This window comes from Streptomyces sp. HUAS MS02, assembly GCF_055702265.1.
Map to the genome: position 1 here is coordinate 112,508 of NZ_CM146747.1, position 57,671 is coordinate 170,178.

Sequence of the window (57,671 nt, forward strand, 5' to 3'; positions counted from 1 at the left end):
TGGACCCAGCGGCGGAACGAGGAGATCGACACCTTCAGCTTGTGCTCGTCCCGCAGCCGCTGGTGGATCGTGGAGACCGTCACCGTCCCGAGCAAGTCCTTGATGTAGTCGCGGTGCTCGTCGATGTCGGACCAGGTGACCTGCCGCAGTCTCCTGTCCACGAGGCCGGGGAACCAGCCCTCGATCAGCCCGGCCCAGTCGGCCTCGCTCATGGGCGGGCCGCCCGGGGTGATCCCGGACGCCTCCGCCGGCGCCAGATACCTCCTGACAGTCTTGCGGTCCACCCCCCAGCGACGCTGCCAGCGCGCTCTTCGAGCGGCCCGCGTACCAGTGGACGTAAATCTCGGTGATGTCGACCACGACGAACGTTCTCCTCGCCATCCGGGCTGCCCATCGGCCATCAGAACCACGGGACGAGGAACATGAGCAGCTCCGCGACGACCAGGTCCCTCGGTCCCGAACTCCGCCGCACCCATGGCCAATCAGGAGGAATCTGCATAAACAACTACATGACGCTCAAACCGCCCGACATGGGGAAACCCTCTGTCCGTCTCACCTAGGTGCGGCCGAATCCCCGGTTGCCCGCCGTTGGCCGGGCCACATGTCGTCATAGGCAGCGTCCATGAACTGCGCCTGCGGCCCGCGCAGCGCAGAGGAGTCGGCTATCTCGCCCCGGACTGCCTGCACCAGGCGGAACGCGTAACGATAGGCGGAGCCTCGCAGGGGCTCGCTTCTGGCCGCCAGGTCGATCTCCGCCTGCGCGAGCCACAGGTCATCGACGAGTCGGTCGAGCACCGCATCGTCTGCCGTGCCATCACTGACCAGGCGCGCGAGGGCCGCCTTCTCCACCTGCGACGCAATGCCGAGGAACTTCAGGACCGCGTTCTTCAACTCCGCGCGATGCGCGGCTGATTCCTGCACCTCGAGCTGCTTGGTACTCGCTCGCGACACGAGATACTGGCCAAAGATCGACCCGCCGGCGCCGAGTGCGACACCGGCCAGAGACAACAATGCCGGCCCCAAAGTTCCCCAAGATCCCATAGCGGGAGTCTCTCAACTCCCTGCGACCGCCGCCCCCATGGGGACTCATGACCGTGAGGGTGGGGAATTGCGTGACGCTCAACCCGTCACGGCTGGGGAATTCCGTGACCGTCGACAGTACGATCTCGTGGTGAGGATCTGGATCCAGCTGCCATGAATCCGGATCTGGACCTGTCGTGGCTCGGCGAACTGAAGCGTGGCTTCTTCGAAGGGGCCTCTACCGCACGAGCCGCACCAGATGTTCCGAAGCGTGTTCCGCGGCTGGCACGCAGAGGCAGACGTCTTCTCGGCACTGCCGGACGCACCTGTGCAGCCGGATGATCCGCTGTCGTGGTGGGGCCGGTTGCGAGTGCGACGGCAGAGGCCGAGCAGCGGCGGATCTCCCCTCCGCAGCTCTCCGGCGCGCCCGCTGGGCTGTGCCGCTACCAGTGGGGAGGGCCACAGCTGAAAGGAAGCGCGCCGGTCGGGCGCCGAAGTATGCGCGCGGCGCGGTGGACTGGCCCGGTGTGCCCCGGGACAGAGTCAGGCTCACCGAGTCAGAGGGCGATCAGTCCGGCTGCCGTCTCCTTGAAGCCGCAGGCGTCGACGTAGAAGGCACGAAGGTGCTCCTCGAAGTCGACGTGCAACCACTCGCACTTCGCGACACGAGCCTCGTGCGCAGCCGCGGCTACCAGCGCGCCGCCCACACCTCTCCGCTCGCGGTGCGGGCGACCACCGTGTCCAGCAGGAAGGCGTGAACCCCGCCGTCCCAGGCCACGTTGACGAAGCCGATCAGCGAGCCGTCCTCCCAGGCGCAGACCCAGCCGAGGCTGTGGCGCTCAAGTCGTTCTCGCCAGTCGGTCTGAGCGACCGGGTGTCCGAAGCCCCCGGCATGCAGGGCGTTGAGGGCGGTGTTGTCGAATTCGCCCCGCCACTCGTACTCGATCGCCATGCGCAGATCGTAGAGGCCCGCTCATGGCCGGCAGGCACATCGCGGAATGAGGCGAGCGCGCCGGGGGCGGACCGTGAGGGGGTGCGATGCGGTTCGCTTCCATCTCAAGCTCGATCTCGAACTCGATCCCGAACTCGATCCTGGGACAGGGGGAAACGTGGGACTGATCTACAGCTACGAGATCTATCTGCGTCCCCGTAATGTCACCAGGTTGTTGGCCAACCTGGCCGGGCTGGCCCCAACGGCCCCTGTACGGCCGCCGCTTGAGGTCGCCCTGCCCGGCGGTGACCAGGTCGTCCTCCCGTTCACCTCCCATTTCCGGAGTGAGCCGGTCGACTGTTCCTACGGCTCCGGGACCCACGGCGGACGGGCGCATCGAGATCGGGGACGTCTACGCGACGATCCGTTTCGAGTCCCGTCTGCACGCTGACTACACGTCGGTGGAGTGCTGGGCGGCGACGTCGGCGATGAGTCGCCTGTTCGCCAGGTCGGCCGGCATCAGGAAGTGCGCCTCGCCGACGCCCGGGCCGCACGAGGCCGGCCCGTCTCAGCGTGTGGTGCCCTCAGCAGCCCGCGATGCTGATGATCACCGCCGTAATGGCGTTCAGCGGGCGCGCGTGCCTTGGTGGCAAGGCGTGGTCGTTCAAGAGAGCGGCTCGACCAGCCATCGCTGTTCCGCCTCCCCGTTCCGGGGGCTCGGCACCAGAATGGTGCCGACCTCGGGTGCGGCCGGGGCGATCACGAGGTTCCCCTCGTCCCGTGTGAAGAGTTGCCCTTCGGGGCTCAGCTCGAAGCGGAGGCCGAACGAGACGTCGCCCGAGGAGTCGCAGAGCTCCATGTCCAGCACCTCGTCGTCCCCTCCGGCGTCGAGGCACAGATCCGGTTCGGCGAGGTTGCGCAGGAGCCCGCTCTCCAGATAGGTCCACCGCTGCGTACTGGAGGTCGAGCAGGGGGACAGAGTGACCTCCGCGCCGCGCTCCGGCGGCGATCCGGGTACGTCCATGCACAGGTCGGCGCCGGCGTTGCGCAGTCTGCCGCTCTCCGGGGAGACGGGAAGGCCGGTGGAGGCCGCGGGGGCCGAGGAGGACGGCGTGGGCGTGGGAAGTTGCTCTCCTGGGGCTGGTGCGGCTTCGTCGGACGAGGTTCCGGTCACGATGAGGACTGCCGCGACAGCGGCCGACCCGGCGGCGATCCCGGCGACGACGAGCTTCGTGCCTCTGCGGCCGGCACGAGGGCTTCTCTTCCTCGTCGGCCTCGGTGTCGTGCGCCCGTTCTCCGAGGGAGAGGTGTCGGCTCCGGCGGCGGCCGTGGCGACGGGCGCTGTCCGCGCAGGGCGTGCCCGGCATGCGGTCAGGTAGGGGTGTGCGCTTTCGCCGAGGAGCGCTTCCGCCAGGAGCACGCCCGGTTCACCGGCGCAGAGCCTCAGCTGCTCGGCGGTGTGTCGGCAGTAGGAACACTGGTCCAGGTGCATCTGCACCTCGGGCAACGCGGACCCCGCACTGCGGGAGGGTGCGTCGAGCAGGCGGCTGTAGTCCCGGCACTCTCTCCCGGCCGAGTTCTCGACATGCGTGCGCAGCACCGCCGATCTCCATTGCTCCCGCGCCCGGTCCAACTCGAAGGGCGGCAGGTCCCCTTCGACACCGAGCAGGGCCGCGGGGACGGCCGACGGTTCCGCTTCCACTTCCATGTGCCACAGGACGTACTGCGTGGTCCTCGGGAGCCGGAAAAAGGCGGTGTGGCTCAGGAGCCGGTTATCGGCGACCGGATGGGGTGACCTGTCGCCGTCGGTGGTCCCGGCCTGGTCGTACGACATCCCTGGGACGGAGCCCGTCTGCGAGCGCGCACGCGCGGCCTCCCGCACGGTGACGAGAAGGCGAGGGCGCAGGGCGCTGGTGGACCCGGCCTTCTGGAGTTCCCGCACCACCTGGCGGAACGCGGCGGAGGCGATCGCCCGGGAGAGCGCGGGGGAACCGGAGGCGCAGATCTCCGCGTAGTCGGAGACCGCCTGCCCATGTCGTGCGATCAGCGCGGCGACGGGAGTCGTGCCCTCGATGGTCCGGGACATTCTCAGCGCGGCGACGAGTGCGTCGTCGGACATCCCTGGAGCGGTCTCGGGGTCGGGGGCCGAGTTGGCGGGAAGCGGATGAGCGAATGGCACAGGGGGCTTTCCTTCTCCCAGGGCGTACTGGGCAACCTCATCCGAGGCGGTGCGGGTACAGCGGCAGCGCGGACCTGGCCGTGGCCGCGCGGAGAGGGGGTGTGCGGTGCCGGGTGACCGCCTCGGCGGTACCGCGCGACCGCCTTGTGGGGGTAGCGGGCAACGCCACGACCCGTCCAATCCGACAGGCCCGGTTACGGATCGTACTGAGTTGAACCACCCTGTCACACGGGGCAGATGTCCAACAAGAGGCGCCGGGACGAAGCGGAACGGATCGGCTCTCGCAGGTGGACCGAGGTGACGTCGTCCGCGGAAAGACCCGCGACGGCGGCCGGGCGCCGTTCCGCCGCCGACTCCGCGACCTACGTGAGTTCCTTCCGCATCAGCGTGCAGGTCGTCTCGTAGCGGCGCGACGACCCGTCAGGGGCTTGCTCGATCCACGAGTCCGGCCGGCGGTCGTACGCGACGTAACCCAGCCTTTCGTACAGCGCGCGAGCCCGGGGGTTGCTTTCCTCCACACCGAGCTCGGCCCGCCGCAGACCCCGGCCCCTGATCCGCCGTTCCGCCGCTTCGACGAGGAACGCGCCGATCCCGCACGACCGCAACGCGGGGTGGACCGCCAGCTGCCACAGTGTGCCGACCCCTTCCTTGACCTGGTAGTCGACACCGCCCTTCGCCACGGGGATGTCCGTCGCCGGGCAGACCGCGAGGTAGTCGACCTCGCCGGTCCGGACACGTTCCAACTGCTCGGCGACATTGGCCAGGTGGTAGTCGGACCCAGCCCACCCGCACGACGCCAGGTCCGCGTGCACCAAGTCACGGACTGACAGCCGCAACACGACATTGATCATCTGCAGTACCTCCGACGAGCCAGCATCCATGCCGATCGCCGAGGACGCAAAGCCGTTCGGGGAGACCTCTACTGTTGGACCTCTTCCGTTCGACCTCTTGCCGTACGTCCCAGCGCCACCGCCGTGAGCGTGGCGGCGCACGAGGGTCGGAGCCGGTTAGCTCTGGACGGTGAGCCGGGCCTGGTCGAACCGGTGGGCGGCGAGGTCGCCAGGGCAGATGCTCGGCAACAAGCCGGGAGTATGGCGCGTCAGTCATGACGTTCATCATTTCCGACTCCCCCGAGGCTCCTCCCGGGACGGCGGGCCCGGGCGCGGCCCGTCGTCCCGGGATTACGTAGCCCGTTACGTGGTTTCGCTGAGTGCGAGCCGTGCGGTGGGGCCATGGAAGTACCTTCGAGCGTTTGTGCCCGCGCCAGGGAGCCTCCGGACCAGAGCGCGGGCAACCCGCAGGCCTCCCGTGGGGAGCCGGGAGGCGCGGCGGGTCCTGCCGTCAGCGACGGCAGGACCCGGCAGAGGGAACCTCACCCGGGGGTGGCTCGGTTCCCGCACCCACACCATGCACCTAAACCAGCCACAGCAACAGCCCGCGGCTGAAAATCGCCAATACCCGTATCCGGGCAGCAGGAGGACGGGACCGGCTTTCGCGTGGTGGCCGATGTCGGTTGTCAGACGTCAGACCAGGACGCGGTCGGCGGCCAGCTTGCGGGGCGTGTCGGCGAGCAGGGTGCGCAGCCGTGCCGCGGGCTGCGGGACGCCCTGGTCGACCGGGGCGGCCTCTGCGGCGGGGTACCGGCGCGGAGGGCCTCCCCACCTCGGCCCAGAAGGCCCGCACGGCGTCGCGGTCGGCGGAGTACGGCAGGGCGTACGGGTCGGTCTCCGGCTCGAAGCGCCAGCTGTCGGCCAGGGCGCGCCGGCGTGACGGTGTCGAAGCCCAGCCGGCTGATCGACCACGGCCACACCGTGAACCGGTGAACAGCCGACTCGAACCCCGCAGTCGCTCGCGTTCTCACCGCACTCGCCGGCCCTTCTTTTGCCGAACCGGCAACAGCGATTGTCGGTCGGCGAAGGGTTGGGCGACCGTGGGGCACATGACCGACATCACCGCAGCAGGACCAAGCCTGTTCGACCCCCCGTCGCTCGCCGGCGACTACACCGGCGATCCGGCCGTACGAGCGGAGTGGGACAGCCGCTACGCCGACCGGCAGCAGCTGTGGAGCGGGCAGCCCAACGGCGCGCTCGTGGCCGAGACCGCCTCGCTCACACCCGGACGCGTCCTGGACGTCGGCTGCGGCGAGGGCGCCGACGCCCTCTGGCTCGCCCGCCGCGGCTGGGACGTCACCGCGCTCGAAGTCTCGGGGGTGGCGCTTGAACGCGCGGCCGGACACGCCCGCGACGCCGGCCTCACCATCCACTGGGTACACGCCGAACTCACCCGGGCCGCACTCCCGCCGGCCTCCTTCGACCTCGTCTCGGCCCAGTACCCGGCCCTCCTGCGCACCCCCGATGCCGCGGCCGAGCGAGCCCTCCTCGCCGCCGTCGCACCCGGCGGCGTACTGCTCCTCGTCCACCACGCCGGCATGGAGACCCGTCAGGGGCACGAGAACGGCTTCGATCCGGCCGACTACGTCTGGCCCTCGATGGTCACCGAACTCCTCGACGACGACTGGGAAGTGGAGGTGGACGAGCAACGTCCCCGCCTCGCACCTGACGGCGGGGCCGGCGCGCACCACACGGACGACCTCGTGCTGCGCGTACGCCGACTGCGCTGACTGACGCCGTTTGTCTTCGGGCCGTCTCAGCGCGGCACGAGTGCGCACCCACCGCCAGGGGTCCGGGTGCAGATACTCCGGCACGTGCGCGAGGGCCTGTTGCACGAGCGGTACACGGTCGAGCGGTACACGGTCGGGCGGTACACGGTCGGGCGGTGCACGCGCATCTGTACACCGGCGGGACGTGAGCGTGGGCGCTCGCGCAGCCGATGGCCGGGGGAAGGCCGCCGTCTGGGACTGATCGTCCGGGAGGGGGCCGTGGCCCGTAAACCCGGAGGCGTTCGGCGGCCAGCGTATGGGAGCTGTGACGCGATGCCGCGGATCGGCGGCCTCATCGACCGAGCCGCGGGCCCCCTGGCCGCACTGGAGAAGAACCTCACCTGAGCCCTGAGCTTGTCCGACGGCAATTTTGCCCAGCTCAACGGCCTGTTGCGGGAGTTGGTGCGTCAGCAGGAGAGCCGGAACACGAAGCCGTCGGCGTGCTTGATCGACGCGCACTGTCGGGGCGGGGTGACCGCATGGGGCCCCGCCCCGACGGGGCTCGGTCGGCCGGGCGGCGGGTTACCGGCACCCGGCAGAAGCCGGTGTCGCGTGCGATGCTGTGCGGCTCAGCCGAAGTTCACGTCGCTGCACCACATGTAGGCCTGGTCGAGGTGCGAGGCCTGCCAGATCACGAACACGATGTGGTGTCCGGTGTAGCCGGAGGTCCGGACGGGGAACGTGATGTTCTGTGCCGGGGCGAAGCGGCCGGTCTGCGTGATGAAGTCGAGGTTGCCCCAGCCCAGGGTCTGGGTCTTGGGGTTGAAGCCCTGCTTGCTCACGTAGACCTTGAAGTAGTCGGCACCGTGGGACGCCTGGTCGTACAGCTGGACCGAGAAGTTGTTGCCGATGGTGGTGGTCTTCCACGATCCGGGCTTGTCCAGGCTGGCGTTCCTCGAGAGGTTGTTGCTGCAGAGCGTCCCGTCGGGGGTCCGCGCCTGGAACTGGCCTCCGAGGCCGTCGCGGAGCGCGCTCATCCAGTTCCACATGGTGTCGGCGTTGGCCTGGAAGGCCTGCCAGCACATGGGGTCCTGGGTCTGCATGGCCGGGTTCGTGTGGTTGTTGCCCCACGTCTTCCAGCACTGGTACGCGCGGGTGGCGGGGCCGACGACGGTGCCGTGGGCCTGGGCGGGGGTCGACCAGGCGAGGGCGCCGACGGTCACGGCGAAGAGCATGACGAGCGCCTGGAGAGACCGGCGGAGGGACGCCTGCGAACGCCCGGTTAACGGACTTTTGTTGCGCATGTGGGGGGACTCCTTCCAGTTGCAAGGCTGTTATGGGAGCGCTCCCAAAGCTAGGACTTCTGAGTGAGATGTCAATGAAACAAACGGAGTTGATTACAGGGGCGGGCGGCGAGCAGGGACCCTGCCGTGATCCGGGGGCCAGGATTGCTCGTGGGACCGGTAACGAGGATGCCCAGGAGAAAATTGCAGGAGAAAACGACCTCTGAGCCATTGACCCCGAGCCCCGAGCCCTGAGCCCTGAGTCATGAGTCATAAGCCCAGGGCCCAGGCCGGTCGGCGCGCCGCTGATGCCCTGGATCTCGTTCCTCAGCTCGCCGATGCGCAGCGGACGCGGCTCGGGAGCTGTCCCTCCGAGCAGGGGCCGACGTGCTTGCGCGGTCGCGAGTGCCGCGCAAGCACGTCGTATGTCAGCCTCAGGCCGGCTTCCCGGTGGTGCGACCGCGGGTCAGGAGGACTGCGCGGTCTGGTAGAGGTTCTGCGCGTCGGTGCCGAAGTACGGCCCGTACATGCGGTTGGGCAGGAAGTTGTACTTGAAGCTGTTCACCGACGACAGCAGGCCGGTACCCGTGGCCTCGTTGAACTGGGTGAACCAGGGGCCTCCGCTGGAGCCGCCGGTCATGTTGCAGTTCATGCCGTGGTCGTTGGAGAGCAGGAAGTCACGGTTGGTGGTGCCGCTGCAGTAGATGAACTTCTCCCCGTCGTACGGAGAGGCGGCGGGGAAGCCGAAGGCGTACATCGCCCGGTTGTAGCCGGTGTTGAAGGCCAGCCCCTGCCCGCCGACGACATCCGTCAGCAGTTTCCCGTCCAGCGGGGCGACGACGGCCGCGCCGATGTCGTAGTTGATGTCCTCGCTCGCGGTCCACTGCGGGGTGGCCAGCGTCTTCGTCGCACTCCATCTGCCGTACGGTGCCTGCCCGTCGTGGTAGCCGGGCACGAAGACCCAGTTGGTGTGCCAGGAGCCCTCCAGCTTCACGCAGTGCCCGGCGGTGATGACGGTGCTCTTGTTGGAGCTGGTGACGGCGTTGCCGGAACACGAGGCCGTGCGCCCCTGGTAGGTGAAGAACACCCGCCCGGCCGTGGACACCACGGCTCCGCCCCCGCTCCAGGCACCACCGCTGTTGGGGAAGGCCAGCACTCCGACCTCGTTCAGAGTGCCCGGGAGGGTCGGGGCGACCGTCTTCGCCTTGCCCTTGGCAAGGGAGGGGGCCTTCACCTGGGCCCGGTCCACGGTCGGCAGGTCCAACGGCGTTGCCTGGCGCATCCGTTCGGCGGTCCAGAACGAGGCGGGGTCGGCCGCGGCCGTGGCCGCCCCGGCCGGCGAAGCGAACACGCCGGTGCCGAGCAGCGCGGCGGCGCCGAGCAGCGCCGCGAAGACGGGGCGGGACCTGCGCGGGGAGCGGGAGGGGCGGGACGAGCGGCGTATGTCTCTCACGCGTACTCCTTGTGCGGTGGGGGACGAGGACGAACTCGCGCAACGCAGAGTGCCATCCCACCCGCCGCTTGGACAGGTACACGTCACAATGGGGCGCAAATTCATCCCCTGGGCCGGTTCGGACGAGAGCCCCGCCCCGGCGGACCGTTTTTGACCACCTCTTGAACATTGCCGCGTTCCCGTGCGTACCTCTCGCTGCGTGCCGTGCCAGCCGCAACAGGTGTCCACTCCTACCGACCTGGAGGAATCACTCTCTACCCGACCGGGAGAACACATGCATGCGAACCGACACGCCGTGTCCACGCGGACGTCGAGGCGGACCCTCACGATCATCGCGGCCGTGTGCGCCGTGATAGCCGCCGCCGTCATCGCGATCAGGGCGGGCGGTGACGAAGCCTCGGCCAACCCGACGATCGCGGGCCAGGCCCAGCACGCCGGCGGCCATGTCACCACCGGAGGCGCCGGACAGGCGGCGACCGGCCAGGGTGGCGCCGACCTGACCGTGACGGAAGTGGACCGCGAGTTCCTCGTGAAGGTACGCCAAGCCGGCCTCTGGGAGATCCCGGCCGGACGGCTCGCCCAGACCCACGCCTCCAACGAGGCCGTCAAGCGGGCCGGGGACCACCTGATCGACGGGCACAGCAAACTGGACCAACTCGTGCGCGAGGACGCCGAGATCCTCGGCGTGGACATCCCCAACGAGGCCACCGAGGAACAGCAGCAGTGGGTCCGGGATCTGGAGAACGCGCAGGGCGAGGAGTTCGACAAGCTCTTCGCCAACGTCCTGCGCGCGTCCCACGGCAAGATCTTCGCCACGATCGGTGAGGTCCGGGCCGCCACCCAGAACGACCTCATCCGCCGCCACGCCCGTCAGGCCAACCAGACCGTCCTGGACCACATGGAGGTCCTGGAGGACACCGGGCTCGTCGACGCCTCCACCTTCCAGGAGGTCGAGAAGGACGTCGCCCCCAAGTAGGGGACACGACGGCCGACCTGCCGGTGTCGGTGCCAGTGCCAGTGCCGGTCTCAGTCTCGGTGCTGGTGCTGGTGCCGGTGCCGGGCAAGCAGCCGATCGGGGGTGGCGAGGCGACGCGCACGTCCCCCGTACGGCCTCCTCGCGCCCCCGCACGGCATCCTCGCGTGCGCCCCGCCCGCTCCGACAGCCTCCTCGCCGCCCCCTCCTCAAAGGGGCGGCGACAAAAGGCGGTTCGAACGATCCGCAGCAGGCGAACGATCCGAACGGCCGGGCCACTGGCGGCAACCTTTGCACTGTGCAATGATCGAGCGGGGGAGCTGAGCCGACGGTCGGCCGCTACTTGGCGCCCGGGAGTGACACCGGCACGGTTACGCGGCGGCAGCACGCCGACCGTCGGCGGAGCCCCCTCCCCCGGTGACCTCGCGGAGCTCCTGGCCGTCGAGTGTGCGTCCGGGCGCGGGGAACGCAGTCGTCGCTCATCGCTGGTCACCCCGGTCGTACCCCGCGCCCGCCCCTGAGACAGGGCCCGGCCGCGCAGTGGGGCGCCCGGTCCGCTTCGGACTGCCTTCCTGCGTGACGAGATCGGGTACCCAGGCTCGGACGATTCCCACGCTCTGCCAGGGCGCCACGCAGGTGAGGGGCGGACACCGGTCGTGCGGTGCCCGCCCCTCAGTTGTTCCTCCCGCTCCGCTCACTCCACGGTGGGGAACTCGCCCGCGAACGCGCCGGCCATCCGCAGCCAGGGCTCCGCCTCGCCCCGGCGTCCCTGGCGCTGCAGGGTGCGTCCGAGCATCAGGTGGGCGTAGTGCTCCACCGGATCGCGCTCGACGATCACCCGCAACTGGTCCTCCGCCCGCCGCAGTTGCGCGGAGTGGTAGTAGGCGCGGGCCAGCAGCAGACGGGGGCCGGTCTGCTCCGGAACCTCCTCGACCACGTCGACGAGCAGCTTCGCGGCACCGATGTAATCGCGCGCGTCGAACAGCAGTCGGGCCCGCTCCCACCGCTCGGCCGTGGTCTCCTCGTGCGGCACTCCGACGCCGTTGTCGAACAGGTGCAGCGCACTGGCCCAACGGTCGGGCGCCACCCCGCCGGTGGCCGGGTAGGCGTTGAAGTTGTCGGTCATGGTTCCCTTCCTCCTTCTCCCGGGCCCTTCTCCATACGGTCCGGAGCGCGGCCGACCGATGCTCGAACGGGTACGACGGACGCTTCGTGGCCGCCCGTGAGTGCCGGGGACGCCCTTGCAGCAAGCCCTCACGCCTGGTTATTCCTCCCGCTCACCACGAGCTCACGTTTCCAGCTGCTCGATCACATGGCAGGACACGCTGGCTGGCGTCTGGAGCTCGTGCGGCCCTCGGGGGTGATGGCCACGCACGCACCGCGGCCACCCTCCTGCCGCAGCTCGACCAGCAACTTCACCTCCGCCTCGTACGCGGTGGCCCGGACCGATGCTTGCTCCCGGGCCGCCGCGCGCGTGGGGTCAGGTCGTCCTCGGGCGGGCCGGGCCGTCGAAGACCAGTTCCAGCCTGGTGAAGCGCCGCAACACCGCCCCCGCCTGGAGTTCGGGCTCGAAGCCGGGCTTGATCCGGAGGTTGGGCAGTCGGCTGTACAGCTTCGAGGCGGCCACCTGTATCTGCAGCCGGGCCATGTTCATACCGACGCAGAAGTGGATGCCCTGACCGAACGCCAGGTCCGCCGGCAGGTTCGCCCAGTCTCGCTCGATGATGAACTCGTCCGGCCGGTCATAGATCAGCGGGTCGTGTGTCCCGGAGCTGATGAGAGCGAAGACCTTCTCCCCCCGCTCGATGTCGACGTCCCCGAGCCTGGTGGGCTTCGTGCACGTGCGCCACAGACCCGAGATGGGCGGCTCGTACCGGAGGGACTCCGCCGCCAGAGAGCGCGACAACCCCTCGATGTCGGACAGGAACCGGGCCTTCTGGTCGGGGTGGCGGTCCAGCAGATAGGCGGTGTTGCCGATCGCGCCGATCGTCGTGCCGATCCCCGCCGCGTTCAGCAACTGGATGCAGGCCGCGATCTCCTCCACCTCGAAGTAGTCGCCGTCCACCTGGGCGAAGCAGAGCTGGGTGATCAGGTCGTCACTGCCCGGCCCGGCCGCGCGCTTCGCCTGGACCATCTCGATGAGGTGGTCCAGCCATTCGGTGATGTCACTGTTGTACCCGGGTTCCGCATGCCCGTCGAGGGTGGCCGTGAACAGTTCTTCCATCTCCTGCGCCGACCGCGCGTAGGCCTCGCGCTCGTCCTCCGGGATACCCAGCAGCTCGGTGACATGACCGGCGGCCATCGGAGCCGCGAAGTCTGCGTACACCTCGAACGATCCCCGCTCGGCGAGCTTGTCGACGATGTCGTCAGCGAAGCGTTCGGTGAAGGGGCGCATCTTCTCGATCCGGGACGCCGACAACGCCTTGACAAGCAGCTTCCGCTGGCGGGTGTGGCGCGGCGGATCGGACCAGCCGAGCACCTGCTGTTCGATCGGCAGCGGCTCCTTGAGCGGCCAGACGTTGCCGGACGCGTTGGAGAACGACTGGTACCCGGCCAGTACGGCCTTGACGCTCTCGTAGGTGGAGACCTGCACCGCGTTCAGCTCGGCGTTGCGGGCGACGGGACAGCGGGCCCGGTCATGCGCGAACTCCTCCCAGGGCTCGGTCGCCTTCGCCGAGTAGGGCCTGAACCGCGGCTCCACGTCCTCGACCGGCGCTTCGGTGGGCCGACTGCTCATGTCGCTCTTCCTCTCAGTCGTCTTCGCTCGTGGTGAAGTCGATCGCAGGCCAGGGGTAGGCGGCCTCGGCGTCCCCCAGTCGCCGGTCGTGGTCCTGGGCGGCCGGGTCCCGGTGGTCGCCCGGCAGCGGCCGGAACCACTGCACGGGTTGTGGTCGACCGAGAGCAGGGTGCCGTGCCGGCTTCGTCCGGTCGCGCCCATGCATCGGCCCCGGGACACAGGGGTGGCCAGTGAGTCGTTCGTGATGGCGTGCGGCGCGTAGTACCGGGCTGCCTGGCAAGGAATGTGAGGGACAGTCGGGTCACTCCTCAGGTCGACTCCGGCTGGTGCGGCGGGTCTTCTCCTAGGCTGCGCGTTTCGAGCGTGTCCCTGACCGCCGCGCTCCGCCTCCGCCTGTGCCGCTCTGTGGCACGCCGAGATGACAGGGAAATGCTCAAGGACACCTCCTGGTAACGGCCCGGCAGTGAGTTGTCCGTCCGAAGGCGGCAGTGGAGCCGATGCGGCGTCGGTTCTCGATCACTGTCCTGTCGGTTCCGGGCCGACCGGTCCTCCCCCCCCCAACCCCCCAACCCACCTCGCCCCCGTTCCCGCCCCCCATCAGCTGCCGACCACAGGACTTCCGGTGCGGAAGTCCGTCGCGTCCGCCCCCGCGTGCGGACGCGGCGCCGCACCCGTACGTCCCCCGACTCCTCGCGGTTTCCCATCCGGCCCGACGCACTCGGCCCGGAGTGGTGAACCTGATCCACCTCGACACGTCACGGGATGGCATATGAAAGAGATCGTCGACGCACTCCTCTCGGAGGAGATCACATCGCGAGATGTGGCCGGTCTGCGCCTGCCGGAGTACTACCGGGGCAATGTGGTGCGCCGGGAGGACACCTCGATGTTCGAGGGCCTGGAGTCGAGGGAGAAGGATCCTCGCAAGTCCCTGCAGGTGCAGGAGGTGCCGACGCCGGAGCCGGGTCCTGGCGAGGCCCTGGTCGCCGTGATGGCGAGTGCGATCAACTACAACACGGTATGGTCCTCGATCTTCGAGCCGCTGCCCACCTTCGGCTTCCTGGAGCGCTACGGACGCCTCAGTGACATCACCAGACGCCACGACCAGCCCTACCACGTGCTGGGATCCGACCTGGCGGGCGTGGTGCTGCGCACCGGGCCCGGTGTCAACCGGTGGCGACCGGGTGACCGGGTGGTGGCCCACTGTCTGTCCGTGGAGTTGGAGAGCCCCGAGGGTCATGGCGACACGATGCTGGACCCCGAGCAGCGGATCTGGGGATTCGAGACCAACTTCGGGGGCCTAGCCGAGCTGGCGCTGGTGAAGTCCAACCAGCTGATGCCCAAGCCGGAGCACCTGACCTGGGAGGAGGCTGCGGCTCCGGGCCTGGTCAACTCCACCGCGTACCGGCAGCTGGTCTCCCGCAACGGGGCGCAGCTGAAGCAGGGCGACAATGTGCTGATCTGGGGGGCGAGCGGCGGACTCGGCTCGTACGCCACCCAACTGGCGCTCGCCGGGGGAGCCAACCCCGTCTGTGTCGTCTCCAGCGCGCAGAAGGCGGACATCTGCCGTGCGATGGGTGCCGAGGCGGTCATCGACCGGAGCGCGGAGGGCTACCGGTTCTGGAAGGACGAACGGACCCAGGACCCCAGGGAGTGGAAGCGGTTCGGCAAGCGCATCCGGGAGCTCACCGGCGGCGAGGACGTCGACATCGTCTTCGAGCATCCGGGCCGGGAGACGTTCGGCGCCTCGGTGTATGTGACGAGGAAGGGCGGCACGGTGGTCACCTGCGCTTCCACATCCGGATTCGTGCACGAGTACGACAACCGCTATCTGTGGATGTCGCTGAAACGCATCGTCGGCTCACACTTCGCCAACTACCGCGAGGCCTGGGAGGCCAACCGGCTCGTCGCCAAGGGCAGGATCCACCCGACGCTGTCGAAGGTCTACCCACTGGAGCAGGCCGGGCAGGCGGCCTACGAGGTCCACGCCAACCTCCACCAGGGCAAGGTCGGCATCCTCTGCATGGCCCCGGAGGAAGGGCTCGGTGTGCGCGACCACGTACTGCGCACGAAGCACCTCGGAGCCATCAACCGCTTCCGCGAGCGGAAGGTGTGAGGAGACGTCATGACCACCGATCCACCGCCCCTCACGGGCATCGTCGGTCTCGGCACGGTGGGCGAGGCATTCCTTCGGCTGGCGCATCGGGCCGGTCATCGCATCGTGGCCGTCGACAGCGACCTCGGCGTCCTCGCACGGGTCGGCAACCGCCTCAAGTCGCTGACCGCGGCGACGCCGGAGCAGGACGGCAGGGCGGCGACCACCGAGGCGCAGGTCGTCCTCACGGACGACCTGGCGGAGATCGCGGACGCCACCGTGGTGATCGAGGCCGTACCCGAGGACCCGGCCGTGAAGATCGATGTGCTGCGTCGTATCGGCGGGATCACGCGGGCCCCGGTCCTCACGACGACCGCCTCGCTCTCCGTCCCCCGACTCGCCATCGTCTCCGGCCGGCCGGAGACGATCTCAGGTCTGCGTTTCCTCGTCCCTCCCGGTCCCGGGGGCACGGTGGAGCCGGCTCCCACCGCCCTGACCTCCCAAGCCACCGTAGGCGCCGTCGACGCGCTGATCACCGCACTCGACCTGACGCCGGTCGAGATCGGCGCCGGACCGGCGGAGGACGCCACCGCACTCGTGATGGCCTACCTCAACCGGTCCGTGGCCTTCCTCGACGCCGGGCATTCCAGCCGCGACGACATCGACACCGCGATGCGACTGGGCTGCGGTCTGCCGGACGGGCCGCTGCAACTGCTGGACACCATCGGCCTGGACACGGCCCACGCGACCCTGACGCGACTTCATCGGAAGACGGGTGACGCCTCCTTCGCGCCCGCCCCGCTGTTGACGAGCCTGGTCGACTCCGGCCGCCTCGGGCGCAAGACCGGCGACGGGTTCTACACCTACGACAACGAGGGCGCCGCGTCCCCGGACGGGCTCGTGGACCGCCCCGCCGCCGCCCGTCGCCCGCTGCGTACGGTCGCCGTCCTGGGCTCCGGTGTCATGGCCCGCGGTATCGCGGAGGTCACGGCGACCGCGGGTCATCCGACCGTGCTGGTGGCGCGTGGTCCAAAGAAGGCCGATGCCGCCCTCGCGGCGATCTCCGAGTCCCTGACCCGTGCCGTTCGCCGGGGCAGGATCTCGGCTCAGCGGAAATCGGCGGCCCTGCGGCTGCTCACCCCCGCCACGGCGGTGGAAGCGGTCGCGGAGTGCGATCTGGTCATCGAGGCGGTGGTGGAGGACCTCGACGTCAAGCGCGGCCTCTTCGCCCGGCTGGGCACGTTCGCCGCAGCAGGAGCCGTTCTGGCGACCACCACGTCCAGCCTGTCCGTAACGGCCTGCGCGGAAGCCTCCGGGCGGCCCGCCGATGTCGTCGGCATGCACTTCTTCAATCCCGCGCCCGCACTACGCCTCGTCGAACTGGTCCGCACCGACCGTACCTCCGACGATGTGTTCGCCGACGCCCGCGCCTTCGCCGTCGCGCTGGGGAGGACCCCGGTCACCTGCCCCGATCGCGCCGGCTTCATCGTCAACGGTCTGCTCTTCCCCTACCTCGGCGCCGCCGTCGAACTCCTCCGACGCCCCGGCACCGACATCGAGGCCACGGACACCGCCGTCCAGAACGGCTACGGCTACCCCATGGGCCCCTTCGCCCTCCTCGACACCATCGGTCTCGACGTCGCCCTCGCCATCCAGCACCACCTGTACGACCGACTCGCCCGCCCGGAGCAGAAACCGGCACAGCTCCTCGAAGCCCTCGTCGCCACCGGCGCCCTCGGCCGCAAGAACAACAGGGGCGTCCGCACCGCGGGCAGGGGCAGGCCCTCCACGTTCTGACCCCCTCCCGTTGACGTACCGCCCCGGGGGCCGGGGTGCCAGAGTGTGCCCCTTGTGCCGTGCCACGGGGTGGCACACGGCCTCTTTCCCCCTCGGCCGCAGCACTACAGTCCCCGCAGTCCCCCCCTCGCATGTGTCCTGGATCACTGAGCCCCTGGGCCTGATCGGAAGCGAGCCGCTCCATGTCCGAGACCGACAGCAGAGTCGAACCGGTCACCGTCACCGCCACCAGCACAGCCGCCGCACAGAAGTCCACCGCCTCACGGGTCGCCGTGGCGAGCCTCGTGGGCACGATCATCGAGTACTACGACTTCGCCGTGTACGGCACGGCCGCCGCCCTCGTCCTCGGCCCTGCCTTCTTCCCTTCCGGCAACGCCACGGTGTCCACACTGGCGGCCTTCCTCACCGTCGCCGCCGCGTTCGTGGCCCGGCCGATCGGTGTGGTGGTGTTCGGCAGCATCGGCGACCGACTCGGCCGTAAGCGTGCCCTGTTCCTCTCCCTGGTCCTGATGGGTGTGGCGACGGTCGGCGTCGGACTCCTGCCCACGTACGAGACCGCCGGGCTCGCCGCGCCCGTGCTCCTGGTCGCCCTACGGCTGCTGCAGGGCGTCAGCATGGGCGGCGAGTGGGGCGGAGCGGTGCTGTTGGCCGCCGAGCACGCGCCTGCGGGTCGCCGCGCGCTGTACGCGTCGTTCCCGCAGGCCGGCCCACCGCTCGGTTTCCTGCTGTCGAGCGCCGTGATCCTGCCGACGCTGGCGATCGTCGGCAAGGACGGCTTCGCCGAGTGGGCCTGGCGCATCCCGTTCCTGCTGAGCACGGTCCTGATCGTGGTCGGCCTGTGGGTCCGGGCCCGGATCACCGAGTCCCCCGTGTTCGAGGAGAGGTCCACGGACGAGGCTCCCGTGGCCCGCTTCCCGCTCGCCGCCCTGCTCAGGGAGTACCCCGGCAAACTTCTCCTCGGCGTGGGCGCGGCGCTCGGCGGCGCGGCGACGTACTACCTGGCGACCGTCTACAGCCTCTCCTACGGGCCGGCCGCGCTCGGTATCCCGCAGCCCACGATGCTGACCGCCGCGAGCATCGCCGCCGCGGCCGATGTGATCGTCACCATCCCGGTGGCGATCATGGCGGACCGGATCGGCAGGAGACCGGTGATGCTGGCCGGCGCGGCGGGGAGCGTCCTGTGGGCCCTGCCCATGTTCGGTTCCCTGCAGACCCGTGACGGTGTCCTGATCACCCTGGCCTTCGCCGTCGGACTCGTGCTGTTCGTCATGATGTTCGCGCCGATGGCCGCGTTCCTGCCGGAGCTGTTCCCGGCCCGGATGCGCTACACCGGAGCCTCGGCGACCTTCATCCTCGCCGTCACCCTCGGTGGCGGTTTCGCCCCGCTGGTCGCCACCTGGCTGACCTCGCACTGGCAGTCGCCACTCGTCCTCGGCCTCTACGCCGGCGCGCTGTGCCTGATCAGCTTCGGCTGCATCCTGGCGCTGCCCGAGACCCGGGACAAGGACTTCAGCCTGTGACGCCCGCCGCCCGAACCCCCTCGGGCCGACCGTCGTGCCGTCCCGGCAGGGCGATGCCGCGGCGCGGTGCCGGGCCGCACACCGGCACCCCCTGCTCCTGACCCAGCCACCCGCTCGGCGCTGACATGACGGCGCCGAGCCGGGCCCGCAGGACGAGCGATACACCGGAGGCAGTATGAACGACGACATCGACACCGTTCTCGACACTCCGATCGGGGACTGTCCCGATCCCGGCGAGTTCGTCCGGGCGGCGATGCGTTGGCACTTCGACCCCAGGACCGGTTCGCCGTTCTGGTTGGCGCGGGCGAGGACACTCGACTTCGACCCGCTCACCGATGTGAAGGGCGTCGACGATCTGGCGCTGTTCCCGAACGTGTGCGACGAACTGCGCGACGTACGCATCGAGGATCTCGTTCCCCGCGGCTACGGCGAGCGGCCGGACATCCGCGGGATCTTCGAGAGCGGTGGCACCACCGGCCGGCCCAAGCGTGTGGTCCTGCTGCAGGACTGGTTCCTCAAGTCGCAGGAATGGCTCGGCGCGACCCTGGACGCGCACGGCGTGCCGAGGGACACGAACTGGCTGTCGATGTTCCCCACCGGGCCGCACATGGGCGGCTACGCGTACACCCAGCTGGCCGTAGGACGGGGCGGCAACGTCCTCTCCATAGACATGGACCCGCGCTGGGTCAAGCAGCTCATCGCCGCCGACCGCGACGAGGACGCCCGCGCCTACTCCGCCCATCTGCTCGACCAGGCCCGGTACCTGCTGCGTGGTCAGGACGTCGGCGTTCTCGCCATCACCCCGCCGGTCCTCGAACGCCTCGCCGCGGACGACGAGCTGACCGAGCTGGTGCGCGCCAAGGTCAAGGCGATCGTCTGGGCGGGCGCGCACATGGACGTCAACACCCGTGACCTGCTGGGCCGCGAGGTGTTCCCCGATGTCGCGCTGGTCGGCTTCTTCGGCAGCACGATGATGCTGCACAGCTGCGGCCAGCGGGTCACCGAGGCCCAAGACGACTCCGGCGCCTGCGTCTTCGACCCGCCGGCCCCGTACATCACCTTCCGGGTCGTCGACCCGGACAGCGGGGAACCCGTCGCCCACGGAACCCGAGGCCGGGTCGTCGTCAACCATGTCAGCCGGAGCTTCCTCCTCCCCAACAACCTCGACCGCGACATGGCCACCCGGGTACCGGGGCTGCCGGGGCAGGTGGGTGACTCCGTGGCGGATGTGACCCCGGTCCGGGTCTTCGACGGGGAGGCCGTCATCGAGGGGGTCTATTAGTGAGCGTCAAGAGCGATCTCATCCGGCTCGACGCCCTGGGCCCGAGCGGCCCGTACCGGTCGAGGAACATCCAGACCGTCCACGACATCCACGGCACGCCGTGCGCCGAACTGAGCCTGGTTCCCCCGCTCTTCGTCACCAGGACGATGACGGCACTGCGCAAGGCCGACCCGCTGCCGCTGGAGCAGCGCCTGGACGCCATCGCCAGGGCGGGCCGGGCCTTCGCCACCGAGACCGTCGGCGGACTGTCCGTCTCGGAGTACCAGCACGCGGTGTGCCGGGTCTCGGGCCTGCCCTGGGCCACGACGGAGGCGGCCCTCGACTACACCGTGCGGTACACCGACCGCGCGTATCTGAGCTCCCAGCTGGCCCGTCCCGTCGGGGCGGTCAACGACTGGCGCGACCCGCGCACCCGGCACGGCAGCGGTGTGTGGGCGCGGCGCGGCGAGGTGTTCGCCGTCCACGCCCCCGGCAACACCCCGAGCGCCCACACCCTGTGGCTGCAGTCCCTCGCCCTCGGCTACCGGGTGGTGGTCCGGCCGTCGAGCCGCGAGCCGTTCAGCTCGCACCGGTGGATCACCGCACTGCGCGACGCCGGCTTCGGCGCCGACCGCGTCGCGCTGCTGCCGACCGACTACGCCACGGCCGACGACGTCGTACGCGGCGCGGATCTGTCGATGGTGTACGGCGGTGAGGAGGTGGTGCGCAAGTACGGCTCGACGGCGACGGTGCTGCCGCAGGGTCCGGGCCGGTCGAAGTTCCTCGTGACCAAGGACGCCGACTGGAGGTCGTACCTGGACGCCATCGTCTCCTCGGTCGCCGGCCACGCCGGGACCGCGTGCATCAACACCAGCACGGTGTTCGTCGAGGGCGACCCGGCGCCGGTGGCGCGGGCGATCGCCGAGCGGCTCGCCGTGCTGCCCAGTCTGCCGCCGCAGGACCCCAAGGCGGTCCTGCCGGTGAAGCCGCTGGACGAGGCCCGCAGGATCGAGAAGTACATGCTGGCCAAGGCAGCCGGCACCACCCCGTGGCTGGGCGGCGACGGGATCGTCGACGATCTCGGGGACGGCACCGCGGTTCTGCGGCCCGCCGTGCACCAACTGCCGCGCCCCGATGCGCCGCAGAGCCGTGTCGAACTGCGCTTCCCCTGTGTGTGGGTGGCGCCGTGGAGCCCGCAGGCCGGGGTCGCGCCGTTCCGGGACACCGTGGTGCTCACCGCCGTCACCGATGACGAGGCCCTGGTGGACCGGCTGTTCGCCGAGCCCAGCATCTCCAACGTCTACCTCGGCGACCATCCCACGCACTGGCTGCCGCCCGGCATCCCGCACGACGACTTTCTCGAGACGTTCCTGATGCGCACGAAGGCCTGCATCCGCTGACCGTCCGGCCGGTCCGAACAGAGGGCCTTCGCTCGGGCGCCAGGAGCGAGGGCCCTCACGCATGCGGGCCGGCCCCGCAGGACACCCGCAGCTGCTCCAGAACACGCCCACTCATCAGGGAAGTGACCTCAGTGCCCCATCCGGAACCCACCCCTCGCATGCTCATCGGCGGCCGGCTCGTAGGCGCCGAGGGCGACCCGCTCGACGTGCTGAACCCCGCGACCGAGGCGATCGCCGGCCGTGCCCCCGACGCCACCGACGGCCAGCTCGATGCCGCCGTCTCGGCCGCCCGACACGCCTTCGCCGCCTGGAGCACCACCTCCCTGGACGAGCGGCGGGCCGTGCTGACCGCCTGCGCGGCCACCGTCCGCGAGCACCTGGAGGAACTCGCCGCCCTGCTCACCACCGAGCAGGGCAAGCCGCTGGCCGACGCACGTGTCGAGATCGCGGTCTTCGCCGACTGGCTCGACGGGCATGTGGCCCTGGACTTCCACGACGACGAGGTCATCGAGACCGAGACCCGTCGCATCCGGGTGCGTCGCGTACCGCTCGGCGTCGTCGTCGGCATCGTGCCGTGGAACTACCCGGTCGTCATCGCCGCCAAGAAGATCGCCCCCGCGCTGCTCGCCGGCAACACGCTTGTCCTCAAGCCCTCGCCGTACACGCCGCTCACCACCCTGCGCATCGGCGAGCTGCTGGCCGACGTCGTACCGGCCGGCGTCCTCAACATCGTCAGCGGCGGGGACGGTCTCGGCCCGAGACTCACCGGGCACCCGGGTATCCGCAAGATCGCCTTCGTCGGCTCCACCGCGACCGGCCGCAAGGTCATGGCGTCCGCCGCCGGTACCCTCTCCCGCGTCACTCTGGAGCTGGGCGGCAACGACCCCGCGATCGTGCTGCCCGACGTGGACGTGGACGAGGTCGCGGTCCGCGTCTTCTGGACCTGCTTCGCCAACAGCGGCCAGATCTGCATCGCCGCCAAGCGGGTCTACGTCCACGAGGACATCTACGACGCGTTCGCGGAACGCTTCGCCGAACTCGCCCGCACCGTCAAGGTCGGCAACGGCCTGGAGGACGGCGTCCGGTTGGGCCCCCTGCAGAACCGCGCGCAGTACGAGCGGGTCGTCGGCCTGGTCAAGGAGACCATCGGCTCCGGCGCCGCACTGCTGGTCGAGGGCGCGATCCCGGACGGGCCCGGCTACTTCGTGCACCCGACCGTGGTGGACGACCCCGCCGACGACTCGGCGGTCGTCACCCAGGAGCCGTTCGGCCCGATCGTGCCCCTGCTGCGGTTCCGGGACGTCGACGAGGTGGTCCGCCGCGCCAACGACTGCGAGTACGGGCTCGCCGGCACCGTCTGGAGCCGTGACCTCGCGGTGGCCGAGGAACTGGCGGCGCGGCTGGAGGTCGGTACCGTCTGGATCAACCAGGAGGCGATACCGACCCCGGACGTGCCCTTCGGCGGCCGCAAGTCCTCCGGCCTCGGCGTCGAGAACGGAGTGGAAGGCGTGCTGGAGCACACCGACACCCAGGTGCTGTCCGTCCGCAAGGAATGAGTCCGCGCCGGGCAGGCGTGCGAACAGAGCACGCCACACCGTTGACGTACGGTCCGGGCCCCGGGGCTCAGTCCCCCGGGGCCCGGTCTCAGTCGCCCCAGCGCAGCAGGGTCGTCCCCACCGTCATACCGCCGCCGAACCCGGCGAGCAGCACCAACTCGTCGTCCACCGGGCCGTCGGGGCCGTGCCGAGCGTGGTCCAGCGCCAGCGGGACGGAGGCAGCGCCGGTGTTGCCGTGCCGGTCCACCGGCAGATGGGTGCGGGCCGCCCCCAGGCCGAGCCGCCCGAGGACCGACCGCAGCATCTCCCCGTTGGCCTGATGCGGCACGAAGTGCGCCACGTCGTCGGCCGCCACCCCGAACGCGTCGAGGCAGCCCGCGATCGCGTCCGGCAGTGCCCGCTCCACGAACTCCCGTACCGCGCGCCCCTGCATACGGAAGAAGTGGTCGCCCTGGGCCAGAGTCCTCTGCGAGGCAGGAGCCCTGCTGCCGCCCGCGGTGACACCGATCAAGTCGTGCAGATGCGCGTCGGTGCGGATTCCCATGCCGAGGATCCCCCGGCCCTCGCGCACCGGCCCCACCACCACGGCGCCCGCCCCGTCGCCGAACAGCGGCGCCGTCCTGCGGTCGCCCCGGTCGATGATCCGCGAGTACACCTCGGTGCCGACGACCAGCGCCAGCCTGCGGCCGCCGTCCGCCTCTGGTCCGGCCAGCAGCCGGGTCCCCATGTGCAGCGCGGCGATGAACCCGGAGCACACGGCGTTGACGTCGAACGCGGCGACACGCCGGGCGCCCAGCCGGTGCGCCACGATGGCGGCGGTGGCCGGCTGGGGGTGGTCGGGCGTGGAGGTGGCCACGACGATCCACGCCACGTCGTCCGGTACCGTACCCGCGTCGGCCAGGGCGCGTGCCGCGGCCTCCACGGCCAGGTCGGAGGCCGCCTCGTGGTCGGCGGCGTACCGTCGTTCGACGATCCCGGTCTTCCGCTCGATCCACTCGGCGCTCACTCCGGCCCGCTCCGCCACGGTCGCGTTGGTGACGATCCGGTCGGGGAGGTACGAGCCGGTGCCGAGGATGCCCAGTGCGCCCAGGGCGGGCGCGTAGACGGTCCCGCGCACGGGGTGGTCGCCGGGGTGTGCGGTCATGATGTCCTCCGTCGGTACCGCCGGGCGTCAGGTGCGGCCACTGGCCGCGACGAGGGCCGCGAGGTCGTCCGCGTGGGTCAGATAGCGGCCGGTGAGTACGTCGCCCTCGCCGCCGATGAGCCGCAGCAGGTTGGCGACGGCCTCGGCGACCGGGGTGTACTTGCCGTCCTGGCGCTGTGCGTCGAGCCAGGAGTCGATACGGCGCCGCCACGGGTCGTCGCTCTGCCGTGGCACGGCCTCGGCCGCCCCGAGGCCGACATCGACGAAACCCGGGTGGTAGCTGAACACGTTGATCCCGTGCGGCAGGAGTTCGATGGCCATGTTCTCGGTGAGCTTGTTCACGGCCGCCTTGGACACCGAGTAGGCGCTGACGTGCGGCCAGCGGGTGTGGCCCGCGTTGCTGGAGATGGTGACGACCCTCCCCCGGCCACGCTCGATCATGCCCGGCAGCACCGCCCTGCACGCCGCCAGCGCACCGCCCAGGTTGACCGCCATGGCGTGCCACCATGCGGTCGGGTCGTTCTCCCAGGCGGGGCCGACCGGTCCGGGCACGCCGGCGTTGTTGACCAGCACGTCGATCCCGCCGAGCCGTTCGGTGGCCAGCTCGACGGCCTCGGTCAGTTCGGCGTCGACGGTGACATCGGCGACGGCCGTGACGACCTCGGGGCCCCGGTCGAGACCGTCGGCGGCCCTGGGCAGCGAGTCGGCGTCGCGGGTGGTCAGCACCAGCTGCCCGCCCGCCGTGTGCACGGCCTCGGCGATGGCCCGGCCGAGGCCACCGGCCGCACCGGTCACCATGACCCGAAGTCCGGTCAGGTCCGTCGTGGGTGAGGACATCACAACCTCCATGGACATCAGAGGGATCGAGGGAATCTCTGGGGCTGCGCCGGGGCCTCGGCATGACCGCACCGCGGGATGCCCGTCCGCGCCGGGGCCTCGCCGGCCGCTGGGTCAGGTGCCCGTCTCCGCCAGGGCGTCCAGTGCCCCGTGGAGGTGGTCGGCGAGCAACTTCGGTGTGGGGTGGTCGAAGACGAGGGTGGCGGGGAGCCGTAGGCCGGTGAGGGTGCTGAGCCGGTTGCGCAGTTCCACCGAGGTCAGCGAGTCCAGGCCGAACTCCTGCAGCTTGCGGTCCGGCGGCAGGGCCTCCCCGTCCCGGTGGCCGAGCAGTTCGGCCGCGGCCGTGCGCACTTCGGTCAGCAGCCGTTCGGCCCGCTCGGAGGGGGCCAGGTCGTGCAGCCGGACGGTGGGTGCGCAGACGGCCGGTGCCGCGGGCAGGAGGCCGCGCAGCAGCGGCGGCGCTCCACGGGTGCGCAGCTTGGCGAGGTCGAACCTGGCCAGGGTGAGGACCGGGTCGTCCTGCCGCAGTGCCTCGTCGAACAGGGCCAGCGCGAACTCGGTGGGCATGGGCACGGTGCCGTCCGGGAGGGTGCCGTCCCGGTCGGGTGCGCGCAGGACGTCGGTCATCCCGGATGCCTCCTGCCACAGGCCCCACGCCTGGGACTGCGCCGGCAGCCCCTCGGCCCTGCGGCGCTCGGCGAACGCGTCCAGGAACGCGTTCGCCGCCGCGTAGTTGCCCTGCCCCGGGCTGCCCAGCACCCCGGACAGCGAGGAGAACAGCACGAAGGCCGCCAGATCGCTGTCCCGGGTCAGCTCATGCAGGTTGCGCACACCGTCGAGTTTGGGGCGCAGCACCTGTTCCACCCGGTCGGCGGTCAGCGAGGTCGTCACACCGTCCGCGAGCACCCCCGCCGCGTGCACCACGGCGACCAGCGGGTGGCGGTCCGGTACGAGGTCGAGGGCGGCGGCCAGTGCGTCCCGGTCGGCGACGTCGCAGGCGGCGATGGTGACCTCAGCGCCCTTCTCGGTCAGTTCCGTGATGAGGGGCTCCGCGTCACGTGCCCCTCGGCGGCTGGTGAGCAGAAGGCTGCGGACCCCGTACTCGGTGACCAGGTGCCGCGCCACCAGTGAGCCGAGCGTGCCGGTGCCGCCGGTGATCAGTACGGTGCCGTCGGCGAGGTCCGGTCGGGCCCTTAGGCCCGGTGTGACGCGTTCCAGCTGCGGTGCCTGGAGCCGTCCTTCGGCGAGCCGCACATGTGGCCGTCCGGCGGCCGTCGCGTCGGCCAGCCGGGCCGAGGAGCGGGGGTCGCCGTCCGTCTCGACCAGCAGGAACCGTCCGGGGTGCTCGGTCTGCGCCGATCGCACCAGCCCGCGTGCGGCCGCGTGGGCCAGGTCGTCGGTGCGGGTCAGTACGACGAGGAGGACGTCGGCCGGGTGGTCGGCCGCCAGCCAGTGCTGGAGGTGGGAGAGCGTCTCCAGCGTTGCAGCCCGTACGTCGTCGGGCACCGGGGTGCACACGACGGCGTCGGCGTCGGCGAGGTCGACCGGGTCGGCGATCACGTCGAGACGGTCGGGGCCCAGCAGCGCCAACTTCGGTGCGGGCGCGGCCGCGGGGTCCTCGATGTCGGTCCATCGCATCCGGTACGCCGAGTCCGTCGGCACCGTGCCCGTCAGGTCCCGCAGGGCCACCGTGCGTATGCCGAGTGTTCCCCGGAAGAACGGTTCGCCCCCGGCGGTGGAGAGCGTCACCGTGTACGCGTCCGGACCACCGGGTGCCAGATGGGCGTAGGCGTGCGGGGTGTACCGGTCGCCGGCCCACACGTCGTGCCATACGAAGGGCAGTCCGACCTGGCCGTCCGGGCGCTCCTCGGTCAGGGCGAGGGCGTGCAGGGCGGCGTCACCGAGCACGGGGTGCAGTCCGGGGCCGGTGAACCCGCCGGGTGCCTCCTCGGGCAGCCGCAGCTCGACGAACAGCTCCTCGCCCCGCCGCCACAGCCCGCGTACGGCCCTGAACGCGGGACCGTACTCGTAGCCGTGGTCGGCCAGCGACGCGTAGTCGATGCCGAGTTCCCCGGCGTCGGCCGGGGGCAGTGCCGGGGCGAACGGCTCATGGGGGGTGTCGTCGATCCTGCCCTGGGCGTGGCGTCTCCACTGGCTGCCGGGCTGCTGCGGTCTGCTGAACACCTCGACCGTACGTCGGACGGGGTCGGCCACGACCTGGAGCGCCGCCGTGCCCTGTCGGGACAGTGCCAGGGGCGTCTCGATGACCAGCTCGTCGATCCCGGTGCCGCCGGTGTCGTGCGCGGCGCGCAGCGCGAGGTCGAGCAGGGCGGTTCCGGGCAGGATGCATGTGCCGTCGACCCCGTGGTCGGCCAGCCAGGACTGCTCGACCGGTGAGATACGACCGGTGGCCACGGACTCACCGCTGCGGGCGGATGCGACGAACGTGCCGAGCAGCGGGTGACCGGAGCCCTGCTCGGGCGAGGCGGTCGTGGTGAGCCAGAAGCGCCGGCGCCGGAACGGTGTGGTCGGCAGGGGCACGGGCCGTCCGGTGCCGGTGGCGAGGTCCACGCCTGCCACGCCCCGGGTGTACAGCTGTGCGGCGGAGAGCAGGAACCGTGCGGAGCCGCCGTCGTCGCGGCGCAGGGTGCCGGTGACGACGCCGGTGGTGCCGCTCTCGTCCAGGGTCTGCTCGATCGCGGAGGTGAGCGCCGGGTGCGGGCTGGCCTCCACGAAGACGCGGAAGCCCTGTTCGACGAGGTGCTCGACGGCCGGCTGGAACAGCACGGGCCGGCGGAGGTTGCGGAACCAGTAGGGGCCGGTGAGCGTGGAGTCGCCGACCCAGTCCAGGTCCACGGTGGAGTACATGGGCACGGAGGGCGCGCGTGTGTGCACCTCCCCCAGCCGGGTCACGAGTTCCTCGCGCAGGGACTCCATCTTGGGGCTGTGCGAGGCGACGTCGACGCGGATGCGGCGGGCGTGCAGGCCGTCCAGCGCGCACTCGGTGAGCAGGCCGTCGATCGCCAGGTCCTCACCGGCGACCACGGTGGTGGACGGCCCGTTGAGGGCGGCGACCCAGAGCTGGTCCGGCCAGCGCTCCATCATCCAGTCCAGCTGTGCGCGCGAGGCGTTCACCGACGCCATGCCGGCGCTGACGCCGAGTTCGGCGATGACCTGGCTGCGCACCACGACGACGCGGGCGGCCTCTTCCAGCGACAGGGCGCCCGCGACACAGGCGGCCGCGACCTCGCCCATGGAATGGCCGATCACCGCGTCGGGTTCGACCCCGTGGGAGCGCCAGAGGGCGGCCAGTGACAGCATCACCGCGAACAGCGTGGGGTGGATGACCTCCAGTCGTGCCAGCCGGTCGGTGTCGCCGGCCAGCACCTCGGTGAGCGACCAGTCCACATGGGGTTTGAGGGCCCGTTCGCAGGCGTGGATCGATTCGGCGAACACCGGTTCGCTCATCAGGCCGGCGGCCATGCCCAGCCACTGCGTGCCCTGTCCGGGGAAGACGAAGGCCACCTTGCCGTCCACGCCGGACGCTCCGGGCCCTCCCGAGACGACGTTCCGCGCCGCCTTTCCCTCGGCGACGGCCCGCAGCCCGGCGAGCAGTTCGTCGCGGTCACCGCCGATCACGACGGCGCGGTGGGTGAAGTGGGCGCGGGACACCGCGAGCGAGTGCGCGATGTCCACCGGTGCGGCGTCCTGGGCCACGGGGAGCAGTCGGGCCGCCCAGTCCCTCAGTCCCTCGGGGGTCTTCCCGGACAACGTCCACGCGACGGGCGGCTCGGCGGCGAGCGGCTCGGCGGCGAGCGGCCGAGGGGGCCGTTCGGTGGCGGGCGTCGGCGCGGTTTCCTCCGGGGGCGCCTCCAGGATCATGTGGGCGTTGGTGCCGCTGACGCCGAACGAGGAGACCGCCGCGCGCGGCGGCCGGCCCCGCTCCGGCCACGGCCTGCTCTCGGTGAGCAGCCGTACGTCGCCCGCCGCCCAGTCGACATGCGGCGACGGCTCGTCCACATGCAGGGTCTTCGGCAGGGTGCGGTGCAGCAGGGCCTGTACGACCTTGATCACGCCGCCGACCCCGGCCGCGGCCTGGGTGTGCCCGATGTTGGACTTCAACGAGCCCAGCCAGAGCGGGGTCTGCCGGTCCTGCCCGTAGGTGGCGAGCAGCGCACCGGCCTCGATGGGGTCGCCGAGGCGGGTGCCGGTGCCGTGGGCCTCGACGGCGTCCACGTCGGACGGGGTCAGCCCGGCGTCGCGCAGGGCGAGCCGGATCACCTGCTGCTGGGCCGCCCCGCTCGGCGCGGTCAGTCCATTGGAGGCGCCGTCCTGGTTCACCGCGGAGCCCCGGATCACGGCCAGCACCGGGTGCCCGGCGCGGCGGGCGTCGGACAGTCGTTCCAGCACCACCATGCCGACGCCCTCGGCCCAGCCGGTGCCGTCGGCCGCCGCGGCGAACGCCTTGCACCGTCCGTCCTCGGACAGCGCGCGCTGCCTGCTGAACTCGACGAAGCCGTAGGGCGTCGCCATGGCGGCCACGCCGCCGGCCAACGCCAGTGCGCACTCGCCCCGGCGGATCGACTGCGCCGCGAGATGGAGCGCCACCAGCGAGGAGGAGCAGGCGGTGTCGATGGTGAGGGCCGGGCCGCGCAGCCCCAGCACATAGGCGATCCGTCCGGAGGCGACGGCGCCGGCCATGGCCGTACCGACGTAGCCCTCCACTTCGCGTGGCACCTGGGCCGGGTCGGCGATGTAGTCGTGGTGCATCAGTCCCGCGTACACCCCGACCCGCTCGCCGCGCAGGGATGTCGGGTCGATCCCGGCGCGTTCCAGCGCTTCCCAGGAGGTCTCCAGCAGCAGCCGGTGCTGCGGGTCCATCGCCAGGGCCTCGCGCGGCGAGATCCCGAAGAACTCGGGGTCGAAGTCGGCCATGTCATGGAGGAATCCGCCCCGCCGGGTGCACGATGTGCCGCTGCGGTCGGGGGCGAACAGTCGGTCGAGGTCCCAGCCCCGGTCGTCGGGGAACTCCGAGGTGGCGTCGACTCCGTCGGCCACCAGCCGCCACAGCGCCTCGGGGGAATCGGCCCCGCCGGGGTAGCGACAGCCGATGCCCACGAGCACCACGGGGTCGTCGTCCGCGGTCGGGTGGCCGCCGTCACCGGGCGACGCGGCGGTCGTGGTGCGCGCTTCGGGTGCGCCGGTGACCCGGGGTGAGTCGGTGGGGACCTGTGAACCGGTGAGTTCGTCGCGCAGATACCCGGCGATCGCCCGTACCGAGGGATGGTCGAACACCAGTGTCGTGGGCAGCCGCAGTCCCACGGCGGCGGCGACACGGTTCCTCAGTCGCACGGCGTCGGCCGAGGTGAGCCCGTACTCGCGCAGGGCCCGGTCCGGATCGAGACCGTCGACCGCGCCCAGCACCTCGGTGACCTGGCCCGTGACAAGCTCGACGAGCCTCCTGGCGAGGTCGGTGCCGGTGACCCCGGTCAGGTCCACCCTGGTCGGCAGGGTCTCCGACGCGGCCGGCGACACCGGGCGCACGGCCGCGACCAGTGTGCGGCCCGGTCGGCTCAGTGCCACGTCCACGGCGTTGCGGATCCGGTGGCCGGTCAGCCCCTCCCCCAGCAGCAGGGTGGTGGGGGCGGACCCGGCGACGGCGAGCGTGACGACGGAGCCGGTGACCGTGGCGGTGACGCCGTGCTCGGCGGCGGACGGCTCCATGTGCCGCTCCGTGTCCGAGGGCTCGGCGCGTCGGGCCCCGTGACCGCTCACGAGGTGGTCGGCGATCAGCTGCGCGAGTTCGCCGGCGTCTCCTTCCAGGGTCAGTCGGTGGCCGGCGATCGGGCTGGGTCCGGTGGGCAGTTCGGTGCCCAAGAGGGGGGTCGGCTCGCCGTCCGGCCCGGTGAGGTGCAGGCCGTCGTGGGAGCCGGAGACCGCGAGCAGACGGCCGGGCAGTTCGGTCAGCGGCTCGCGCGCGATCTTGCCTGTGACCGTCTTCGGCAGTCCGGACACGGCCCTGATCTCCACCGGCACCTTGAAGTAGGCGAGGTCCCGGCGGCACCGCGCGAACAGCTCGGCGCAGTCGACACCGTCAGGGCCGGGTACCACCAGGGCCACGGGGACCTGGCCGAACTCCTCGTCCGCCAACCCCGTCACGGCTGCGTCGCGCACCCCGCGCACCTGCGCGAGCACGGCCTCGATCTCGGTGGGGTGGACGTTCTCCCCGCCCCGGATGATCACGGCGTTGCGCCGGCCGGTGATCCGGAAGTAGCCGGCGTCATCACGGCGGGCGAGGTCGCCGGTGCGGTACCAGCCGTCGCGGAGCACCTCCGCGGTGGCATCGGGCCGGTTGTGGTAGCCCAGCATGACGTTGGGGCCGCTGAGCCAGATCTCGCCCTCCGCGCCGGTGGGCAGCTCGGCACCGGTGTCCGGGTCCACCACGCGCACGCTCAGCCCGGGCACCGGCAACCCGCAGGAACCGGACACCCGTTCACCGCCCGGCCGCATGGTGATGGTCGGCCCGCTGGTCTCGGTGCAGCCGTAGTTGTCGGTGAGCCGGACGCCGAAGGCGGCCTCGAACGACTCGGCGAGCGCGGGCGTGGTGACCGCCCCCGCGACGAAGGCCACACGCAGCGCGGGCAGGGTGAGCCCTTCCGTGCCGGCGGCCCGGACCAGGTTGTGGTACATCGTCGGCACGCCGACCAGGAAGGTGTAGGGACGGGCGCGCAGTTCGTCCAGCACCTCGTCGGCGGAGAACCCCGGGACCAGATGCGCGCCGGCCCCGACGGCGGTCACGGCCATCAGGCAGAGGTTGTGACCGAGGCTGTGGAACAGGGGCAGCGGCCACAACACCGTGTCGGCCGGGGAGAGTCCGAGGATCGGGGCATAGCAGTGGGCGGCGTTCCACAGCACGGCGCGCTGGGTGGACAGCACGCCCTTGGGACGGCCCATCGTGCCCGAGGTGTAGAGCAGGAAGGCCGGTTCGTCCAGCCCCAGGTCGTCGCGCGCCGGGACGGCCGGCTCGCGCGTGGTCAGGTCCTCGTACGACAGGACGTCCGCGCCCGGACTGTCGCCGACCACGACGAGGTGCCGTGATCCGGCGGGCAGCACCGCGCGCACCCGGTCGGCGTGCGCGGAGTCGGTGATCACCGCGTGGGCGTCGCTGTCGGTGAGCAGGTACCGCAGCTCCGCGTCGGAGGAGTGCGGGTTGACGGGTACTCCGACACAGCCGGCCCGGTGGACGCCGAGATAACTCTCCACCATCTCCACTCGGTTGCCCAGCAGCAGCGCCACCCGTGCGCCTCGGGGCAGACCGAGCGCGACCAGATGCCCGCCGAGCCGTGCCGTACGCCGTTCCAGTTCGGCATGGGTCACCGTGCGCCGCTGATCGGAGTACGCCACCTTGGTCCCGCGCGACTCGGCGTGCGCGCGCAGCAGTTCGGGCAGCGGGCGGATCAGGTCGGCCTCGTCCGTCGCGGGCATGTCCGTCCCTTCTCGCGGCGCGGTCACGAGAGGGCTCCCGTCACCGACTCGACCGCGGCGAGGACGGCGCCCGAGGCGACGAGCTCGACGGCGTCGTTGATCTCGGGCGACAGATAACGGTCCGGGCCGGGGCCGGGGATGCCGGAGGACCTCAGGAGTTCCACGACGGCGCCGGTGGCGGGCGACGGGGCCAGCGGGGCGCGCAGGTCGAGGGCGCGTGCACCGGTGAGGATCTCGACGGCGACGACGCGGGTGAGGCCGTCGACGGCACGCCGTAGTTTGCGGGCGGCGCTCCAGCCCATGGACACATGGTCCTCCAGCATGGCGCTGGTCGGGATGGAGTCCACGGAGGCGGGTACGGCGAGGCGCTTGAGTTCGGAGACGATCGCGGCCTGGGTGTACTGGGCGATCATGTAGCCGCTGTCGACCCCGGGGTCGTCGGCGAGGAACGGCGGCAGGCCGTGGTTGCGGGCGGTGTCGAGGAACCGGTCGGTCCGGCGTTCGCTGATCGAGGCGGCGTCCGCGGTGGCGATGGCGAGGAAGTCGAGGGCGTGACCGACGGGTGCGCCGTGGAAGTTGCCGTTGGACTCCACCCGTCCGTCGGAGAGCACGGCCGGGCTGTCGACGGCCCCCGCCATCTCACGGCCGGCCACGGTGGCGGCGTACTCGACGGCGTCGCGGGCCGCGCCGTGGACCTGGGGTGTGCAGCGCAGGGAGTACGCGTCCTGGACGCGGGTGCAGTCCGGCCCCCGGTGGGAGGCCCGGACCCCGGAACCCGCCATGACGGCGACCAGGTTGGCCCCGGCGGCGGCCTGTCCGGGATGGGGGCGAAGGGCCATGAGGTCGGAGGCGAACGCCCGGTCGGTGCCGAGTTGTGCCTCGACGGACATGGCGGCGGCGATGTCCAGGGTCTTCAGCAGCCGCCGTAGATCGGTGACCGCGAGGACGAGGTGGCACAGCATGCCCTCGACGCCGTTGAGGAGAGCGACGCCTTCCTTCTCCTGGAGTTGCACCGGGGTGATCCTCGCGGCGGCGAGCGCCTCGGCGGCGGGCATCGGGGCACCCGACGCGTCGCGCACCTCGCCCTCGCCCATCAACGCCAGCACGCAGTGGGCGAGCGGTGCCAGGTCGCCGGAGCATCCGAGGGAGCCGTACTCGCGTACCACCGGGGTGATCCCGGCCGACAGCATCGCGGCGAGCCGCTCCGCCGTCTCGGCGCGTACGCCGGTGTACCCGGTCGCGAGCGTCGACAGCCGCAGCAGCATCATTCCGCGGACGACTTCCCGCTCGACCTCCGGCCCCGAGCCGGCCGCGTGGGAGCGGACCAGGGATCGCTGGAGCTGGGCCCGCTGCTCCGGCGGGATGCGCTCGGTCGCCAGCGCGCCGAACCCGGTCGAGATCCCGTACACCGCGACCGGCGCGGCCACGAGGTCTTCCACCAGGGCCCGGCCCTTGTCCAGCGCCGAGAGTGCGTCGTCGCCCAGCCGGACCGTCGCGCCGTGCCGTGCCACGGCGACGACGTCGTCGAAGGAGAGCGGGCCGGTTCCGACGGTGACGGTCCGGGGCGGCAGGCTCATCGGGCACCCGCCGGGGTCTCGTCGGTCGTGGCGGGGGTCTCGGGTCGGGCGAGGCCCCGCTCCGGTTGCTTGTCCATGGCGTTTCTTCCTGTCGAACGGGTCGTGTGGGGGCACGGCTGACGAAGAGAAGGGACGGCCGCAGGTGACGTGGTGTCAGGCAGTCGGCGTCAGATGGAAGATGCAACTGAAGGGGATGCCCAGCTCGGTACGGTCGCGCAGCTGCCACGGGGAACGGGAGAAGGCGACCTCCCACTCCTGCGGGGAGGGGATGTACTGGTCCATCAGGGCGTGGGTGTATTCGAACCCGAGGGAGAAGACCGGTGCTCCGGCGTCCTTGCTGAGCTCGGAGCGGTAGGTGTCGCTGAGCAGGAACCGGCGTACGTCGGGGAACGCCTCACGCAAGCCGTGCAGCGAGGCCACACAGTCCTCCAGCGGCCACAGGTCGTGCCCGAGGAAGAAGGAGAAGACCAGGTCGACGCCGGGGTAACGGCCCTCCTCCAGGCGGGAGATGTCGCCGTGGACGATCTCCACCCGGTCCAGGAGCCCGGCGTCGGCGACGGCCTTCCTGGCCACCTCGACGGCGCCCGCGTCGATGTCGATCCCGACGAAGCGTTTGTCCGGGTGCCGCTGCGCGAGCCGGATGACGCGCCGGCCGCTGCCGCAGCCGAGGTCCGCCGCCCGCTCGAAGTCGAGGCCGGACATGACACGGTCGAAGACCGGGTCGACGTGGAAGTGGCCGTAGTCGCGGCCGGACCGTGCGACGGCCGCCCCGTCCCGCAGCCGCATGGCGTCCCTGCCCCGGCCCGTCCCCGCCAGCGTGTGGGCCTGGGCGAGGAGGGGAGCGTACCCCTGGACGAGCCACACGAAGTAGCCCTTGTTCTCCCACAGATCGGCGAAGTGCGGCCCGCGGACCAGGGTGTCCGTGCCGTTCTCCCGTACCGTCGCCACCGCGTCCGCGCCCTGCAGGACGTCCGCGACGAGGCGCAGTGCCATGGGGCGCAGACCGTGCTTCTCGGCGAACTCGTCGAGGGCGCAGGCCCCTCGCTCCCGGAGTTCGTCCAGCAGGCCGATTTCGGTGGCCGCGCTGACGGCTGAGGCGAGGACCGTGCCGTTGAACGCCTGACGCATGCTGAGGGGGGTGCCGGTGTCGTGGGGGGCGGTTGCGGTCATCGGGATGCCTCCTGATCGGTGGTGGTGAGGGCGGCTTCGAGACGGCGCACGAGGGTGAGGACGTCGGAGGGGGTGCCGAGGGAGATGCGTATCCAGTCGGGCATCCCCATGTCCGTGGTGTGCCGTACGTGGATGTGGTCGGCGAGCAGGTGCCGGGTGACCTCGGCCGCGATGCCGGGCAGATGCACGGTGACGAAGTTGGTCTGCGAGGGCAGGTAGGTGATGCCGAGCCGGTCCAGGCCGCAGCACAGGGTGGCGCGCGCCGTGGCGGTGCGGACCCTGGTCTGTTCCAGGAAGGCCTGGTCCTGCAGCGCCGCACGGGCCGCCGCCTGCGCGAGCCGGTTCACATGGAACGGCATGGCGTCCTGCACGGCCCCCATCCGCGAGACCAGGTCGGGGCAGCCGATCAACGCGCCCACGCGCAGGGAGGCGAGTCCGTACGCCTTGGAGAACGTGCGCAGCACACTGACGGGACCGCCCTCGCGCGCCCAGGGCAGGGCCGAGGTGAAGGAGTCGTCGGCGAACTCCGCGTACGCCTCGTCGAACACGAGATGCGAGCCGGTGGCGCGCGCCGTCTCGCACAGGTCCTTCACCGCGCCGGCGTCCAGGACCGATCCGGTGGGGTTGTGCGGATTGCAGACGAAGACGAGGGCCGCGCCGTTCTCCATCTGCTCCATCAGCGCGGCGGGGCCCACGCGGTGGTGGTCGAGGGGGATCCGCACGACGTCCAGGCCCACCGCCTCCAGGCTCTTCGGGTAGCCCTGGAAGGTGGCCTCGTTGACCACCGCGCGGCGGGTGTCGCGCAGTGCGAGAGCGAGCATCATGACGACCTCGTCCAGGCCGTTGCCCACGACGACGCTGCCGGTGGTGACGCGGTGGTGGGCGGCGAGGGCGTCGATGAGCGCGGTGTGCTCCGGGTCGGGATAGCGGTTGACGCGCACCAGCTCGGCCTGTGCCGCCGCCACGGCCTTGGGACTCGCGCCCCAGGGGTTCTCGCTGCGGTGCAGCAGGAGCGGACGGACGGTGTCGCCGACGGGGTGGACGGTCGCTGTCCTGGTGAGCATCAGCGGCCCTCCTCGCGCGGGGCCGCCGCATCCGCGGGGCTCGGAGCGGTCGGGGTGCCGTGGGACAGGACCTCGCCGATCGCGGGGGTGGTCCCGGGCCGGTCGGCGCGGCCCCACCGGAGTCGTTGGTTCATGGCGTCTCTTCCTGTCGAACCGGTCACGTGGTGGTCGCAGCTGACGGAGATGGCGCGCGCCTGCCGTCGCTCAGCCGTGTTTCCGCCCGCGGCGACGGCAGCGGTCCCGTCCGCACCGCGAGCGAGTACGCCTCGTCCCGGGCTGATGAAGGAGCGGATCCTGAGGGATGTGCGAGCGGGGAGAGGCGTGGGTGCGTCGGGTCCGTGCTCCGGGGCAGGCCGCCTCACCGGGGACGGGCCGTCGTTCTCGTCCGGCACGCGAAGGCAACGACAGTCTCACACCGCATCAGATCTCCTGCCGTCCTTGGAGGGAGAACTCACTACCGGGCTGTTAACAGGAGATGTCCTTGAACATTTGGGTGTCACCCTTGCGTGCCGCAGAGCGGCACGACGGGCGATCCGACCGGGAGCACACGTGAGCCGGGCGATGTGGAGACGCCCGGCACGGATCGACGGGAGGGTAGGGCACGCAGGGGAGACAAGCCCGTCACGGACCCTCCCGTTCACCCGCGCCTCCGCCCGTCGGAACGCGCCGGTCGAGGTGCACCGCCGCCTGGGGCCGCGTCCGCTCACCCGCTCCGGCGCACGGTGACCTTCGACGGCCGTGCTGCGGCTCAAGCCCCCGACCGTCCGTGTCCGCGGACGGTCGGGGGCACGTCGCGCGATCAGCAGGGTGACGCCGGCGCCCGGCGCTGCGGCTGACCGCGCCCGGTCACGCGTCGGTGGCGCGTCAGACCGCGAAGTCGCGGTCGCGTGTCTCGGGCAGCGCCAGGACGCACAGCAGACTGACCAGGCACAGGCCTCCCGCGTAGGCGCCGAGGACGAGCGGCGACTTCCACTGGGAGTTCAGCCAGGTCGCGACCAGCGGGGCGAACCCGCCGCCGAGGGTGTTGGCGAGAATGAACGTCGCCGAGGCTCCCGTGTAGCGCAGCCGGGCCGGGAACAGCTCCGGCAGGAAGGCCGCGATCGGGGCGAACATCAGGATGAACAGCAGCAGTCCCACGGTGAACGCCCCGGTGATGACCAGACCGTTGCCGGTCTGCAGGGAGCCGAACATGGGCAGCGCCCACACCACACATCCGACGGCCCCGGCGATGATCACCGGCCGTCGGCCCGTCCTGTCGGCGAGCCGGGCGACCGGGATCACCGCGGCGGCCGTGACGCCGGCGGCCACGCTCGCGGCGGCCAGCATCGTGTTCTGCGCGATACCGAGCGCCTTCGGCCCGTACGACAGGCTGTAGACGATCGTCAGGTAGTAGACCGCCGAGCCGCCGACCGCCGAGCCGATGCCGAGCAGCAGCTGTCCCGGGTACTCCTTGACCAGGGCGCCCAGCGGGAACCGAGGGGCGGCGGGGCGGTCGGACGAGGACCGGCCGCTGAACACGGGTGACTCGCTGACCCGGCTGCGCACCCAGAACCCGACGACGATGAGCAGCGTGCTCAGCAGGAACGGCACGCGCCATGCCCCGGCGGCGAATCCGTCCCGGCCGGCGACGGCGATCGTCGGCAGGATCACGGCGCTCGACAGCAGGAAGCCCAGCAGCGCGCCGATCTGGGGAATGGACGCGTACATCGCCCGCCGCCCCGGCGGGGCGTGCTCGGCGGCGAGCAGCACCGCGCCGCCCCACTCACCGCCCATGCTCACGCCCTGCAGCAGCCGCAGGGCCACCAGAAGCACCGGAGCCAGGATGCCCACGGTCTCGTAGGTCGGCAGCAGTCCGACACCGACCGTGGCGATGCCCATCAGCACCAGCGAGATCACCAGGGCCCGCTTGCGGCCGACCCGGTCGCCGATCGTCCCGAACAGCACGACCCCGACGGGGCGGGCGAGGAACGCGGCGGCGAAGGTGAGAAAGGCAGCGAGGGTCGAGACCGTGGAGCTGCCGGACGGGAAGAAGGCCGGGCCGAGGACGAGCGCGGCGGCCGTGCCGTACACGGCGAAGTCGTAGTACTCGATCGTGGTGCCGACCAGGCTCGCGACGGCGACGCGGGAAACGTCCTTTCTCGCCGCGGGCGGTGGGGCGGGGGGTGTGGCGGTTCCGACTGCTGCTGCGTCGCTGCCGGCTTCGGACATGGAGCGGTTCACCTCCGACAGGCCGGGACATGAAGTGATCCGGGCCACAGTGGGGACTGGTGCCGTGGACTGTAGGAGGCGGGCGACCGGCCGGCGCACGGCTGTGCCACCCTGTGGAACAGGTGCCGATCGTCACCGGCCGAGGTGTCGAGCACCTGCAATATGCATGTTTTTCCCGGCACTTCGCCCACCTCTCCCGGGGACGGGCGAGGTGGGCGAAGTGGCGGCGGGAGCGGTCAGTTGCCGCCCTTCGCGGCCGCCAGGTCGAGCGCGATGTCGACGATCATGTCCTCCTGGCCGCCGACGAGGCCCCGGCGGCCCACCTCCAGGAGCAGTGCACGGGCGTCGACCCCGTACCGTCCTGCGGCGGCCTCGGCGTGGCGCAGGAACGAGGAGTAGGCGCCCGCGTAGCCGAGGGTGAGCGTCTCCCGGTCGACCTGGACCGGGCGGTCCCGCAGTGGTCGGACCAGGTCGTCGGCGGCGTCCTGGAGGGCGAACAGGTCACAGCCGTGCTTCCAGTCCTGGATGTTCGCGACCGCGACGAACGCCTCGATCGGGCAGTTCCCGGCGCCGGCGCCCTGCCCGGCGAGCGACGCGTCGACCCGGGTGACCCCCTCTTCCACGGCGACCACGCTGTTGGCGACCGAGAGGGACAGGTTCTCGTGTGCGTGGATGCCGATCTCGGTGGCCGGGTCCAGCGCGTCGCGGTAGGCGCGGACCCGTTCGCGCACACCGTCCATGGTGAGCCGGCCGCCGGAGTCGGTGACGTACACGCAGTGCGCCCCGTACGACTCCATCAGCCGTGCCTGGGCGGCGAGTTCGGCGGCGGGAGCCATATGACTCATCATCAGGAACCCGGCGACGTCCATGCCCAGCTCGCGGGCCGTGGCGATGTGCTGCGCGGAGATGTCGGCCTCGGTGCAGTGCGTGGCGACGCGCACCGACCGGACACCGAGGGCGTGGGCGCGTTCCAGTTCGGCGATGGTGCCGATGCCGGGCAGGAGCAGGGTGGTGAGCACGGCACCGGTGAGGTTCTCGGCCGCCGCCTCGATCCACTCCCAGTCGGTGTGGCTGCCCGGCCCGTAGGTGACGGAGCCGCCGGCCAGTCCGTCGCCGTGGGCGACCTCGATCGCGTCGACCCCGGCGGCGTCGAGGGCCGCGACGATCCGTCCGACGTCGGCGGGGTCGATCCGGTGCCGGATGGCGTGCATGCCGTCCCGCAGGGTGACGTCCTGGATGTACAGCTTGCGCGTCATGGGCGGTCCTCCGGGGAAACGGCGTCGCGCCGGGCGATCGACTCGGCGACCCGCAGGGCGGCGGACGTCATGATGTCGAGATTCCCGGCGTAGGCGGGCAGGTAGTGGGCGGCGCCCTCGACTTCGAGAAACACCGACACCCGGGTGGTCACCGGCCCGGCGCCCGGCGGCACCAGGGTGTGCACCGGTTCGGTGCCGTCCACCGGGGTGAACTGCACCTGCTGCTTGAGCCGGTAGCCGGGGACGTACTGGGCGACCCGTTCGACCATGGCCTCGACCGACGCGCGGACGGCGTCGTGGTCGGCGTCCCCGATGAGGCAGAACACCGTGTCCCGCATGATGAGGGGTGGCTCGGCCGGGTTCAGGACGATGATCGCCTTGCCCCGGGAGGCGCCGCCGACGGACTCGATCGCGTGGGACGTGGTCTCGGTGAACTCGTCGATGTTGGCGCGCGTGCCCGGCCCCGCCGACCGGGAGGCGATGGAGGCGACGATCTCCGCGTAGGGGACCGGCGTCACCGCCGACACCGCCGCGACGACGGGGATGGTGGCCTGGCCGCCGCACGTCACCATGTTCACGTTCATGGCGTCCAGTTGGGCGTCCCCGTTGACCGGTGGCACGACGAACGGGCCGACGGCGGCGGGGGTGAGGTCGATGAGCCGCTTGCCGTAGGGCGCCAGCCGGGCGGCGTTGGCGAGATGGGCCTTGGCCGAGGTGGCGTCGAAGACGATGCCGATGTCGTCGAAGCCGGGCAGCGCGATCAGACCGTCCACGCCCTCGTGGGTGGTGGGCACCTTCAGCCGGGCGGCACGGGCGAGGCCGTCGGAGGCCGGGTCGATGCCGACCATGGCGCCCATCTCCAGGGTGTCCGACAGGCGCAGGATCTTGATCATCAGGTCGGTGCCGATGTTGCCCGACCCGATGACGGCGACCTTGGTCCTCTTCACGCGCCGCTCCCCTTCTCCTCGGAACTGCGGGGCCCGTCCGGCCTCTCGGAGAACACGGCACCGACCGTGCCCAGCGGATGGATCTCGGCCCGGATCCGGGCGCCGGGCGGCGCCGGGACCATCGGGCCGAGAGCTCCTGACAGGACGACCTGCCCGGCCCGCAGCGGCGCTCCGTACGCCTGGCAGGTACGGGCCAGCCAGGCGAGCGCGTTCAACGGGTCACCGAGACAGGCGGCGCCGTCACCCTCGGAGACCAGTTCGTCCTCGACGTACATGCGCATGGTGGCCTCGCGCGGCTCGAACGCGTCGAGGGTGACCCGGTGGTCGCCCAGCACGAACAGGCCGCTGGAGGCGTTGTCGGCGACGGTGTCGGTGAGGCATATGTCCCAGGCGGCGATACGGCTGTCGACGATCTCGATCGCCGCGACCGCGTATTCCACGGCGCTTCGGACACCGGCGGCGTCTAAGTCCCCGTCGGCCAGATCCTCGCCCAGGACGAAGGCGATCTCGGCCTCGGCCTTCGGCTGGAGCAGCCGCTGCGACGGGACCTCCCGCAGGGCCGAGACGTCCATGTCGGCGAACAGCACCCCGAAGTCGGGCTGGTCGACGCCGAGTTGCTTCTGCACAGCCGGGGAGGTGAGTCCGATCTTGCGCCCGACGACGACCGCGCCGCCGGCCAGCCTGCGCTCGGTGAGTTCCCGCTGCACGGCGTAGGCGGCATCGATGTCGTGTTCGCCGAGCAGATCGCGGACCGGAGGGACCGGGCGCCCGTCGTCCGCCGCGCCCGCCAGCCGTGCGGCGGCGCGCGCCACCGCGTACACATCAGCGGCCATGGCGATCACCGTCCCTTCGCGGTGGCCACGGCGAACCCGGCGATCCACGCGGGAATCGCCTCGTAGAACCGGGACGTCAGGTCGTACGGGCCGAAGGCGGCGAGGGAGGCGAAGGCGGCGATCCAGGTGCGGACCTCGTGGGCGGAGTTGCCGCCCGCCGTCGCCATGCCCTCGACGGTCCAGGTGTCGAACTCCGCCAGCTCGCCGTTCTCCAGGTGGTCGAGGAAGCGGTTGTCCCAGGCGGGGTTGAGGGGAATCATCGCGGACGAGCCGGCGGCGTAGTCGCGTCCGGCGGCGACGACCCTCTCTTCGCCCCTGGCGCGCTGCTCGGCGGTGGGCGGGCGGCCCTCGATGAGGGCGTCGGCGACCCTGGGGGGCGCCCCGTCCAGAACCGGCACGGGCGGATCGTGGGAGAGACCGCCGGAGGCCAGGAACAGCACCCTGCGGTCGAGTTCGGCCGCGGCCCGCCCGATCGCGGTGCCGAGCGCCCTCACCCGGCCGACCGGGCCGAGCGGCGTGGCCACACCGTTGACGAACACCGGCACCACGGGCACCTTGTCGATCCCGCCGAAGAGCACGTCCAGGGGTTGCGCGAACCCGTGGTCGACGGTCATCCGGGCCGACACCGTCAGATCGACGCCCCGGTCGAGCACACCCCGGGCCAGTGCCTTCGCGGCGGCGGTGTCGACCGCGAGCGGGCCCGCGGACGACCCGAAGTCACCCACCGCATGGGCCTCGGTGGCCAGGCAGAAGGGCGGCATCTCCCGGTAGAAGAAGCCGTTGTAGTGGTCGGGCGCGTAGAGGACGACCAGTTCCGGTTCGTACGCGCGGATGAACTCCCGGGCGCCCTCGACGGCCCGGTCGACCCGGGCCACGACCTCGGGATCGGGATCGTTCTTGCCGATGAGGGGCGAGTGGGACAGCCCCACGGCTGCTGCGGTCACGGCGGTTCCTTACTTCTGGGGGGTGCGTGGCCGGGCCGGGCCCGGCGGATGGACGACGAGCTTTCCGGTGAGACCGCCGTCGATCATGAGTTGGAAGCCCTTGTGGATCTCGGCGAGCGGCAGTGTCCGGTCGATGACCGGCCGGACCCCGGTGGCCTCCATCAGCCGCAGCATCGCCAGCAGTTCGACGCGGGTGGCGCCGGTGGAGCCGAGGACGCGCTGCTGGAGGTAGAAGATCCGCCCGAGGTCGGCGGGCGGGTTCATCCCGCTCGTCGCGCCGGCGACGACCACCGTGCCGCCGGGCCGGAGCGACTTCAGCGAATGGGACCAGGTGGCCTCACCGACGGTCTCGATCACCACGTCCACCCGTTCGGGCAGCCGTTCACCGGCGGCCACGGCTGCGCGGGCGCCCCAGGAGACGGCCTCGGCACGCTTGTCGGCGCTCCGGCTGGTGGCGTAGACGACGGCACCCGCGGCCACCGCCAGCCTGATGGCCGCGGAGGCGACACCGCCGCCCGCGCCCTGCACGAGCACCCGGTCACCGGCGGTGATCCGGGCCTGGGTGAACAGCATGCGGTAGGCGGTGGTCCAGGCGACCGGCAGGCAGGCGGCCTCGTCGAAGGTGAGCCAGGGCGGCTTCGGGACCAGGTTGCGGGCGGGAACGGACACGTACTCCGCGAACGCCCCGTCGTGTCGCTCGGACAGCAGCGCCCGGTCCGGGTCGAGTGTCTCGTCGCCCCGGCCCGCGTCCGGGTCGCCGATCACCGGGTGGACGATGACCTCATTGCCCTGCTCGTCGTAGCCGGCGGCGTCACACCCGAGGATGATCGGCAGCCGGTCGGGGGGATGGCCCACCCCCCGCAGCGTCCACACGTCGTGCATGTTCAGCGAGGAGGCCACCACGCGGACGCGTGACCAGCCGGGGCGCGGGGTCGGTTCGGGGACATCGCGCAGCACCAGCCCCGACAGCGGGTCGGCGGCGCTCTGGGAGATTGCGGTTGCGGCAAGCACGCGGCCACGGTCGCTCCGACCGGCCGACCTGCCCTAGTGCGTGTGCCGCTGGGCAGCACGGGTTCGGTGTACGCGCCAGTGATGCGCGACCGACGCGCCACGGCCGCGCCGCGGGCCGGGACAGTCCCGGCCCGCGGCGCGGCCGACGAGGTGGTGGAGGTGCCCGGCCCGCCGCCTCAGTGAGGCATGTCGTCCAGGGCGGTGGACAGTTCGGCGACGTCCGGTGGCTCGGCGGCGAACAGCACGACGCAGCCGCCCCCCGGTAGGTCCGCTTCCGTGATTCTGCGGAAGCCACCGTCCGCCAGGATCCGCTGGGCGTGGACGTCGCGCTCGTCCGGCGCGGCGATCACACGGCGGCAGCGCGCGTCGGCGGCGAAGAGCGCGGGAATCAGCACCCGCAGCAGGCCCGAGGCGGCGGACACGGGCCCGTGCGCCGCAGGCTCGTCGCGGTCACCACCGCAGCCTGCGCCGTCGTCGCCTTCGCCGCCGCCATCGTCGTCGAGCCATACGACGAGGTCGTGCTGGCCGTAGGGGTAACAGGCCCGCAACGGGTGGTGCCGGACTCGCTGGACCCGGACGAGGAGATCCACCCGTTCGTCACCGTCGCCGTGGGAGGCCGTGTAGCGGCGGGCGGGCGAACGGCCGACGGGCGGCGGCTCGTCGGCCGGCCGCAGGGACCAGCCGCCGCCCAGGGCGGTCGCCGGTGCGGTGTCGGGAAATGTGGCCATGACTCGTGCTTCCTGGGACGGCGGGTCAGGCCGTGGGAGTGCCCGGCGCACTCCGCCGCGCCGTCACCCACCGGCGCAGCTCGATCTTGTCCAGCTTGCCGCTGGCGTTACGGGGCAGCTCGCCGATGACCATGACGGCGGTGGGGAGTTTGTAGCGGGCCAAGTACCGGTCCGCGAACGCCCTCACCTCCTCCACCGTGGGCTCCGTGCCGGCCGCGCAGCTGACGACGGCGAGGACGGTCTCGCCCCACTTGGCGTCCGGCACTCCGACGACGGCGGCCTCCAGGATTCCGGGGTACTCCACGAGAACGCGCTCCACCTCGGCCGGGTAGACGTTCTCGCCGCCACTGATGATCATGTCCTTGAGGCGGTCGACGATGTAGTAGTGACCGTCCTTGTCCCGGTGGGCGATGTCCCCGGTGTGGAACCAGCCCATGTCGTCGAAGGCGGCCCGCGTGGCATCCGGGTTGTCCCAGTAGCCGGAGGTCACGTTGGGGCCCCGGACACAGATCTCGCCCCGGGTGTCCGGGCCGTCGATCCCGGCCCCGGTGCCCGGGTCCGTCAGCCGGATCTCGGTGTACGGCATCGCGAGGCCGGCCGATCCGGCCTTCTCCAGGGTCATCCGGGCGGGCAGATAGGTGGCGAACGGCGCTGTCTCGGTCAGCCCCCAGGCCTGCTGGAGCAGCAGGCCCGCCTCGCCGTAGTCCCTGATCAGCTGGGGCGGTACGGGAGCCCCCGCGACGACCGCGGAGCGCAGCGCACCGAGGTCGGCCTCGGCGAATCCGGGTGTCCGGGCGAGGGCCGCGTACATGGCGGGGACCGCGAAGAAGGTGTTCACACGGTGGTCGACGAGGTCCTGGAGGCACTGGACCGGATCGAAGGCCCGGCGCAGCACCACGGTGCCGCCACGCACCAGGGTGCGCAGGGTGAAGGCGTTGAGTCCGCCGATGTGGAACAGGGGGGCGAGGGCCAGGTTCACGTCGTCCGCGCGGGTGTCCACGACGGCGTCGACGTTCACCGCGTTCCACCAGAGGTTGCCGTGGGTGAGCATGACCCCCTTGGGCCGGCCCGTGGTGCCGGAGGTGTACATCAGGGCCGCGAGGGTGTCGTCCCGGAGCGCGACGGGCTCCCGCACGGGACGTCCCGGGCCGCGCAGCTCCGACAAGGGGGTCCAGGCGGGTGCGGGCTCGTGCGTGGCAGGGCACTCGGGGTCCGTGTCGACGAGCAGATGTCGCCGGGCGGGTACGTCGGCCAGGATCGACTCCACCAATGCGCGGTGGCCCTCCTCGACGACGACGGTGTGGGCTCCGCAGTCGTTCAGGATGTGACGGACCTCGTCGGCCGCGAGGCGGAAGTTCAGGGGAACGAAGACCGCGCCGAGGTGGGCCGCGGCGAACAACGTCTCCAGGAAGGTCACGCTGTTGAAGCCGAGGTAGGCGATCCGGTCCCCCCGGCGCAGACCGTGCTCGGACAGTCCGGCGGCGAACTCCTTCACGGTGCCGCTGAGTTGCGACGCGGAGACCTCACGGCCCTCGTAGACGACGGCGGGTGCCGTGGAGTACGGAGCCCTGCGATGCAGCGCGGCGGCGGGACTGATGTCGACGGCGGCCATGACGGCGGCTCCTTCGATGGCTGTCGGACGGAACACTCACAGGTGCGGGGGTCACAGGCCCGCGCCACCGGCGGGGGCGCGGAACCCGCGTACGGCGATGCCGCCGTCGGCGGGGATCACGGCTCCGGTGACGGTGCCGCTCTCGGTGCGGGAGGCCAGCAGGACGTACGGGCCGGTGAAGTCCTCCGGTTCTACGCTGGAGTCGTACAACGGGATCAGCGGCGTCGGCTTCTCACCGGAGAGGGCTTGCGCCTCCTCGTTCCTGGCGAAGGACGCGGCGAGCGTACGGTGGTGCAGACCGAGACTCTCGGGGCCGCGCAGCTGGGTGCGCATACCGCCGACGGCGACGCCGTTCACCCGGACCCTCGGCGCCAGTTCGAAGGCGAACTGACGCAACAGCCCGAGGCAGGCGTGCTTGCTGGCGGTGTAGAGGGAGCCGCCGCCGTCGGTGTGCAGGGAGGCGTTCGACAGGGTCATCACGATGCTGCCGCGCGTGGCGACCAGCTCCCGCCAGGCGGCCTCCACGGCCAGCGCGTACCCCTTGACGTTGATCGCGAAGATCTCGTCGAAGGTCTCGGCGAGTTCCTTGCCCGTCAGGCGGGTCACACTGCGGTGGTAGTCCCAGATCCCGGCGTTCGGGACGAGGATGTCGAGCTTGCCGAGCCGTTCGACGGTCGTCTCCACCGCCCGGTGCAGGTCGTCCGTGCTGCGTACGTCACCGGTGAGCGGCAGTACCCGGTCGCCCCGGTCGCCGGCGGCGCGCACCACCTCCTCCAGCTGCGCCGCCGTACGTCCGAGGATCGCGACGCGGGCGCCCTCGGCGAGGTAGCGCAGGGCCACTGCGCGGCCGATGCCGGAGCCGCCGCCGGTGATCAGAGCGACCTCGTCCTCCAGCCAGCCCTTGTTCATGGTCAGGCCTCCTTGAGGAAGTCGGTGACCAGGCGCTCGAACTCGGCCTGCCGCTCCAGTTGCACCCAGTGGCCGCAGCCGCCGAACACGTGCAGCTGGACGTCACGGATCTGCTTGAGCATGAGCTGTGCGCCGTCGAGGGTGATGGTGCGGTCGTCCCGGCCCCAGAGCAGGAGGGTGGACGCCTTGATCCGGTGGACGTCCTGCCAGAGCGGGTCCATGCCGTACCGCTTGGCGAAGGCCTTGTTGTACGCGTGGTAGAAGGCGATGTGGGACTCGTCGAGCGATGCCTCGTAGCGGGCCTGGGCGGTGTCCGTCCAGCGTTTGGGCTCGGCGGTCATCACACCGATGAAGTCACGCATCTTCTTCAGCGTCGGGCCCTCTCCGTTGTAGTAACGGAACATCGCCTTCTGCCCCTCGGTCGGGGTGGGCCCGAAGGGCAGCCAGCCGCCACCGGGGGCCATGAGCACCAGCTTTCCGACCCGCTCCGGCGCGGCGAGTGCCGTGGCGATGGCGGCGGCGCCGCCCAGGCTGTTGCCCAGCAGGTGGAATCGGTCGATGCCGAGGATGTCCAGGGTCTGCAGCAGCGCGTCGACGGTGATCTCGGTGATGCTGCGGGCGTCCAGGTCCGCCTCGGTGGGCCGGTAGCTGCCGCCGAAGCCCGGCTGGTCGGGCAGGACCACGCGGAAGCGGGGGGCGAGAGCCGCCAGGTTCTGGCGGTAGTTGGCGACCGCGCTCGCACCGGGGCCGCCACCGTGCAGCATCACCAGCGCCGGCCCTTCGCCGGTCTCGCTGACCGCGACGGGCCCGAGCGTGGTCCGCACCGTGTGCTCGACGAGCTTCGGTTCTTCGGTCTGGTCTGTGCCCACGAGAGGTCTCCCGGTCGTTCGTTCATCCGGTCGTTCGTTCGACCGGTCGCTGTTCATCCGCCGTCCGTTCGTCCAGCCGTCCGGGGCGGGTGGTCCGGTCAGAGGAAAGTGCTGATGTTCTTGGCGAGCAGGACGTTCTGGTCGAGCAGGATCGTGCGGCGGGCGATGAGCAGCCTTCCGTCGTCCGGGGCGCGGCGCAGCAGGTCGGTACGGCCACCGGCGTAGAGGTCGACCTCCCGCTCCAGACGGTTGCGGTAGCAGAGGAACGCCGATTCGGCGACGTACTCCCCCGGCTCCTCGGCGGCCCGGACCGTGACGTTGGTGATCAGGTGCCGGGACCTGGAGGGTGGGTCCTCGGCCCATGCCATGCCCGAGTCGAACCGGCGGATCCGCCAGGCCAGACTCGCCTTGGTCTCGTCGAAGATCGCCACTTCGCCGGGTGCCCCGTCGGCCAGCGCCTGCTGCCGCCGCAGCCGGTTGGTGCGCACCGGCGCCCAGTAGTGCAGATCCTCCGCGAACAGTTCCAGCCAATCCGCGTAGCGATGCTGGTCGAGCAACTGCGCCTCACGGGCGTACAGCCGCTGTGCTTCGAAGTGCAGTCGAATCTCGGGATCGAACGCGGCCTCACCGAACGCTGCCTCCGTCCCGGCGACTACCGACCCTGGTGCCTGACTACTCATCGGTGGTTCCTCCTGCGGGCCTGACTGCTTGCAGGCATTCCAACGCGGAGTACGCGGCACGGGGAGGGCGTGTGCCACGGAGCGGCACAGGTGCCGGGCATCCGTCGGGCGCGCCCACGAGGTGCGCCCGACGGATGCCCGGGGTCAGCGCCTGAGGAGGGCCCGCAGGTCGGTGTGCTCGTCGGTCAGGTCCCTGGGGGACACATGGACCCCCCGGTCGATGAGACGCCGGGCGGCCTTGATGTCCCGGGACCGGTCGATGGCGGCGGCCGCGACCAGCCGGTCTCCGCGCAGGCCGAAGACGGTGAAGGCGCCCTTGTCCGGGTCGCCGCGCCGTACGTGCCGCCAGGCGTCCGCCATGACGCCGACCGCCTCCAGACGAGAGCCGTGCCGGTCGGACCAGAACCAGGGCGCGCCCACGTCGGGCACCGGGCGGTCCAGGATGCCCAGGGCCGCGGCCTCGCCGTCCCGCTGGGCGGCCTCCCAGTGCTCGTGCCGCACGGGGTGACCGTCCAGGCGGGCCACGTCGCCGACGGCGAAGACGTTCGGGTGGGACGTGCGTTGCCCGGCCCGGACGACGACCCCGTTGTCGACCCGCAGTCCTGCCGCCTCGGCGGCTTCCGTGGCCGGGCTGATGCCGATGCCGGCCACCACGGTGTCGGCGGCGAGGGTGCCGCCGTGCCCGGTGAGACGTACGACAACGCCCTGGGGGCTCCGCTCCACGCTCACCACGCCGGCGGTGACCACGTCGATGCCCTCGGCGGCGTGTCTGCGGTGCAGCGCGCCGGCGATGTCACCGCCGACGGCCGCTGCCAGTGGCACCGGCACGGGGTCCACCAGGGTGACCCGGCAGCCCAGGGCCACCGCGACGGCGGCGGTCTCGGCGCCGATCAGGCCGGCGCCGACGACGATCACCCGGGCTCCGGGCAACAGCCGTCGGCGAAGGTGCTCGGCGTCCTCCCAGGTCCGCAGGGAATGGACCGCCGGATCGTCGCCGCCGGGCACCGACAGCGGGCGCGGTGTGCCTCCCGTGGCCAGCACGATCCGGTCGGCTGTGGCGAGCGTGCCGTCGGCCAGTTCCACGCCGCCCAGCTGGGGGCGGATCGCGCGGACCCGGGCGCCCTCTCGCAGCTCTACGCGCCGCTCGCCGTACCACTGTTCGGGCCGCAGCAGGATGTTCTCGCGCCGGGCCTTGCCGAGCAGGACGTCCTTGCTCAGCGGCGGCCGGTCGTAGGGCAGGCCGTGCTCGGCGGAGTAGAGGGTCAGTTCCCCGTCGTAGCCCTGGGCGCGCAGCGCGTCGCAGGTGGAGACGGCGGCCAGGCCGGCCCCGACGACGCCGATCCGCCGGGGCGAGGACGGTGGGGGGCTCATGGGGCGGACTCCGCACCGGACCGGGGCAGGTGGAGCCAGATGGCGTCGTCACGGACCTCGACGCGGTGGGTGCGCACCGCGAGGGTGGCGGGCATGCACTGCGGCTCGCCCGACTTCAGACAGAAGCGGGCGCTGTGCACCGGGCACTCGACCTCGCCGTCCTCGATCCAGCCCTCGGACAGGGACGCCTGGCCGTGCGAGCAGGTGTCGTCCAGGGCGTAGTAGATGCCGCGGTCGTGGAAGACGGCGATGGCGTCGTCGTGACCGCTGGTTTCGGGCGGCACCTTGAGCGCCTCGCCGTCCTCGATGTCGCCGACGGTGGCCACGCGCACAGCGGTGCCGCTCGTGTTCGTGCTCATCAGGTGTCCTTCTCTTCGCTCTCGGGCGTCTCGTGCCAGGCGGGCGTGTTCATCAGGTCGCGCCAGCGGGCGTACATGCCGCGAGCGGCGCCGTCGGTGTAGAGGCGGCCGGTGGTGCCCGGATGGACACCGTCCTCGGCGTCCAGTCCCAGGCCCATCTGGTAGTTGAGGGTCATAGAGCCGGAGACGAAGCCGTGTGCCGTGGCCTGGCACTCGCTCCAGTTCTCGCCGTCGTCCTGCTCGAAGATGCCCGTGGGCCCGAAGGTGCGCAGGTTGTACAGCCGTTGGGCGTCCTTCACCTCGTCCGGCATGGACCTGTCCACGAGGGTCCAGGCCCAGACCTCCATCCGGTCCGGGCCCTTGGGGTGCCAGACCCGGATGGAGCCGTTGACCGGGAGGTAGGAGAAGTTGGGGAAGACGGTGGCGTGCCCGGTGGTCATCGGGCCTTCCACCCGGGCGTCACCGAGCCGCTCGCGCAGCGCCTCGTAGTCGTAGTGGGCGTGCACGATCCGGTCGTCGAAGCGGCTCTTGGGGTGCGTCGGGAAGCCGTGCCCGTGGCCGAGCGGATCGGTGTACTGCCGTCCCGGGGTCTGCACGATGTCCGTCTTGGGTCCCTTGCCCGTCGGTGACATGACCATCAGCGCGGAGGCGTGCGAGACGTTGACGTGGTACCAGTCGGAGGCGAACTGCTCGGCCGCCAGCTTCCAGTTGCCCTCCAGCACCCACTTGTGCACCCCGCCGACGACCTCGGTGCCCTCCGGATCACGGTCCAGCATCGCGTCCATGTACCAGGTCATCCCGCCCAGCGCCTCGACGAGCGGCGGCGCCTCCGGGTTCCAGGTGGCGAAGACCAGCCCCTTGTACGAGTCGAGCCCGGCGACCTCCAGCAGTCCCCACCGGTCCTGCTCGAAATGGTCCGGATAGTCGTCCTGGTTGGGGACGTTGACGAGCCTGCCCGACGTGTCGTACGACCAGCCGTGGTAGCTGCATGTGAACGCCTTGGTCGCCCCGGCGTCGGCACGGCAGACCCGCATCCCGCGGTGCCGGCAGGCGTTGAGGAACGCCCGCAGCTTGCGGTCGCGGCCCATCGCGACGATGACCGGGTCCTCACCCATGTAGGTGGTGAAGAAGTCGCCGGGCTTGGTGAACTGGCTCTCATGGGCGAGGAACAGCCAGCTCGGCGCGAAGACCCGGCGCAGCTCCTGCTCGTACAGGGCCCGGTCGCTGAAGATCGTGCGGTCGACCAGCCCGCGGTCCAGGTCGAAGCAGGCACTCACGTCGGCGGAGGGGCGCGGGACACCGGGAAGACGGTCCACGGGCCCTGTGGGTGCGGAGGTCATCGCCGGACCTCCTCGGCGCCGGTCGAGGCGAGGCCCGGGCGGCCGGGTGCCGGGGCGTGTACAGGCGCGCGTGCGGGTACCGGCACGGAGGCCAGGCGTCCGGATCCGGCGCGTGGGTCCCTCACGGCGCCCGACCCCCCAGGTCGCGCTGCGCGTCGGTGCCGACGCCCACGGCCTGCTGAACGGGGCGTCGGCACTGCGGTGTCGAGTCGGTGCATGGGCTCAGCAGACGCCGATCGCGAAGGCCCGGCACAGCCCGTGTGCCGCGATGCGGCACACCGAATCAGGTGGCCCACGCACCTTTCCCACCCGTTTACAACGCGGGCAGGGGGTCTCTAGATTGGACGCGCGTCCATTTTGATGGCTGCTTCGCACCGTTCCGGGAGCCCCCCATGTCAGTTCACTCCCCCCTGGCCCAACTCATCGAGAGCCCCCTCGAAGACCCTTCGTTCGCGGACGATTCCCTCACGGACGCGGACGGTTCGCACTCCCCCGGGCGGACGGCCCGGTCGGACCAACGGACCGCGGTCGACAAGGCACTCGTCCTGCTCAAGTCGCTCGCCGAGGAGGACCGCGAGATCGGCGTGAGCGAGCTGGCCCGCCGCACCCGACTCACCAAGTCGACCGCGTTCCGGCTGTTGGGCATCCTTCAGCGCAACGACCTGGTCGAACGGGTCGGCAGCGACTACCGGCTCGGCGCCCAGCTCTTCGACATCGGCACCCGGGTCTACGGCCCGACCTCCCTGCTGCTGCGCGAGCGACTGTTACCGCATCTCGCGGACCTGTACGTACTGACCCAGGAGACCGTGCACCTCGCGGTCCTGCACGACACCGACATCGTGTACGTCAACAAGATCCACGGGCACCGGGCCACCCGCTCCCCCTCCCATATCGGCGCCCGCCTGCCGGCATACTGCACGGCCGTCGGCAAGGCCCTGCTCGCCTTCGACCACGACGCCATGGAAGCGGCGATCTCGGCGGGGCTGCCGAAGCTCACCGACCACACGATCACCGACCCGGCCGCCTTCCGCGCCGAACTACGGCGCATCCGCCAGGAAGGCATCGCGCACGACCGCCAGGAAGCCGCCCTCGGCCTCGCCTGTGTCGCCGTGCCGGTCATGGGGCCCACAGGTCAACCGGTCGCGGCCCTCTCCGTCGCCGGCGCGGACCACCGCTTCGACCGGGCCCGCTTCGCCCCCGCTCTGCGCCGCGTCGCCTACGAGGCGGCACGGGCGATCAACGCGGCCACCAAGGCCCAGCGGCGTGCACCGTCGGGCGCCGAGTGCAGGCCCACCCTCTGACCGTCACCGACCTTGTTCGGCCCGGCTGGGTTCTGGCCATCGCGTGACGCCGCGTCCGGCGCCCCACTCGTGACCGACATGAGCTCGGAACGGGAGTGCACCCCTGTGGGACCGGTGGAGCAAGCATGCGTGCGTGCAACGGTTGCGGCGGACCGGATCGGCCATGGAGAAACGACGACGCCAGGGCCTGCCCGCATGCGGACGCCCGCTCCCATCCTCGCCTGACTTCGGGTGCGGACGGGAGCGGCGGCGTCGAGAACCGGACACCGACTCGAGCCCGGCGTCGACCGGAGGGAGAGCAAGGGGATCCGAGTGCCCGAAACGCGATCTCCCCTGCGGCCGGGGCTTCTTCGTGCAGTCCGTGACGGCATCGTCGTCGCGCTCCACCACGCCGCGGGCCGAGGCACGGTGGCCGAAGTCGTGGCGACGGGGAGTCGCGCAGGCGCCGACGGCCGCTCCCGTGCAATCGGCAGGGGCCGGGTCAGAGGGCTACGTCACCGTGGGTCCGCACCCTGTTCGTACTCCCGGACCCGGTGCCGGGCTGCACCCGCGGCACGCTCACCACGATGTGCACCAGGCTCTCCCCCTCCAGCGACTGATAGACGTGCGGCCTGTCGCCCGGGTAGCGCACGAAGTCACCGCTGCACAACTCCACCGGGCTGTCGGCCGGTCCCACCCGCACCCGGCCACTGATCACGTACAAGTGCTCCAGCGTGCCCACCGGGTGGGGCTCGGTCGGCTTCCTCGTGCCGTCCGGATCGAGGCCGACGCGTACGAGATAGTTCTCGATGACACCGGAGCCGTAGACATGGTCCAACGCCCGCGTCTCGTACCCCTCGTGTTCCATCCAGACGACATCGGCACCGCGTTGTACCGTCATCACCTGCTCGCGCTCGGCCACCAGCCGGGTCACCGGCACGCCCAGCGCCGTCGCGATCGAGAACAACGTGTCCACGGTCGGGTTACCGGTGCCCTGTTCCAGGTTGGACAGGGTCTGTTTGGCGAGGCCCGCCTGCCGGGCCAATCCGGCCAGGGACAGACCCCGCTGCTCCCTGAGATGGCGCACGTTGCGCGCGACGACGGCAGTTCCTGAGGACACCACACCACTGTAAGCGGGCACGACCCTCCTCACGGTCTGCGGGCGCACGCTGCGTTCGTCGGCGGCGCCGACGTCGGCATCCCGGCATCGGCTCCGGCCATCGGCAGGCACGATCAGGCCCCCGCCACTCTCTCCGCGACCCCGCGCCCTTCCGGGGCGATGCGCGCACCTGGTGCGGCATCGGCCCGGTCCGCTGATCCGGGGAGTACCGAGCCGAGCCAGCCGAGCAGGAATCCGGCCGGGATCGCCACGAGCCCCGGGTTGCGCAGCGGGAACACCGCGAAGTCCAGGTGCGGCAACAGCGCGACCGCGTTCCCGGACACCTGGGGCGACAGACCCATCAGCGTCACGGAGGTCAGCAGACCACCGTAGATGCTCCAGGTCGCGCCCCGCGTGGTGAACTTCTTCCAGAACATGCTGTACAGCAGGGCGGGAACGATCGCCGAGGCCGCCACGGCGAATGCCAGTCCGATGAGGAACGAGACATTGAGGCTGCGCGCGAACACGGCCAGCACCGTGGCGGTCGTACCGACCACCACGGCCGCCCCGCGCGCGACGAGCAGCTCCCGGCTCCCGGACGCCGTGCCCCGGGTGAGGAAGGCACCGTAGATGTCGTGGGCCAGCGAGGTCGCGGCGGCGAGCGTGACACCCGCCACGACGGCCAGGACGGTGGCGAACGCCAGGCAGGCGACAAAGGTGAGCAGGAGTGATCCGCCGATGTTCGCGGCGAGAAGCAGCACGGCCGTGTTGCCGGAAGGGCTGTCCCCCGCGATCACCTGAGAGCCGACGAGGGCCGCGGCACCGAAGCCGAGCACGACGGCGGCCAGATAGAACGCGACCGTCAACAGGGCCGCGTAGTGGACCGATCGACGTGCGCCGCTCGCCGTGGGCACGGTACTGATGCGCATGAGCAGATGCGGCAGACCGGCGGCTCCGACGAGGAGCGCCAACTGCTCGCTCAAGGAGTCCAGTTGCGTCGATCCGCCGCCGAAGCGGAGGCCCGGGACGAGGAAGTCGTCACCGTGACCGCTTCCCCTCGCGGCCGAACTCAGCAACGCCCCGGGGCTGAAGTCGAACCTGGCCAGGACCAGCAGCGCGAGGGCGATACCGCCGCCCACGAGCAGCACCGCCTTGATCGTCTGGACCAGCGTGGCCGCCCGCATCCCGCCCAGGACGATGTAGAGGACCATGAGCGCGCCGAGGCCCGCGGACACGGCTCCTTCCATGCCCCGCCCGGCCGAGCCCAGGATGCCCACCGTGAGCGCACTGGCTCCGACGAGTTGGGCGATCAGGTACAGCAGGCAGACGACGAGTGTCGCGACACCTGCCGCGAGATGCACCGGGCGGGACCGCAGACGGCGCGCGAGACGGTCACCGATGGTGAACTCGCTGGTGCTGTGGTAGCGCTCCACCACCAGCAGGAGAATGACGATCCATGAGACGGCCGGTCCCAGGACGGAGAGCGTGCCGTCGTACCCGGTGAGCGCGATCAGACCGGGGCTGCCCAGCAGGGCCGCCGCGGACATGACGTCCCCGAACAGGGCGAGACCGTTGTGCGCGGGCTTGAGTTGGCCGTCGCTGACGTAGAACTCGGTCACCGTGCCCCGCCGAGGGCCGGCCCACATCACGAGGAACAGGGCGCAGACGAGGAAGACGAAGAAGACGGGCAGATCGGCTGTGACGTAGGACCCCGTCATGGGCGGTGCTCCAGTCTCGCGCCCGGCGTTCCCGGGTTCTCGACGAGCGAGTCGATCGAGGTTCTGCAGTACCGGGCATACCACTGGACCCATGCCGCGACGGCGACGAGCTGGACCAGACCGAGCAGGAGCCCTACGTTCAACCAGCTCCCCATTACTGGCGTGCCCATGACACTCTTGGCCGACTCCCCCAGACAGCTGATCACCAGATACAGGCCGATCACAGGGGCAGCGGCGAGAATCGCGCGGCGCCCCGGCCGCGCCATGCGCTCCGAGCGCGCGGACTGGAGGGCGTCAAGCAGAGTGACGCCCGAGCACCAGGGCAGGGTGTGGTCGTAGGGGTGACGGTGAGCCAGGTCCGCGGCGATCCGCAGGGCCCATGCGCGCCGTTCCTGGACGACGGCCGCCGTGTGCGCGGTCCTCTGGGCGCGCAAGGACTGTCCGTACCAGGTGCCGAGGTCGACCGCGCTTCCGTACGACCGGTGGCAGTCGTTGATCGCCCGGCTCAGATCGCCCTCGGAGTGGAGGTGTCCGTGGTCGAGTGGGCTCAGGTACAGCAGCACGGCCACGAACGGGTCCTGTAAGGAGTCATCGGGCTGTAACGCCCGGTGAGGTGGAGGAGGATCGTGGGGACGCTTCTCTTGCGGATTCATGAACAGCTCTTCATCGTGGTCGGTTGTCTGGACGCCGGACTGGAGACCTCTTGGGCGCGGCCGGCCCTCAAGCCGACCCTCTTCGTGGAGCGGCGCGCCGGAAGTCGCCGGACTCCCGGGCAGAGGTGCTGTTGCGCGTGATGGTGCAGCGCCGGACATCACACAGCATGCGACCGGTGTCTCATAGCGCGCGTGCCACCATGCAGCACACGAGCTTCCGTGCGGCCGCGCAGCGGCTCGCCCTGCGGACGGGCGACCCGTTCACCGGGGCGCGGCCGGCGGGGCAGCCGGGCAACGCGGCACGCAACCTCGCCCTCCCGTCAGATCTGGACTCGCTGCGGCGAGAAGATGCAACGGGAACAACACCCCTCCCGAACGCTCTAGTTGTCACATCAACTAACATGTCTCGAGAGCGGGCCGGCGGCTACCGCGCGCGGACGGCGCGCGGCCTCGGCCCCACCCCGGGGAGGCGCGAAGTGAGCGAGCACGTCAACGGATCCGCACCACGCAGGATCTTCGTCGACAAACAGAGCCCCCAGGCCTTTCAGGCCATGGTGAAGGCATCGGAGGCGGTGAGCGCGACCGCTACGGAGGCGGGCATCGACCGTACGACCGTGGAGCTGATCAACCTCCGCGTGTCGCAGGTGAACGGCTGCGCCTTCTGCCTCGACCTGCACACCCGAAGGGCGCTGCGCGCGGGCGAGTCGGCGCAGCGACTGGGGGTCCTGACGGCTTGGCGGGACACCGGTCTGTTCACCCCCTCGGAGCGCGCGGCGCTGGCACTGGCGGAGGCGACGACCGACATCACCGACTCCGCCGCCCAGGAGGCTGCGTACGAGACCGCCCGCCGGGTGCTCACCGAGGACCAGATCTCGGCAGTGATCTGGGTGGCCATCACCATCGGCGCTTTCAATCGCGTGTCCATCTTGAGCAAGCACCCCGTGGAAACACCCCGCCGAAGTCCTGCGGACATGTGATGGACGAGCGCGGCCGTCGGACTGGTCGTCGGGCTGTTCCGGCAGCCGCTCGGCATCGCGGCCGCCATAGGTCTCGTCGTCACCATGATCGGCGCGGTGGGCTACCACGCCAAGGCCGGCGACTACGCCGATCCCGCCACCCGGAACAACACGCTGCGCCCCGTCGTCTTCCTGCTCCTCGCCGTGGCCGCCGCGGTGACGCTCGGACTGGCCATGTGACCGGACAGCGGGGGTCCACCGAGCCGTTGTCACCGCTCCCCCGCCCGGCGGGCCGGAGTCTTCGCGTCAGACCTGGTCTTCGTCCAGCTCGCGGATGACGCGCTCGGAGATCTCGGCCAGGACCCGCAGCTCGGCCGGCGTCACATGGTCGATGAACAGCTCACGCACCGCCTCGACATGTCGCGGGGCGGCCGCTTCGACGGCGGCCCGGCCGACGTCCGTGATCACCACGTACGCGCCGCGCCCGTCCTCGACGCACTCCTCCCGCACCACCATGCCCCGGCCGGCCATCCGGGCGATGTGGTGGGACATCCGGCTCTTCTCCCACTCCAGCGCCCGCGCCAGGTCCTGGTACCGCTGCCGTCCCTCCGGCGAGTCCGTCAGATGGACGAGCACCGCGAAGTCCGCGGCCGACACGTCGGACTCCGACTGCAGCATGCGTGCCAGGCGTCCGCCGAGCCGCTCGTGCAACCGGACGAAGCCGCGCCACGCGCGCTGCTCCTCTGGCGTGAGCCATCGCGCCGTCTCTCCCATGAACAAAGTGTAGACGTAGTTGACAGGTCACCGAATGCCTGGACTT

44 protein-coding genes and 2 pseudogenes (1 of these 46 cut by a window edge) are annotated in these 57,671 nt (G+C 71.2%); 11 read left to right on the top strand and 35 right to left on the bottom strand.

Features of this window, described 5'->3' with window-relative positions:
* From istA to ACZ9QC_RS00595, 5 genes and pseudogenes are all read right to left on the bottom strand, one after another.
* Positions 1 to 360, bottom strand: a pseudogene (istA, locus tag ACZ9QC_RS00575) (IS21 family transposase); it reaches 1,241 nt to the left of the window's first position.
* Positions 361 to 552: 192 nt separating this feature from the next.
* Positions 553 to 1,041 carry a hypothetical protein gene (locus ACZ9QC_RS00580; RefSeq protein WP_472918227.1) on the bottom strand — a complete coding sequence of 163 codons (489 nt, stop codon included), beginning with the start codon at positions 1,039 to 1,041 and terminating at the stop codon, positions 553 to 555.
* 536 nt (positions 1,042 to 1,577) lie between these two features.
* Positions 1,578 to 1,972, bottom strand: a pseudogene (locus ACZ9QC_RS00585) (GNAT family N-acetyltransferase).
* A 643-nt stretch (positions 1,973 to 2,615) separates the two neighbouring features.
* A complete protein-coding gene (locus tag ACZ9QC_RS00590; protein ID WP_472918228.1) occupies positions 2,616 to 4,070 on the bottom strand; it encodes an RICIN domain-containing protein in 1,455 nt (484 codons plus the stop codon).
* Between the two features lie 422 nt (positions 4,071 to 4,492).
* Entirely contained in the window at positions 4,493 to 4,981 is a 489-nt protein-coding gene (locus tag ACZ9QC_RS00595; RefSeq protein WP_472918229.1) for a GNAT family N-acetyltransferase, read from the bottom strand.
* 1,088 nt (positions 4,982 to 6,069) lie between these two features.
* On the opposite strand from ACZ9QC_RS00595, the gene ACZ9QC_RS00600 reads away from it, so the two are divergent.
* A complete protein-coding gene (locus tag ACZ9QC_RS00600; protein WP_472918230.1) occupies positions 6,070 to 6,750 on the top strand; it encodes a class I SAM-dependent methyltransferase in 681 nt (226 codons plus the stop codon).
* 608 nt (positions 6,751 to 7,358) lie between these two features.
* Here the strand turns inward: ACZ9QC_RS00600 and ACZ9QC_RS00605 are convergent.
* Both ACZ9QC_RS00605 and ACZ9QC_RS00610 read right to left on the bottom strand, forming a co-directional pair.
* Positions 7,359 to 8,033 (bottom strand): lytic polysaccharide monooxygenase auxiliary activity family 9 protein, encoded by a 675-nt coding sequence (locus tag ACZ9QC_RS00605; protein ID WP_472918231.1) that lies wholly within the window; start codon positions 8,031 to 8,033, stop codon positions 7,359 to 7,361.
* Positions 8,034 to 8,478: 445 nt separating this feature from the next.
* Positions 8,479 to 9,465 (bottom strand): trypsin-like serine peptidase, encoded by a 987-nt coding sequence (locus ACZ9QC_RS00610; RefSeq protein WP_472918232.1) that lies wholly within the window; start codon positions 9,463 to 9,465, stop codon positions 8,479 to 8,481.
* A 274-nt stretch (positions 9,466 to 9,739) separates the two neighbouring features.
* Here ACZ9QC_RS00610 and ACZ9QC_RS00615 point away from each other — a divergent pair, with 274 nt between their 5' ends.
* Complete coding sequence (locus tag ACZ9QC_RS00615) at positions 9,740 to 10,441, top strand: DUF4142 domain-containing protein (RefSeq protein ID WP_472918233.1); 702 nt, start codon at positions 9,740 to 9,742, stop codon at positions 10,439 to 10,441.
* Positions 10,442 to 11,132: 691 nt separating this feature from the next.
* Here the strand turns inward: ACZ9QC_RS00615 and ACZ9QC_RS00620 are convergent.
* From ACZ9QC_RS00620 to ACZ9QC_RS00630, 3 genes are all read right to left on the bottom strand, one after another.
* Entirely contained in the window at positions 11,133 to 11,564 is a 432-nt protein-coding gene (locus ACZ9QC_RS00620) for a tetratricopeptide repeat protein (protein WP_472918234.1), read from the bottom strand.
* Between the two features lie 354 nt (positions 11,565 to 11,918).
* Positions 11,919 to 13,175 (bottom strand): cytochrome P450, encoded by a 1,257-nt coding sequence (locus ACZ9QC_RS00625; protein ID WP_472918235.1) that lies wholly within the window; start codon positions 13,173 to 13,175, stop codon positions 11,919 to 11,921.
* 13 nt (positions 13,176 to 13,188) lie between these two features.
* Entirely contained in the window at positions 13,189 to 13,320 is a 132-nt protein-coding gene (locus ACZ9QC_RS00630) for a hypothetical protein (protein WP_472918236.1), read from the bottom strand.
* 624 nt (positions 13,321 to 13,944) lie between these two features.
* Here ACZ9QC_RS00630 and ccrA point away from each other — a divergent pair.
* From ccrA to ACZ9QC_RS00660, 6 genes are all read left to right on the top strand, one after another.
* Positions 13,945 to 15,288, top strand: a complete 1,344-nt coding sequence (gene ccrA / locus ACZ9QC_RS00635; protein ID WP_472918237.1) for a crotonyl-CoA carboxylase/reductase — start codon at positions 13,945 to 13,947, stop codon at positions 15,286 to 15,288.
* 9 nt (positions 15,289 to 15,297) lie between these two features.
* Complete coding sequence (locus ACZ9QC_RS00640; protein WP_472918238.1) at positions 15,298 to 17,064, top strand: 3-hydroxyacyl-CoA dehydrogenase family protein; 1,767 nt, start codon at positions 15,298 to 15,300, stop codon at positions 17,062 to 17,064.
* 182 nt (positions 17,065 to 17,246) lie between these two features.
* On the top strand, positions 17,247 to 18,584 hold the full coding sequence (locus ACZ9QC_RS00645; RefSeq protein ID WP_472918239.1) for an MFS transporter: 1,338 nt from the start codon (positions 17,247 to 17,249) through the stop codon (positions 18,582 to 18,584).
* 175 nt (positions 18,585 to 18,759) lie between these two features.
* Complete coding sequence (locus ACZ9QC_RS00650) at positions 18,760 to 19,866, top strand: AMP-binding protein (RefSeq protein ID WP_472918240.1); 1,107 nt, start codon at positions 18,760 to 18,762, stop codon at positions 19,864 to 19,866.
* Entirely contained in the window at positions 19,866 to 21,245 is a 1,380-nt protein-coding gene (locus tag ACZ9QC_RS00655; protein WP_472918241.1) for an aldehyde dehydrogenase family protein, read from the top strand. The genes ACZ9QC_RS00650 and ACZ9QC_RS00655 overlap by 1 nt, the downstream gene beginning before the upstream one ends.
* 131 nt (positions 21,246 to 21,376) lie before the next feature.
* Entirely contained in the window at positions 21,377 to 22,801 is a 1,425-nt protein-coding gene (locus ACZ9QC_RS00660; RefSeq protein ID WP_472918242.1) for an aldehyde dehydrogenase family protein, read from the top strand.
* Between the two features lie 88 nt (positions 22,802 to 22,889).
* Here the strand turns inward: ACZ9QC_RS00660 and ACZ9QC_RS00665 are convergent, their stop codons facing one another.
* From ACZ9QC_RS00665 to ACZ9QC_RS00765, 21 genes are all read right to left on the bottom strand, one after another.
* Entirely contained in the window at positions 22,890 to 23,945 is a 1,056-nt protein-coding gene (locus ACZ9QC_RS00665) for a 3-oxoacyl-ACP synthase III family protein (RefSeq protein ID WP_472918243.1), read from the bottom strand.
* Between the two features lie 27 nt (positions 23,946 to 23,972).
* Positions 23,973 to 24,782, bottom strand: a complete 810-nt coding sequence (locus ACZ9QC_RS00670) for an SDR family oxidoreductase (protein WP_472918244.1) — start codon at positions 24,780 to 24,782, stop codon at positions 23,973 to 23,975.
* A gap of 114 nt (positions 24,783 to 24,896) precedes the next feature.
* Positions 24,897 to 32,267 (bottom strand): SDR family NAD(P)-dependent oxidoreductase, encoded by a 7,371-nt coding sequence (locus ACZ9QC_RS00675; RefSeq protein ID WP_472918245.1) that lies wholly within the window; start codon positions 32,265 to 32,267, stop codon positions 24,897 to 24,899.
* Positions 32,268 to 32,290: 23 nt separating this feature from the next.
* A complete protein-coding gene (hutH, locus tag ACZ9QC_RS00680) occupies positions 32,291 to 33,844 on the bottom strand; it encodes a histidine ammonia-lyase (RefSeq protein WP_472918246.1) in 1,554 nt (517 codons plus the stop codon).
* 153 nt (positions 33,845 to 33,997) lie between these two features.
* The gene (locus tag ACZ9QC_RS00685; RefSeq protein WP_472918247.1) at positions 33,998 to 35,014 is read right to left on the bottom strand and encodes a class I SAM-dependent methyltransferase; all 1,017 of its coding nucleotides are present in this window, start codon (positions 35,012 to 35,014) and stop codon (positions 33,998 to 34,000) included.
* Complete coding sequence (locus ACZ9QC_RS00690; RefSeq protein ID WP_472918248.1) at positions 35,011 to 36,078, bottom strand: pyridoxal phosphate-dependent aminotransferase; 1,068 nt, start codon at positions 36,076 to 36,078, stop codon at positions 35,011 to 35,013. The genes ACZ9QC_RS00685 and ACZ9QC_RS00690 overlap by 4 nt, the downstream gene beginning before the upstream one ends.
* Entirely contained in the window at positions 36,078 to 36,212 is a 135-nt protein-coding gene (locus ACZ9QC_RS00695; RefSeq protein ID WP_472918249.1) for a hypothetical protein, read from the bottom strand. Before ACZ9QC_RS00695 ends, ACZ9QC_RS00690 begins: the two co-directional genes overlap by 1 nt.
* A gap of 730 nt (positions 36,213 to 36,942) precedes the next feature.
* Complete coding sequence (locus ACZ9QC_RS00700) at positions 36,943 to 38,286, bottom strand: MFS transporter (protein ID WP_472918250.1); 1,344 nt, start codon at positions 38,284 to 38,286, stop codon at positions 36,943 to 36,945.
* 236 nt (positions 38,287 to 38,522) lie between these two features.
* Positions 38,523 to 39,542, bottom strand: a complete 1,020-nt coding sequence (dmpG, locus tag ACZ9QC_RS00705) for a 4-hydroxy-2-oxovalerate aldolase (protein WP_472918251.1) — start codon at positions 39,540 to 39,542, stop codon at positions 38,523 to 38,525.
* A complete protein-coding gene (locus tag ACZ9QC_RS00710) occupies positions 39,539 to 40,489 on the bottom strand; it encodes an acetaldehyde dehydrogenase (acetylating) (RefSeq protein ID WP_472918252.1) in 951 nt (316 codons plus the stop codon). The genes dmpG and ACZ9QC_RS00710 overlap by 4 nt, the downstream gene beginning before the upstream one ends.
* Positions 40,486 to 41,322 (bottom strand): 2-keto-4-pentenoate hydratase, encoded by an 837-nt coding sequence (locus tag ACZ9QC_RS00715; RefSeq protein WP_472918253.1) that lies wholly within the window; start codon positions 41,320 to 41,322, stop codon positions 40,486 to 40,488. The genes ACZ9QC_RS00710 and ACZ9QC_RS00715 overlap by 4 nt, the downstream gene beginning before the upstream one ends.
* Positions 41,323 to 41,327: 5 nt before the next feature.
* Positions 41,328 to 42,266: a 3-carboxyethylcatechol 2,3-dioxygenase gene (locus ACZ9QC_RS00720; RefSeq protein ID WP_472918254.1), complete on the bottom strand. Its 939-nt coding sequence runs from the start codon at positions 42,264 to 42,266 to the stop codon at positions 41,328 to 41,330.
* A gap of 9 nt (positions 42,267 to 42,275) precedes the next feature.
* Complete coding sequence (locus tag ACZ9QC_RS00725; protein ID WP_472918255.1) at positions 42,276 to 43,277, bottom strand: zinc-binding dehydrogenase; 1,002 nt, start codon at positions 43,275 to 43,277, stop codon at positions 42,276 to 42,278.
* Between the two features lie 176 nt (positions 43,278 to 43,453).
* Positions 43,454 to 44,005 carry a GNAT family protein gene (locus ACZ9QC_RS00730; protein WP_472918256.1) on the bottom strand — a complete coding sequence of 184 codons (552 nt, stop codon included), beginning with the start codon at positions 44,003 to 44,005 and terminating at the stop codon, positions 43,454 to 43,456.
* Positions 44,006 to 44,030: 25 nt separating this feature from the next.
* Positions 44,031 to 45,617 (bottom strand): acyl-CoA synthetase, encoded by a 1,587-nt coding sequence (locus ACZ9QC_RS00735; protein ID WP_472918257.1) that lies wholly within the window; start codon positions 45,615 to 45,617, stop codon positions 44,031 to 44,033.
* A gap of 51 nt (positions 45,618 to 45,668) precedes the next feature.
* Positions 45,669 to 46,526 carry an SDR family NAD(P)-dependent oxidoreductase gene (locus tag ACZ9QC_RS00740; protein ID WP_472918258.1) on the bottom strand — a complete coding sequence of 286 codons (858 nt, stop codon included), beginning with the start codon at positions 46,524 to 46,526 and terminating at the stop codon, positions 45,669 to 45,671.
* A gap of 2 nt (positions 46,527 to 46,528) precedes the next feature.
* The gene (locus ACZ9QC_RS00745) at positions 46,529 to 47,395 is read right to left on the bottom strand and encodes an alpha/beta fold hydrolase (RefSeq protein WP_472918259.1); all 867 of its coding nucleotides are present in this window, start codon (positions 47,393 to 47,395) and stop codon (positions 46,529 to 46,531) included.
* Positions 47,396 to 47,493: 98 nt separating this feature from the next.
* A complete protein-coding gene (locus ACZ9QC_RS00750; RefSeq protein ID WP_472918260.1) occupies positions 47,494 to 48,075 on the bottom strand; it encodes a 3-phenylpropionate/cinnamic acid dioxygenase subunit beta in 582 nt (193 codons plus the stop codon).
* Positions 48,076 to 48,219: 144 nt separating this feature from the next.
* Positions 48,220 to 49,446, bottom strand: a complete 1,227-nt coding sequence (locus ACZ9QC_RS00755; protein WP_472918261.1) for an NAD(P)/FAD-dependent oxidoreductase — start codon at positions 49,444 to 49,446, stop codon at positions 48,220 to 48,222.
* Entirely contained in the window at positions 49,443 to 49,805 is a 363-nt protein-coding gene (locus ACZ9QC_RS00760) for a bifunctional 3-phenylpropionate/cinnamic acid dioxygenase ferredoxin subunit (protein ID WP_472918262.1), read from the bottom strand. The genes ACZ9QC_RS00755 and ACZ9QC_RS00760 overlap by 4 nt, the downstream gene beginning before the upstream one ends.
* The gene (locus ACZ9QC_RS00765) at positions 49,805 to 51,145 is read right to left on the bottom strand and encodes an aromatic ring-hydroxylating dioxygenase subunit alpha (RefSeq protein WP_472918263.1); all 1,341 of its coding nucleotides are present in this window, start codon (positions 51,143 to 51,145) and stop codon (positions 49,805 to 49,807) included. The genes ACZ9QC_RS00760 and ACZ9QC_RS00765 overlap by 1 nt, the downstream gene beginning before the upstream one ends.
* A 392-nt stretch (positions 51,146 to 51,537) precedes the next feature.
* On the opposite strand from ACZ9QC_RS00765, the gene ACZ9QC_RS00770 reads away from it, so the two are divergent.
* A complete protein-coding gene (locus tag ACZ9QC_RS00770) occupies positions 51,538 to 52,446 on the top strand; it encodes an IclR family transcriptional regulator (protein WP_472918264.1) in 909 nt (302 codons plus the stop codon).
* Positions 52,447 to 52,927: 481 nt separating this feature from the next.
* On the opposite strand, the gene ACZ9QC_RS00775 is transcribed toward ACZ9QC_RS00770, so the two are convergent.
* The 3 genes from ACZ9QC_RS00775 to ACZ9QC_RS00785 all read right to left on the bottom strand — a co-directional run bounded on the left by ACZ9QC_RS00775 (position 52,928) and on the right by ACZ9QC_RS00785 (position 55,811).
* Complete coding sequence (locus ACZ9QC_RS00775; protein ID WP_472918265.1) at positions 52,928 to 53,545, bottom strand: helix-turn-helix domain-containing protein; 618 nt, start codon at positions 53,543 to 53,545, stop codon at positions 52,928 to 52,930.
* A gap of 113 nt (positions 53,546 to 53,658) precedes the next feature.
* The gene (locus tag ACZ9QC_RS00780) at positions 53,659 to 55,242 is read right to left on the bottom strand and encodes a solute symporter family protein (RefSeq protein ID WP_472918266.1); all 1,584 of its coding nucleotides are present in this window, start codon (positions 55,240 to 55,242) and stop codon (positions 53,659 to 53,661) included.
* Positions 55,239 to 55,811 carry a DUF485 domain-containing protein gene (locus ACZ9QC_RS00785; protein WP_472918267.1) on the bottom strand — a complete coding sequence of 191 codons (573 nt, stop codon included), beginning with the start codon at positions 55,809 to 55,811 and terminating at the stop codon, positions 55,239 to 55,241. Before ACZ9QC_RS00785 ends, ACZ9QC_RS00780 begins: the two co-directional genes overlap by 4 nt.
* A 635-nt stretch (positions 55,812 to 56,446) precedes the next feature.
* Between ACZ9QC_RS00785 and ACZ9QC_RS00790 the strand changes: the two genes are divergently transcribed.
* Both ACZ9QC_RS00790 and ACZ9QC_RS00795 read left to right on the top strand, forming a co-directional pair.
* Entirely contained in the window at positions 56,447 to 56,872 is a 426-nt protein-coding gene (locus tag ACZ9QC_RS00790) for a carboxymuconolactone decarboxylase family protein (protein ID WP_472921974.1), read from the top strand.
* Between the two features lie 66 nt (positions 56,873 to 56,938).
* Positions 56,939 to 57,091, top strand: a complete 153-nt coding sequence (locus tag ACZ9QC_RS00795) for a hypothetical protein (RefSeq protein WP_472921975.1) — start codon at positions 56,939 to 56,941, stop codon at positions 57,089 to 57,091.
* A gap of 66 nt (positions 57,092 to 57,157) precedes the next feature.
* Here the strand turns inward: ACZ9QC_RS00795 and ACZ9QC_RS00800 are convergent, their stop codons facing one another.
* On the bottom strand, positions 57,158 to 57,625 hold the full coding sequence (locus ACZ9QC_RS00800; protein WP_472918268.1) for a MarR family winged helix-turn-helix transcriptional regulator: 468 nt from the start codon (positions 57,623 to 57,625) through the stop codon (positions 57,158 to 57,160).
* Positions 57,626 to 57,671: the final 46 nt, after the last annotated feature.

What these genes read in the sequence shown, in the direction of transcription:
- ACZ9QC_RS00700 (WP_472918250.1), bottom strand. Translation starts at nt 38,286, where the DNA reads ATGTCCGAAGCCGGCAGCGACGCAGCAGCAGTCGGAACCGCCACACCC.
- ACZ9QC_RS00690 (WP_472918248.1), bottom strand. Translation starts at nt 36,078, where the DNA reads ATGCTCACCAGGACAGCGACCGTCCACCCCGTCGGCGACACCGTCCGT.
- ACZ9QC_RS00590 (WP_472918228.1), bottom strand. Translation starts at nt 4,070, where the DNA reads ATGTCCGACGACGCACTCGTCGCCGCGCTGAGAATGTCCCGGACCATC.
- hutH (WP_472918246.1), bottom strand. Translation starts at nt 33,844, where the DNA reads ATGAGCCTGCCGCCCCGGACCGTCACCGTCGGAACCGGCCCGCTCTCC.
- ACZ9QC_RS00730 (WP_472918256.1), bottom strand. Translation starts at nt 44,005, where the DNA reads ATGGCCACATTTCCCGACACCGCACCGGCGACCGCCCTGGGCGGCGGC.
- ACZ9QC_RS00740 (WP_472918258.1), bottom strand. Translation starts at nt 46,526, where the DNA reads ATGAACAAGGGCTGGCTGGAGGACGAGGTCGCTCTGATCACCGGCGGC.
- ACZ9QC_RS00735 (WP_472918257.1), bottom strand. Translation starts at nt 45,617, where the DNA reads ATGGCCGCCGTCGACATCAGTCCCGCCGCCGCGCTGCATCGCAGGGCT.
- ACZ9QC_RS00600 (WP_472918230.1), top strand. Translation starts at nt 6,070, where the DNA reads ATGACCGACATCACCGCAGCAGGACCAAGCCTGTTCGACCCCCCGTCG.
- ACZ9QC_RS00620 (WP_472918234.1), bottom strand. Translation starts at nt 11,564, where the DNA reads ATGACCGACAACTTCAACGCCTACCCGGCCACCGGCGGGGTGGCGCCC.
- ACZ9QC_RS00715 (WP_472918253.1), bottom strand. Translation starts at nt 41,322, where the DNA reads ATGGCCGCTGATGTGTACGCGGTGGCGCGCGCCGCCGCACGGCTGGCG.
- ACZ9QC_RS00770 (WP_472918264.1), top strand. Translation starts at nt 51,538, where the DNA reads ATGTCAGTTCACTCCCCCCTGGCCCAACTCATCGAGAGCCCCCTCGAA.
- ACZ9QC_RS00800 (WP_472918268.1), bottom strand. Translation starts at nt 57,625, where the DNA reads ATGGGAGAGACGGCGCGATGGCTCACGCCAGAGGAGCAGCGCGCGTGG.
- ACZ9QC_RS00615 (WP_472918233.1), top strand. Translation starts at nt 9,740, where the DNA reads ATGCATGCGAACCGACACGCCGTGTCCACGCGGACGTCGAGGCGGACC.
- ACZ9QC_RS00780 (WP_472918266.1), bottom strand. Translation starts at nt 55,242, where the DNA reads ATGACGGGGTCCTACGTCACAGCCGATCTGCCCGTCTTCTTCGTCTTC.
- ACZ9QC_RS00650 (WP_472918240.1), top strand. Translation starts at nt 18,760, where the DNA reads ATGAACGACGACATCGACACCGTTCTCGACACTCCGATCGGGGACTGT.
- ACZ9QC_RS00750 (WP_472918260.1), bottom strand. Translation starts at nt 48,075, where the DNA reads ATGAGTAGTCAGGCACCAGGGTCGGTAGTCGCCGGGACGGAGGCAGCG.
- ACZ9QC_RS00675 (WP_472918245.1), bottom strand. Translation starts at nt 32,267, where the DNA reads ATGCCCGCGACGGACGAGGCCGACCTGATCCGCCCGCTGCCCGAACTG.
- ACZ9QC_RS00755 (WP_472918261.1), bottom strand. Translation starts at nt 49,446, where the DNA reads ATGAGCCCCCCACCGTCCTCGCCCCGGCGGATCGGCGTCGTCGGGGCC.
- ACZ9QC_RS00790 (WP_472921974.1), top strand. Translation starts at nt 56,447, where the DNA reads ATGGTGAAGGCATCGGAGGCGGTGAGCGCGACCGCTACGGAGGCGGGC.
- ACZ9QC_RS00645 (WP_472918239.1), top strand. Translation starts at nt 17,247, where the DNA reads ATGTCCGAGACCGACAGCAGAGTCGAACCGGTCACCGTCACCGCCACC.
- ACZ9QC_RS00665 (WP_472918243.1), bottom strand. Translation starts at nt 23,945, where the DNA reads ATGACCGCACACCCCGGCGACCACCCCGTGCGCGGGACCGTCTACGCG.
- ACZ9QC_RS00605 (WP_472918231.1), bottom strand. Translation starts at nt 8,033, where the DNA reads ATGCGCAACAAAAGTCCGTTAACCGGGCGTTCGCAGGCGTCCCTCCGC.
- ACZ9QC_RS00640 (WP_472918238.1), top strand. Translation starts at nt 15,298, where the DNA reads ATGACCACCGATCCACCGCCCCTCACGGGCATCGTCGGTCTCGGCACG.
- ACZ9QC_RS00760 (WP_472918262.1), bottom strand. Translation starts at nt 49,805, where the DNA reads ATGAGCACGAACACGAGCGGCACCGCTGTGCGCGTGGCCACCGTCGGC.
- ACZ9QC_RS00695 (WP_472918249.1), bottom strand. Translation starts at nt 36,212, where the DNA reads ATGAACCAACGACTCCGGTGGGGCCGCGCCGACCGGCCCGGGACCACC.
- ACZ9QC_RS00765 (WP_472918263.1), bottom strand. Translation starts at nt 51,145, where the DNA reads ATGACCTCCGCACCCACAGGGCCCGTGGACCGTCTTCCCGGTGTCCCG.
- ccrA (WP_472918237.1), top strand. Translation starts at nt 13,945, where the DNA reads ATGAAAGAGATCGTCGACGCACTCCTCTCGGAGGAGATCACATCGCGA.
- ACZ9QC_RS00580 (WP_472918227.1), bottom strand. Translation starts at nt 1,041, where the DNA reads ATGGGATCTTGGGGAACTTTGGGGCCGGCATTGTTGTCTCTGGCCGGT.
- ACZ9QC_RS00595 (WP_472918229.1), bottom strand. Translation starts at nt 4,981, where the DNA reads ATGATCAATGTCGTGTTGCGGCTGTCAGTCCGTGACTTGGTGCACGCG.
- dmpG (WP_472918251.1), bottom strand. Translation starts at nt 39,542, where the DNA reads ATGACGCGCAAGCTGTACATCCAGGACGTCACCCTGCGGGACGGCATG.
- ACZ9QC_RS00670 (WP_472918244.1), bottom strand. Translation starts at nt 24,782, where the DNA reads ATGTCCTCACCCACGACGGACCTGACCGGACTTCGGGTCATGGTGACC.
- ACZ9QC_RS00625 (WP_472918235.1), bottom strand. Translation starts at nt 13,175, where the DNA reads ATGAGCAGTCGGCCCACCGAAGCGCCGGTCGAGGACGTGGAGCCGCGG.
- ACZ9QC_RS00685 (WP_472918247.1), bottom strand. Translation starts at nt 35,014, where the DNA reads ATGACCGCAACCGCCCCCCACGACACCGGCACCCCCCTCAGCATGCGT.